The organism is Variovorax sp. 22077, from assembly GCF_052044195.1.
GTDB lineage: Bacteria > Pseudomonadota > Gammaproteobacteria > Burkholderiales > Burkholderiaceae_C > Variovorax > Variovorax atrisoli.
Map to the genome: position 1 here is coordinate 54,980 of NZ_JBQEQC010000010.1, position 56,629 is coordinate 111,608.

The 56,629-nt window shown below is 67.2% G+C and carries 50 protein-coding genes (2 of these 50 cut by a window edge); 14 read left to right on the top strand and 36 right to left on the bottom strand.

Translation table 11 applies throughout. From position 1 onward, the window contains the following. Positions 1-811, top strand: the 3' portion of a protein-coding gene (locus tag ACTJLF_RS16080) for a LysR family transcriptional regulator (RefSeq protein WP_019658061.1). It extends 104 nt beyond the left edge of the window; only the last 811 of its 915 coding nucleotides appear in the window; its start codon lies beyond the left edge, outside the window; its stop codon occupies positions 809-811. Positions 812-938: 127 nt separating this feature from the next. Here the strand turns inward: ACTJLF_RS16080 and ACTJLF_RS16085 are convergent, their stop codons facing one another. The 16 genes from ACTJLF_RS16085 to ACTJLF_RS16160 all read right to left on the bottom strand — a co-directional run bounded on the left by ACTJLF_RS16085 (position 939) and on the right by ACTJLF_RS16160 (position 19,961). After that, on the bottom strand, positions 939-1,370 hold the full coding sequence (locus tag ACTJLF_RS16085; RefSeq protein WP_019658062.1) for a VOC family protein: 432 nt from the start codon (positions 1,368-1,370) through the stop codon (positions 939-941). Between the two features lie 245 nt (positions 1,371-1,615). Further along, positions 1,616-2,179 carry a hypothetical protein gene (locus tag ACTJLF_RS16090; protein ID WP_157773835.1) on the bottom strand — a complete coding sequence of 188 codons (564 nt, stop codon included), beginning with the start codon at positions 2,177-2,179 and terminating at the stop codon, positions 1,616-1,618. A gap of 54 nt (positions 2,180-2,233) precedes the next feature. Beyond that, positions 2,234-3,742 carry a sensor domain-containing diguanylate cyclase gene (locus ACTJLF_RS16095; protein ID WP_440883444.1) on the bottom strand — a complete coding sequence of 503 codons (1,509 nt, stop codon included), beginning with the start codon at positions 3,740-3,742 and terminating at the stop codon, positions 2,234-2,236. Between the two features lie 276 nt (positions 3,743-4,018). Next, the gene (locus ACTJLF_RS16100) at positions 4,019-5,296 is read right to left on the bottom strand and encodes an NAD(P)/FAD-dependent oxidoreductase (RefSeq protein WP_440883445.1); all 1,278 of its coding nucleotides are present in this window, start codon (positions 5,294-5,296) and stop codon (positions 4,019-4,021) included. A gap of 48 nt (positions 5,297-5,344) precedes the next feature. Continuing rightward, complete coding sequence (locus tag ACTJLF_RS16105; protein WP_440883446.1) at positions 5,345-6,250, bottom strand: GNAT family N-acetyltransferase; 906 nt, start codon at positions 6,248-6,250, stop codon at positions 5,345-5,347. 8 nt (positions 6,251-6,258) lie between these two features. Then, complete coding sequence (locus ACTJLF_RS16110) at positions 6,259-7,584, bottom strand: NAD(P)/FAD-dependent oxidoreductase (protein WP_440883447.1); 1,326 nt, start codon at positions 7,582-7,584, stop codon at positions 6,259-6,261. A gap of 77 nt (positions 7,585-7,661) precedes the next feature. Next, positions 7,662-9,137: an aldehyde dehydrogenase family protein gene (locus tag ACTJLF_RS16115; RefSeq protein WP_440883448.1), complete on the bottom strand. Its 1,476-nt coding sequence runs from the start codon at positions 9,135-9,137 to the stop codon at positions 7,662-7,664. Between the two features lie 45 nt (positions 9,138-9,182). Continuing rightward, on the bottom strand, positions 9,183-9,536 hold the full coding sequence (locus tag ACTJLF_RS16120) for a cupin domain-containing protein (RefSeq protein ID WP_019658070.1): 354 nt from the start codon (positions 9,534-9,536) through the stop codon (positions 9,183-9,185). Between the two features lie 177 nt (positions 9,537-9,713). Further along, positions 9,714-11,192: an NAD-dependent succinate-semialdehyde dehydrogenase gene (locus ACTJLF_RS16125; RefSeq protein ID WP_440883449.1), complete on the bottom strand. Its 1,479-nt coding sequence runs from the start codon at positions 11,190-11,192 to the stop codon at positions 9,714-9,716. Between the two features lie 46 nt (positions 11,193-11,238). Next, positions 11,239-12,327, bottom strand: a complete 1,089-nt coding sequence (locus ACTJLF_RS16130; protein WP_126185789.1) for a tartrate dehydrogenase — start codon at positions 12,325-12,327, stop codon at positions 11,239-11,241. A 130-nt stretch (positions 12,328-12,457) separates the two neighbouring features. Beyond that, a complete protein-coding gene (locus ACTJLF_RS16135) occupies positions 12,458-14,074 on the bottom strand; it encodes an ABC transporter ATP-binding protein (protein ID WP_440883450.1) in 1,617 nt (538 codons plus the stop codon). 120 nt (positions 14,075-14,194) lie between these two features. Continuing rightward, positions 14,195-15,109, bottom strand: coding sequence for an ABC transporter permease (locus tag ACTJLF_RS16140; RefSeq protein WP_126185787.1), 915 nt, complete (start codon positions 15,107-15,109; stop codon positions 14,195-14,197). A gap of 16 nt (positions 15,110-15,125) precedes the next feature. Further along, positions 15,126-16,082: an ABC transporter permease gene (locus tag ACTJLF_RS16145; protein ID WP_126185786.1), complete on the bottom strand. Its 957-nt coding sequence runs from the start codon at positions 16,080-16,082 to the stop codon at positions 15,126-15,128. A gap of 171 nt (positions 16,083-16,253) precedes the next feature. Beyond that, positions 16,254-17,876, bottom strand: coding sequence for an ABC transporter substrate-binding protein (locus tag ACTJLF_RS16150; RefSeq protein ID WP_440883451.1), 1,623 nt, complete (start codon positions 17,874-17,876; stop codon positions 16,254-16,256). An 84-nt stretch (positions 17,877-17,960) separates the two neighbouring features. Further along, a complete protein-coding gene (locus tag ACTJLF_RS16155; RefSeq protein ID WP_440883452.1) occupies positions 17,961-19,253 on the bottom strand; it encodes an NAD(P)/FAD-dependent oxidoreductase in 1,293 nt (430 codons plus the stop codon). Between the two features lie 42 nt (positions 19,254-19,295). Further along, positions 19,296-19,961 (bottom strand): haloacid dehalogenase type II, encoded by a 666-nt coding sequence (locus ACTJLF_RS16160; RefSeq protein ID WP_019658078.1) that lies wholly within the window; start codon positions 19,959-19,961, stop codon positions 19,296-19,298. A gap of 604 nt (positions 19,962-20,565) precedes the next feature. Here ACTJLF_RS16160 and ACTJLF_RS16165 point away from each other — a divergent pair. The 7 genes from ACTJLF_RS16165 (at position 20,566) to ACTJLF_RS16195 (ending at position 28,470) form a co-directional block, all read left to right on the top strand. Beyond that, on the top strand, positions 20,566-21,444 hold the full coding sequence (locus ACTJLF_RS16165; RefSeq protein WP_440883453.1) for a GNAT family N-acetyltransferase: 879 nt from the start codon (positions 20,566-20,568) through the stop codon (positions 21,442-21,444). A gap of 12 nt (positions 21,445-21,456) precedes the next feature. Next, positions 21,457-22,395, top strand: coding sequence for a 2-hydroxyacid dehydrogenase (locus ACTJLF_RS16170; RefSeq protein WP_440883454.1), 939 nt, complete (start codon positions 21,457-21,459; stop codon positions 22,393-22,395). Positions 22,396-22,580: 185 nt separating this feature from the next. Beyond that, a complete protein-coding gene (locus ACTJLF_RS16175) occupies positions 22,581-23,984 on the top strand; it encodes an aspartate aminotransferase family protein (RefSeq protein ID WP_440883455.1) in 1,404 nt (467 codons plus the stop codon). Between the two features lie 72 nt (positions 23,985-24,056). Beyond that, positions 24,057-24,551 (top strand): Lrp/AsnC family transcriptional regulator, encoded by a 495-nt coding sequence (locus ACTJLF_RS16180; RefSeq protein ID WP_440883456.1) that lies wholly within the window; start codon positions 24,057-24,059, stop codon positions 24,549-24,551. A gap of 216 nt (positions 24,552-24,767) precedes the next feature. Then, positions 24,768-27,167: a DNA polymerase II gene (locus tag ACTJLF_RS16185; RefSeq protein WP_440883457.1), complete on the top strand. Its 2,400-nt coding sequence runs from the start codon at positions 24,768-24,770 to the stop codon at positions 27,165-27,167. Between the two features lie 295 nt (positions 27,168-27,462). Next, entirely contained in the window at positions 27,463-27,921 is a 459-nt protein-coding gene (locus ACTJLF_RS16190) for a hypothetical protein (protein ID WP_206169202.1), read from the top strand. A gap of 93 nt (positions 27,922-28,014) precedes the next feature. Beyond that, complete coding sequence (locus ACTJLF_RS16195) at positions 28,015-28,470, top strand: hypothetical protein (protein ID WP_440883458.1); 456 nt, start codon at positions 28,015-28,017, stop codon at positions 28,468-28,470. Between the two features lie 28 nt (positions 28,471-28,498). Here ACTJLF_RS16195 and ACTJLF_RS16200 read toward each other — a convergent pair whose 3' ends face one another. Beyond that, positions 28,499-29,401, bottom strand: a complete 903-nt coding sequence (locus tag ACTJLF_RS16200) for a DMT family transporter (RefSeq protein ID WP_440883459.1) — start codon at positions 29,399-29,401, stop codon at positions 28,499-28,501. A gap of 88 nt (positions 29,402-29,489) precedes the next feature. On the opposite strand from ACTJLF_RS16200, the gene ACTJLF_RS16205 reads away from it, so the two are divergent. Both ACTJLF_RS16205 and ACTJLF_RS16210 read left to right on the top strand, forming a co-directional pair. Further along, positions 29,490-30,341, top strand: coding sequence for a LysR substrate-binding domain-containing protein (locus ACTJLF_RS16205; protein ID WP_440883460.1), 852 nt, complete (start codon positions 29,490-29,492; stop codon positions 30,339-30,341). Positions 30,342-30,548: 207 nt separating this feature from the next. Further along, positions 30,549-32,591, top strand: a complete 2,043-nt coding sequence (locus ACTJLF_RS16210; RefSeq protein WP_440883554.1) for a TonB-dependent receptor — start codon at positions 30,549-30,551, stop codon at positions 32,589-32,591. Between the two features lie 10 nt (positions 32,592-32,601). Here the strand turns inward: ACTJLF_RS16210 and ACTJLF_RS16215 are convergent, their stop codons facing one another. The 4 genes from ACTJLF_RS16215 to ACTJLF_RS16230 are packed head-to-tail and all read right to left on the bottom strand — an operon-like array spanning position 32,602 to position 36,838. Beyond that, the gene (locus tag ACTJLF_RS16215) at positions 32,602-33,765 is read right to left on the bottom strand and encodes a HupE/UreJ family protein (RefSeq protein WP_240650169.1); all 1,164 of its coding nucleotides are present in this window, start codon (positions 33,763-33,765) and stop codon (positions 32,602-32,604) included. Beyond that, entirely contained in the window at positions 33,752-35,005 is a 1,254-nt protein-coding gene (locus ACTJLF_RS16220) for a hypothetical protein (protein WP_440883461.1), read from the bottom strand. The genes ACTJLF_RS16215 and ACTJLF_RS16220 overlap by 14 nt, the downstream gene beginning before the upstream one ends. A 5-nt stretch (positions 35,006-35,010) precedes the next feature. Beyond that, complete coding sequence (locus tag ACTJLF_RS16225) at positions 35,011-35,313, bottom strand: hypothetical protein (protein WP_440883462.1); 303 nt, start codon at positions 35,311-35,313, stop codon at positions 35,011-35,013. 13 nt (positions 35,314-35,326) lie between these two features. Next, complete coding sequence (locus ACTJLF_RS16230; RefSeq protein WP_440883463.1) at positions 35,327-36,838, bottom strand: DUF4331 domain-containing protein; 1,512 nt, start codon at positions 36,836-36,838, stop codon at positions 35,327-35,329. Between the two features lie 298 nt (positions 36,839-37,136). Here ACTJLF_RS16230 and ACTJLF_RS16235 point away from each other — a divergent pair, with 298 nt between their 5' ends. Next, positions 37,137-37,781, top strand: a complete 645-nt coding sequence (locus ACTJLF_RS16235; RefSeq protein WP_416491231.1) for a carbonic anhydrase — start codon at positions 37,137-37,139, stop codon at positions 37,779-37,781. A 675-nt stretch (positions 37,782-38,456) separates the two neighbouring features. On the opposite strand, the gene ACTJLF_RS16240 is transcribed toward ACTJLF_RS16235, so the two are convergent. The 12 genes from ACTJLF_RS16240 to ACTJLF_RS16295 form a co-directional block, all read right to left on the bottom strand. After that, positions 38,457-39,596: an LPD7 domain-containing protein gene (locus tag ACTJLF_RS16240; protein WP_440883464.1), complete on the bottom strand. Its 1,140-nt coding sequence runs from the start codon at positions 39,594-39,596 to the stop codon at positions 38,457-38,459. 74 nt (positions 39,597-39,670) lie between these two features. Continuing rightward, complete coding sequence (locus ACTJLF_RS16245) at positions 39,671-41,629, bottom strand: type IV secretory system conjugative DNA transfer family protein (protein WP_440883465.1); 1,959 nt, start codon at positions 41,627-41,629, stop codon at positions 39,671-39,673. Further along, complete coding sequence (gene virB11, locus ACTJLF_RS16250) at positions 41,595-42,761, bottom strand: P-type DNA transfer ATPase VirB11 (RefSeq protein WP_440883466.1); 1,167 nt, start codon at positions 42,759-42,761, stop codon at positions 41,595-41,597. The genes ACTJLF_RS16245 and virB11 overlap by 35 nt, the downstream gene beginning before the upstream one ends. Next, positions 42,709-44,058 (bottom strand): type IV secretion system protein VirB10, encoded by a 1,350-nt coding sequence (virB10, locus tag ACTJLF_RS16255; protein ID WP_440883467.1) that lies wholly within the window; start codon positions 44,056-44,058, stop codon positions 42,709-42,711. The genes virB11 and virB10 overlap by 53 nt, the downstream gene beginning before the upstream one ends. Continuing rightward, positions 44,055-44,894, bottom strand: a complete 840-nt coding sequence (locus tag ACTJLF_RS16260) for a TrbG/VirB9 family P-type conjugative transfer protein (RefSeq protein ID WP_440883468.1) — start codon at positions 44,892-44,894, stop codon at positions 44,055-44,057. Before ACTJLF_RS16260 ends, virB10 begins: the two co-directional genes overlap by 4 nt. Beyond that, positions 44,891-45,613, bottom strand: coding sequence for a virB8 family protein (locus ACTJLF_RS16265; RefSeq protein ID WP_440883469.1), 723 nt, complete (start codon positions 45,611-45,613; stop codon positions 44,891-44,893). Before ACTJLF_RS16265 ends, ACTJLF_RS16260 begins: the two co-directional genes overlap by 4 nt. 152 nt (positions 45,614-45,765) lie before the next feature. Next, the gene (locus ACTJLF_RS16270; protein ID WP_440883470.1) at positions 45,766-46,818 is read right to left on the bottom strand and encodes a type IV secretion system protein; all 1,053 of its coding nucleotides are present in this window, start codon (positions 46,816-46,818) and stop codon (positions 45,766-45,768) included. A gap of 260 nt (positions 46,819-47,078) precedes the next feature. Continuing rightward, positions 47,079-47,813, bottom strand: a complete 735-nt coding sequence (locus ACTJLF_RS16275; protein ID WP_440883471.1) for a type IV secretion system protein — start codon at positions 47,811-47,813, stop codon at positions 47,079-47,081. Further along, on the bottom strand, positions 47,806-50,313 hold the full coding sequence (locus ACTJLF_RS16280; RefSeq protein ID WP_440883472.1) for a VirB4 family type IV secretion/conjugal transfer ATPase: 2,508 nt from the start codon (positions 50,311-50,313) through the stop codon (positions 47,806-47,808). The genes ACTJLF_RS16275 and ACTJLF_RS16280 overlap by 8 nt, the downstream gene beginning before the upstream one ends. Next, on the bottom strand, positions 50,301-50,702 hold the full coding sequence (locus tag ACTJLF_RS16285) for a type IV secretion system protein VirB3 (protein ID WP_440883473.1): 402 nt from the start codon (positions 50,700-50,702) through the stop codon (positions 50,301-50,303). Before ACTJLF_RS16285 ends, ACTJLF_RS16280 begins: the two co-directional genes overlap by 13 nt. A 12-nt stretch (positions 50,703-50,714) precedes the next feature. Beyond that, a complete protein-coding gene (locus ACTJLF_RS16290; RefSeq protein WP_440883474.1) occupies positions 50,715-51,005 on the bottom strand; it encodes a TrbC/VirB2 family protein in 291 nt (96 codons plus the stop codon). Positions 51,006-51,011: 6 nt separating this feature from the next. Then, positions 51,012-51,578, bottom strand: coding sequence for a hypothetical protein (locus tag ACTJLF_RS16295; protein ID WP_440883475.1), 567 nt, complete (start codon positions 51,576-51,578; stop codon positions 51,012-51,014). A gap of 126 nt (positions 51,579-51,704) precedes the next feature. Here ACTJLF_RS16295 and ACTJLF_RS16300 point away from each other — a divergent pair, with 126 nt between their 5' ends. Next, positions 51,705-52,496 (top strand): ParA family protein, encoded by a 792-nt coding sequence (locus tag ACTJLF_RS16300; RefSeq protein ID WP_440883476.1) that lies wholly within the window; start codon positions 51,705-51,707, stop codon positions 52,494-52,496. Continuing rightward, positions 52,493-53,389: a ParB/RepB/Spo0J family partition protein gene (locus ACTJLF_RS16305; protein ID WP_145759749.1), complete on the top strand. Its 897-nt coding sequence runs from the start codon at positions 52,493-52,495 to the stop codon at positions 53,387-53,389. The genes ACTJLF_RS16300 and ACTJLF_RS16305 overlap by 4 nt, the downstream gene beginning before the upstream one ends. 12 nt (positions 53,390-53,401) lie before the next feature. Here ACTJLF_RS16305 and ACTJLF_RS16310 read toward each other — a convergent pair whose 3' ends face one another. After that, positions 53,402-54,391: a GlxA family transcriptional regulator gene (locus ACTJLF_RS16310; RefSeq protein ID WP_440883477.1), complete on the bottom strand. Its 990-nt coding sequence runs from the start codon at positions 54,389-54,391 to the stop codon at positions 53,402-53,404. Between the two features lie 325 nt (positions 54,392-54,716). Here ACTJLF_RS16310 and ACTJLF_RS16315 point away from each other — a divergent pair, with 325 nt between their 5' ends. Beyond that, the gene (locus tag ACTJLF_RS16315; protein ID WP_145759747.1) at positions 54,717-55,427 is read left to right on the top strand and encodes an autoinducer binding domain-containing protein; all 711 of its coding nucleotides are present in this window, start codon (positions 54,717-54,719) and stop codon (positions 55,425-55,427) included. 39 nt (positions 55,428-55,466) lie between these two features. On the opposite strand, the gene ACTJLF_RS16320 is transcribed toward ACTJLF_RS16315, so the two are convergent. Continuing rightward, entirely contained in the window at positions 55,467-56,069 is a 603-nt protein-coding gene (locus tag ACTJLF_RS16320) for an acyl-homoserine-lactone synthase (RefSeq protein ID WP_145759746.1), read from the bottom strand. A 219-nt stretch (positions 56,070-56,288) separates the two neighbouring features. Further along, positions 56,289-56,629, bottom strand: the 3' end of a protein-coding gene (locus tag ACTJLF_RS16325; protein WP_440883478.1) for a DMT family transporter. Its footprint extends 523 nt past the window's final position; only the last 341 of its 864 coding nucleotides appear in the window; its start codon lies beyond the right edge, outside the window; the stop codon is at positions 56,289-56,291.

The following is a 56,629-nucleotide window of genomic DNA, read 5'->3' on the forward strand; positions in this document are numbered from 1 at the left end:
CAGGCGGCTCGAGGAGTCCCTGGGCTTTGCGCTGTTCGACAGGACCGGTCGCTCCGCCACGCTCAACGAGCGAGGCCAGGGCACGCTGGAGCGCGCGAAGGAGATCTGCGCGCTGTACGAGAAACTCGGCGACGCGCCGGACGACGCCTCGTTGAACGGCCTGCTGCGCATCGGCGCCATCGCCTCGGCGCAGCCGACACTCCTGGCGCGTGCGCTCGAGCGGCTGCGCCAGATCCATCCCAGGGTCCGCGTGCATGTGGCGCCCGGCGTGTCGATGCACCTGATGGACGACCTCGACACCGGCAAGATCGATGCGGCACTGATCATCCGGCCGCCGTTCGGCATGCTGCCCGACCTGACATGGCAGCCGCTCGTTCAGGAGCCCTTCGTGCTCGTCGTGCCGAATGCGGTCCGCGGCAAGGACTGGCGCACGCTCATCCAGACGCAACCCTTCCTGCGCTACGACCGCGCGTCATTCGGCGGCCGGATGGTGGAAGGCTTTCTTCGTCGCGAAGGCCTGTCGGTCAACGACGCGGTCGAGATCGACGAGATCGCGGGGCTGATCCACCTGGCGTCGAAAGGGCTCGGCGTGGCCCTCGTCCCGCTGGTGGAGGCGCACGTGCCGCTGCCGCCGGGCGTGCGCGCCGTATCGCTCGGGGAATTCACCTTCTACCGCGAGATCGGCCTGCTGCGCCGCAAGCCTCGGCTGACTCCGCCCATCGTGGCGCAGTTCGCGGAGTGCCTGCTCGAGGCATCGCAGACGAGGCCGACAACGCAGGCACGCAGGAAGAAGACGCCGGCTCCGCGCTGAGCGTGGAACCGGTCCGTGCCTCGCAGCCGACGGGCCGCAGGCACACGACGCAGGTGATCCTTCGCTCAGTCGCCGAGCCCTCGGTCCTTGGCGTACCTCGTCGGCTTCGAGCGAAACGCCACCAGGCTCACTTGGCGAACAGCGACCCGAGATCCGCGAAAGACTTCATCTCGATCGCGTTGCCCGACGGATCGAGGAAGAACATCGTCGCCTGCTCGCCCACTTCTCCCTTGAAGCGGATGTAGGGCTCGATGACGAACTTGGTGCCGCGCGCGATCAGCTTGTCGGCCATCGCCTGCCACTGCTCCATCGGAACGATGGCACCGAAGTGGCGCACCGGCACATCGTGGCCGTCCACTGCGCTGCTGCTGCGGTGGCCGCACTCGTCGGGTGCGAGATGCGCCACGATCTGGTGTCCATAGAAATCGAAGTCGACCCACTCGGGGGCGCTGCGGCCCTCTGGGCAGCCGAGCAGTTCGCCGTAGAACGCGCGCGCTTCCGCGATGTCGCGGACCGGAAAGGCCAGGTGGAAGGGGATTCGAGTGGTGCTGGAAGTCATCGTGAATGCCGGTGGGTTGGAAGCAGGTCACTGTAGGAAACTGCACCAACGATGAAAAGCAATATGTTTTTCTTGTGAGCAAGATGAATTTCGATGAATCGAGCATCGACACCATCCATCGGCCGTGTTCCTTCTACTCGCTCAAATCGCCACTGGACCGCTGAAACTTCGCTGCCGATGACTCGATCTTCAGCACCCTAGCCTCCGAGGCCTTCGGAAATTCGCTTGCGACGATGCCCATCCGACTACTTGATCCGCCGCAGGAGATCCTTCGTTTTCTTCTTCGAGGTGAAGCGGTTGCGCAGATCGCGCAGCAGGACCGGCACCAGCTTCCACGCCGATGCCCCGTCGAGCCCGCGCGCCGGGGCGAGGTTCAGCAGGGCGATGAACAGGCTCATGTAACCGAGTATCGCGACCGCGACAGGGAACACGGGCGCGGCGCCGAGTGGCGTCGTCTGCGCCAGCACGATCAGCGGTATCGCGACCGCCAGCTGCACCAGCACGCCGCCCCAGGCGACCAGGGCGGCCTCTCTTACGCTGCCCGGCTGCTCGTAGACGCAGACTCCGTGAATGAAGGTCAGGTAGATGTCGGTGGCCGGATAGCCGAGCCGCCTGGCCACGAGCGCATGACCTGCCTCGTGCAGGAGGATGACCAGAAAGTACGCGGCGACGGCAACGAAGGCGTGGAGCGGTTGCCGGATCAATACGCCGAGCAGCACGCCTGCCGCGACGAGCGCCGACCAATGGACATGCAGCCGTGCGCCCAGGATCCGGGGCCTGCGGAGAGTGATACAGCCGCGCATATGCATGTGCTCCTCCGTGTTCGAAGAGCGCGATTCTAGAAGCGGCTGCGCGACGGCAGGCTACGGCTGGGCTGCAGGCTCGACAGCCGTCCAGACAATGCAGTTTCTCCCGCTGCCCTTGGCACGGTAGAGCGCGTCGTCCGCCGCCTTCGTCAAGGCTTCGAGCGAGGTGTGATTCGACCGGCGGACCGTGGTGCAACCGATGCTCACGGTCACGGGTGGCAGGTCTTGGTTGCCGTCGCGCAGGCGGGAACGCTCGGCCTCGACGCGTATGGCCTCGGCGACCTGCATGGCACCCGATTCGTCCGTGTCGGGCAGAACCACCACGAACTCCTCTCCGCCATACCTCGCCGCGAGATCGCCCCGCCGACGGACGTGCCTTGCGATGCAGGCCGCGAGATGCTGCAGCGCGACGTCGCCCTGGGCATGCCCGTGCTCGTCGTTGTATCGCTTGAAATTGTCCGCATCCACGAAGAGCACCGAGAGGCAGCTGCCGCTTCGCTGCAGCCGGTCCCACTCGTTTTCCAGCGCCGCATCGAGTGCGCGCCGGTTCTTCAGGCCCGTGAGCGGATCGGTCTGGGTCAGCTCCCTCAGGTGCTCCTCCGCCATCACACGGCCTCGCAGGGCGAAGGCGAGGAGCCACACGCCCGCGCAGAAGGCGCTGCCCACCAGCAGCGACGAGAGGCCCACGATCCACGAGAGCTTCTTCCACGATTCCAGCGCGTCGTCCATCGCGGGTGCGACCACCGCGATGAACGGCGTCCCGGGTACGCGCCGGAAGGTGTACAGGCGAAGCGTCCCGTCGATGACCGACGGGGCCGCATAGAAGCCCGACTCCCGATCGAGCATGCGCGGAAAGGTCGGCGACTCCTTGACGCTGTATTTGCCCATGGCGGGCGTCCGCGCGACCAGCGTTCCGTCCGTTCGCACGATCGACGCCACGCCATGCGGGCCGATGTCGAGCTTGTCGAGCAGCTGCGTGAAATACTCGAGGTCGATGGCCACGAGCGCCGTCCCGGCGAAGGCCCCGTCCGGACGATTGATCCTCCGGCTCAGCGCGACGGCCTCCACACCCCCGCGCGAGCGGGCGCGATAGGCCTTCGACACATAGAGGCCGACCTCGGGAGAATCGCGATGCACGGTGAAATAGTCCCGGTCGCTGAAATCCCACCGGTGCGTGCTGGAACAGCAGCCATCGATGAGCCGGCCCTTGTCGTCGGTGACGCCCATGCCGGTGACGTAGCGGGCGGACAGTGTGGAGCCGAACAGCAGTTCGTGCCGGACGTCCGCCTTCAGGTCGCGGATGGCGGGCTTGTCCAGCGCAGCGATCAGCATGAGCAGCGATTGATCCGCCGACTCGATGGTGCGCGAGATGTTGCCGGCGAGGACGGCGGCCACGTTCCTCGACATGCCGTGCGCATGCTCGATGGCCGTCTGGCGGTCATTCCACAGCGTGAAGGCGCTGATGGACAGCACGACCAGGGTCAGCAATGTCCCGAGCGCACCGACGACGAGCGGGTGACGGCCCGCCGATGTGGCAAGTCTCGAAGAGCTGGCGCGAGGGGGCATGAGGATCTCTTGGCGATGGACGGCGCCGGCGCTTCCCGAGTCATCGTCTCCCGGGTATCGATGCCTGAACCGACTCGCATCTCTTCGCGGGGCGACGGGAGAACCGGCTTGCCGCGACATCGCCTTCTCGGGGCCCGCATCGCGCTGTCGGTCGTTTATACGTGCGACTCGGTTGGTTGAACTAATCAACTACATGCGCCGAAACGACAAGGGCGTACCGGGCCTCATCCGTCGCCATGGCACGAAGCCGGCATCTGGCCAGTCTATCGACGGATTTCAGCGCACCAGGTCCTGGAATCGGTAGTACGCACCGACGATGGGAAGAAACCAGGGCTTGCCGAAATGGCCGGGGATCGCCGGCCAGTCGAAGTCGCGCCATGGATTCAGGTCCGCACGGCCGTTCATCACCTCCGCCATGATCGCGCCCATGTAGGTCGACATATGGGTGCCATGGCCGCTGTAGCCCATGGAATAGAAGAGCCCGTTGCGCTCCCCGGCGCGGGGCAGGCGGTCGCGCGTCATGTCCACCATGCCGCCCCAGCAGTAGTCGATGCGGGTGTCCCTCAGTTCGGGGAATAGCTCCACGAGCGAGCGGTGCAGGATGGCGCCGCTCTTCCTGTCCGAGGCGGGGTTGCTCGCCGCGAAACGCGCGCGGCCGCCGAACAGGAGGCGGTTGTCGGGCGTGACGCGGAAGTAATTGACGAAGTTCTTGGTGTCCGTCGTCATGCGGCGCCGCGGCGTGAGGCGGTCGAGCACCTCGACCGGCAGCGGCTCGGTCACGATGATGAAAGCCCCGACGGGAACGATCCGGCGACGGATCCAGCCCAGAGGCCCCACGGCCGAGGTGCCGGTCGCCAGCAGCACCTGCCGGGCGAGGATGCTGCCGCGAGGCGTTTCGACCCGATGCGCCGAACCGCCCTGGCGTTCGAGGCCGATGACGGGCGTGTTCTCATGGATGTGCACGCCGCGCCTTGCCGCCGCCACGGCCAGGCCGTGGCCATAGCGGCCCACGTGCATGCCGGCGCTCTTGCGGAAAACGAGGCCGCCGAAATAGCGATCGGAGCCGATCTCGCTGCGCAGTTCTCCCCGCGTGACCATGTGGGTGTCGGGATCGCACTCCTTCTGCATCAGCGCCTGCGAGCGCGCAAGCGTGTCGTAGTGCGCCGGCTTGGCAGCGAGCTTGAGCTTGCCGACGCGCCTGAAGTCGCAGTCGATGCCTTCTTCGGCGATCAGCGATTCCACCTTGGAGACACCCGCGTCGAACGCGCGATAGAGCATGTTGGCGCGCTCGCGCCCCAGCCGTCCCGCCAGCGCGCAGTAGTCCTGCGCGAAGCCGTTGTTGCACATTCCGCCGTTGCGGCCGGAGGCGGCGCTGCCCACGGTCGCAGCCTCGAACACCGCAACGCTCGCCCCCTTCTTCGCCAACGCGATCGCCGCGGACAGCCCGGTGAAGCCTGCGCCCACGATGGCGACATCGACACTGCCGCTGGGCGCCTCCGTCTGCCCGCCGGTGAATCGGGGGGCTGTATCGAGCCAATAGGGCATCAGTTTCATGGACGAACTTCCGGCGCCTTCGCAGACGCATGCGGGTGGATCTGAGGGTCAACCGAACGACTGGTTGGACAGGGCGAACAGGCGCGCCTGCGCATCGGTATCGAGCGAGCGCGACGAGGCTTCGCGCACCATGCCCACGGCATGGTCGACGCATGGCAGGCCCGATTTCTCGAGCCACGTGGACAGGCCGCCGGCTTCCGTCACGTCGATGCGAACGAAGCGGCCGCGGGCGCTGCGCGCGAGCGCGACGACGAGGTCCGTTGCGTCCACCGCGGCGTCGGCGCCGGACGCGACCACCGGTCCGATCACCAGGCCGCGACCGAACTCCCGCAGGCAGGCGTAGGCCGATGCGCCAGTGCCACGATCAAGGACCACCGTCGTTCCCACGCGCAAGAGCGCATCCAGCAAGGCGCTCCTGTCCATTCCCGTGGCGGCGAGATCCAGCTGCCGCACCTTGGCGGCATCCGCCGCACGCATCGAGCGCACGCCTGCCGGCGCGGGTGCATGGGCCAGGGCGGCTTCTCCGGTCAAGACGGCCTGATGCTGGAACACCCGGCCGCGGGCAGCGAACCCGAACCGGGCATAGAGTGGCAACCCTTCCGTGGTGGAGTTCAGCAGCACCGTGCGATCGCACGCGGCGTCGAGCAGATGCTCCATCAGGGCGCGGCCCAGCCCCTGGCCCTGCATCTTCGCGTCGACGATGATCATCCCCGCCGAGGCATGCGCCGGACCGAAGGGCCACCACATCGCCGTGGCGACCAGCCGCCCGTCGGCTTCCGCCGCAAAGCCATGGCCCAGTTCGAAAGCGAAGCGCCAGTCGGCCTCCCGATAGGGCCAGCGCAGGGCAGCGGATTGCCCGAGCGCCTGCGGCAGGTGGGTTTCGCGCAGCGCGGTCAACTGAACACCGATTCCAAGCGCCGGCTTGAGCAGGTCGCGGGAGGTCCCGAAGGCCATGGCGCCTCCTAGAAGTCGGCCACCTTCCCACGGGCCGAAGCCAGGAATCTGTCGGGGTGGTAGGGACGGGGATCGACGAGCGGGGATGCGCCGCTGACGATGTCGGCGATCAGGTGCCCGGCGCCAGGGCCGATGCCGAAACCGTGGCCGCTGAAGCCGGCGGCCAGCACGAGCCCGCGCAGGCTCGGCATTTCGCCGATGCCGGGGACGCCGTCGGGCGTGCTGTCCACATAGCCGGCCCAGGCCGCGGTCACCGAGCTGTCCGCCAACGCCGGCACCAGCTCGACCGCGCGCCTGTACGTCAGGTCGACGACCGAGGCGTCGGCCTTCGGATCGAGGATGCGCATGCGCTCCATGGGCGTCGTCTCGTCGAGCCGCCATCGGGCGAAGCCTTCATGGCCGCAGCGGATGCCTTCGAGCCCGCCAGGTGCGAGATTGCGCCAGCGCCGCTGGAACATCGGCAGGAACTGCGGCGCGAAACGCAGCAGCTGCGGCGTCGGGTCCACACGTCCCCGTCCGCTGATGGCCAGCGTGTAGCCGCCGTCGGCGCGGCGCGTCATGGACACGCCAGTGGTGTGGAGCGCTGCGGGAATGTCCTTGCCCGAGGGGGTCACCGACAGCGCCGTCTGGCGGATCGCAGCCTGGGGAAAACGGATGCCATATTGGCGACAGAACGAGGATGCCCACGCGCCGCCGGCGAGCACCGCGACCCGGGTGCGGATCGTCCCGCTCTCGGTGACCACCGCGCAGACCTGGCCGCCTTCGGTTTCGAGGCCGCGCGCCGCGCAGCCCTGGTGCACGGTGCCGCCGAGATTCATGAAAGCCCGCGCCACGGCCGGTGCGGCACGCGAGGGGTCGGCGGTGCCATCCGTCGGGGCGAAGACGCCGCCTTTCCATGCCTTGCCGGTGGCGTGACCGCGCTGCGCCGCTTCACCCGCGGTCAGCATGCGCGTCTGCACATTCACGGAGCGTGCGAACTCGCCCCAGCGCGCCCAGCCGTCGAGTTCCTTCTCGCTGTTGCTGAGATAGAGCAGCCCGCATCTGCTGAAGCCGGTGACTTCGCCGGTGTCCTGCGTGAATCGCTCCCACAGGTCTAGGCTCTTCGTGGCCATCGGCAGTTCGCGCGCATCGCGGTTCTGCTGCCGGCACCAGCCCCAGTTGCGGCTCGATTGCTCGGCACCGACGCGCCCCTTCTCGACGAGCGCGACCTTCAGGCCGCGCCTGGCCATGTAGTACGCGGCGAAAACCCCGATGATGCCGCCGCCGATCACGACGGCGTCGGCGTGCGTCGGCAGTTCAGGACTGGATTCGACGGCGGATAGAGGCGCAGGCATTCTGGGTATGTCCCTTGGACGTCAGTGAAAACTTGAAGGCATGCTCGATGGCGATGGCGGTCGATGCCGGAAGGCGATCAGTAGCCGACGATCGCCTTGGTCTCGAGGTATTCCTCGAGGCCGTGGACGCCGTACTCGCGTCCGTTGCCGGAGCGCTTGTAGCCGCCGAACGGCGCGTGGCTGTTCCATGGCGGATAGTTGATGTGCACCTGGCCCGCGCGCAGCTGCGAGGCCACGCGCCGCGCCCGCTCGCGATCGGCGGACTGCACGGCGGCGCCGAGTCCGTAGGCCGTGTCGTTGGCGATGGCGATGGCCTGCGCTTCATCCCGGTAGGGCATCAGCACCAGCACGGGGCCGAATATCTCTTCCTGCGCCACGCGCATGTCGGGCGTCACGTCCGAAAAGACCGTCGGTCGTGCGAAGTAGCCACGGGTCAGGCCGTCCGGCCTGCCCGGGCCGCCGCAGACCAGCCTGGCGCCTTCTTCGATCCCGCTGGCGATCATCGCCTGCACCCTTGCGTACTGCGCGGCGTTCGCGATCGGCCCCATCGATGTCTTCTCATCGCGCGGATCGCCTAGCGTGATGCCGGCAACCGCCGCGCGGACCAGCGACTCCACCTCGGCCAGCCGCGACGCAGGCACGAGCATGCGCGTCGGCGCGCTGCACGACTGGCCCGCATTGCGCATGCCTGCCAGCACGCCCTTCGCCACGCCTTCCTCGAAATCGGCGTCGTCGAGGAACAGGTTCGGCGACTTGCCGCCCAGCTCCTGCACGACGCGCTTGACGCTGACGGCACCCGCCTGCGCCACGAGCACGCCGGCACGCGTGGAGCCGGTGATGGAGATCATGTCGACATCGGGGTGTGCGGCCAACGCAGCGCCGACCACCTCTCCGGTGCCGCCCACCAGGTTGAAGACGCCGGCCGGCGTGCCGGCGTCGTGCATCACCTGCGCGAAGAGCCGCGCGCTGAACGGCGACAGCTCGCTGGGCTTCAGGACGACCGTGCAGCCGGCGGCGATCGCCGGCGCGACCTTGGCGGTGACCTGGTACAGGGGCCAGTTCCACGGCGTGATCAGCGCGCACACGCCGATCGGCTCCTTGGAGATCGCGAAGGCGCCCTCCGGGGAGAGAAACTCGTATCGCCGCAGCACTTCGATCTGCGCGCGCACGTGGGCGATCCCGAACGGCACATGGGCCGTCCTCGCGAACCCGATGGGCGTCCCCATCTCCGTCGTGATGGCTTGCGCGAACTGCTCCGCCCGCTCTTCCAGCAGCGCGAGGATCCGGCCCAGCAGCGCCATGCGCTCGTCGACCGTGCTTCGAGAGAACGAGCCGAAGGCGCGGCGGGCCGCGGCGGCGGCGAGGTCCACGTCCGCCGATGAGCCGGCCGCGACATGCCCGACGACCGCCTCGGAGAACGGATCGACGACGCCAATGCGTGGCGCTTCCGCGCGATCCTGCCAGCGGCCGTCGATATAGAAGCGCAGGTCGTCGCCATTGCCGCCGACACTGCTGATGCCGCTGGCGCCGCGGACGTTGTCAGTTGCCGTCATCGGGTTGCACTCCACTGCAGTTCGTCCGTTCGGAGGCAACGCGGCTCAAGCGGTCACCCACACCTTGCGCACGGTCTCGATGGTGCGCCAGGTTCCGACGTAGCCGGGCTTCATGATGAAGCAGTCGCCGGCCCGGTAGGTGATCGGCGCGTGGCCCTGCTCGGTGATCTCCACCACGCCGGAGAGGATCAGGCAGAACTCCCAGGTCTCGCCCTTGATGGAGTGATTGAGGCCGACCGTCGATTCGAACACTCCCGCGCGCACCTTGCCGTCTTTTGCGCTGTCGACGTCCCAGTTGCGGCATACGATGTCGCCCTCGATGACCCGCTCCGCCGGCGGACGGTATTCGCGCGGCGCGCCGAGCTTGTCGAGTTCGAAGGGGATGAGAAGCCTGGACATTGAAAGCCTTTCTTGAGGGTCCGATGCCGATCAATGCTAAGGAAAACACTGCCGCATCGATGCTGAACCACGCAGGGCTAAAAGCGGGAAATGTGCGTTTGCAGGGGCCTCTTGGTGGATCGTGCCGCGGCGCCGGTTCGTCACCGGCCGCGCGGGTTCCGCCAGGCTTGCGAGGTGCTACAGCTGCCCCTGGCACACGTACTTGATGTGCATGTAGTCCTCCAGGCCGTGCACGGAGCCTTCTCGGCCGTAGCCCGATTCCTTCACGCCGCCGAAGGGCGCGGCCTCGGCTGCCAAGGCGCCTTCGTTGATGCCGACGATGCCGGTCTCGAGCGCGTCTGCCACGCGCGAGATGCGGCGCACGTCCGTCGAATAGAAGTAGGCGGCAAGGCCGAACGGCGTTCCGTTGGCCGCGGCGATCACCTCGGCTTCGGACTCGAAGCGCGTGATCGGCACGACCGGCCCGAACGTCTCTTCGCAACTGCATTCCATGGTCGCATCGGCGTTCACCAGTACGGTGGGCGCGAAATAGTTGGGACCGTCGCAGCGCGCGTCGCGAAGCCGCTTGCCGCCGACCACGACGCGCGCGCCCCTGGCGACGGCGTCCTGCACGTGGCGCTCGATCTTGTCCACGGCACGTGCATTGATCATCGGACCGATCTGCGAATCGGCCTGCGTGGCGGGGCCCACCTTGAGCGCGCCCACCCGCGCCACCAGCCTGTCGACGAACGCATCGTGCACCCGGGCCTGCACGAACACACGGTTCGGCGACACGCAGGTCTGGCCGCCGTTGCGGAACTTGGCGGCCATCAGGCCGTCGACCGCCGCATCGAGGTCCGCATCGTCGAACACGATGAAGGGTGCGTTCCCGCCGAGCTCCAGCGAGAGCTTCTTCAGCGTGTCGGCCGAACGGCGGGCGAGGTGCTTGCCCACGGGCGTCGAGCCGGTGAAGGTGATCTTGCGCACGCGCACATCGTCGAGCCATGCATCGACCACTTCGGGCGTGCGCTCCCGCGAGGCGGTCACGATGTTCAGCACGCCGGAGGGAACGCCGGCCTCGGCAGCCAGCTTCACGAGCGCGAGCGAGGTCAGCGGCGTGTCCTCTGCGGGCTTGCACACCACCGTGCAGCCCGCGGCGAGCGCTGGTGCGATCTTGCGCGCGATCATCGCCGCCGGAAAGTTCCACGGCGTGACCGCGGCGACCACGCCCACCGGCTCGCGCAGCGCGAGCATGCGGCGGCCCGCCACCGGCGCGGGGATGATCTCGCCGTTGGCGCGCGTCGCCTCCTCGGCGAACCATTCGATGTAGCTGGCCGCATAGGCGACCTCGCCGCGGCCTTCGGCCAGCGGCTTGCCCTGCTCGCGCGAGATGAGCCTGCCGAGGTCCTCCTGGTGCGCCATCACGAGGTCGTTCCAGCGCTTGAGGATCTGCGCGCGCTGCTTGGCGGGCACGGCGCGCCAGGCGGGAAAGGCGGCGTGGGCCGCATCGACGGCAGCCCGTGCATCGGCGGCCGTGCCGTCGGGCACGCTCGCAAAGATGGCGTCGGTGGCCGGGTCGCTCACTTCCAGGCGGCGTGCGTCGGCGGCTTCGCGCCAGTCGGTGCCGATGAGCATGCGGCCGGGCATCAGGTCCGGGCGTTCGATATGGAGAGGCATGGTGGTTGTTTGATGGTTCTTGAGAGGGAATGGGAACGCGCCCGGATCAGCCGGCGGCCACGCGCTCGGCGATCGCCATGCCGAGCTCCGTGGTGGAAGCCGTGCCGCCCAGGTCGCGGGTGCGCGGTCCGTCGCGCAGTACGGCCTCGATGGCCGCCAGGATCGCGTCGTGCGCGGCGCGCCCCGGACCTTGCCCCTGCGTGAGGAAATCCAGCATCAGGGCCCCGGACCAGATCATCGCGATCGGATTGGCGATGTTCTGGCCGTAGATGTCGGGCGCCGAGCCGTGCACCGGCTCGAACAACGACGGAAACCTGCGCTCCGGGTTCAGGTTGGCCGAGGGCGCCAGGCCGATGGTGCCGGTGGTCGCAGGCCCGAGGTCGGAGAGGATGTCGCCGAACAGGTTGCTCGCCACCACCACGTCGAAGCGCGTGGGCTGCAGCACGAACCGCGCCGACAGGATGTCGATGTGCTGCTTGTCCACCGTCACCTCGGGGTAGTCGGCACCCACCGCATCGGCGCGCGCGTCCCACCAGGGCATGCTGATGGCGATGCCGTTGCTCTTGGTGGCCACCGTCAGGTGCCTGCGCCCGCGCGCACGCGCGGTCTCGTAGGCGAAGCGCAGCACGCGATCGGCGCCGTGGCGCGAGAACACCGACTCCTGGATCACGATCTCCCGCTCGGTGCCTTCGTACATCACGCCGCCGAGCGAGGTGTACTCGCCCTCGGTGTTCTCGCGCACCACGAGGTAGTCGATGTCGCCCGGGCTGCGGCCGGCCAGCGGACAGGGCACGCCCTCGAACAGGCGCACCGGCCGCAGGTTGATGTACTGGTCGAACTCGCGCCGGAACTTCAGCAGCGATCCCCACAGCGACACGTGATCGGGCACCGTCGCGGGCCAGCCGACGGCGCCGAAGTACAGCGCGTCGACGCCCTTGAGCTGCTCCTTCCAGTCGTCCGGCATCATCCGGCCGTGCGCCGCGTGGTAGTCGGCGCAGGCCCAGTCGAGGTAGCGGCAATCGAGTTCGAAGCCGAAGCGCTCTGCGGCGGCCTGCACCACGCGCACGCCCTCGGGCATCACCTCCTTGCCGATGCCGTCGCCGGGAATCACTGCGATGCGGAAGGTGGGTGTCATCTCGGTTCTCCATGAATCGGGCGGGGTTCTTCCAGGAACACCGGGGAGCCGTCTTTGCCGGGCCGTTGGTGTTGCCCCCGGAAGAGGGGGTCGGCAGCCACGCGAAGCGGGCAGAGCCTGGGGGCGAAGCTCATGCCCTGCGGTCCATCTCGTCGAGCCAGCCCTGGCGCAGCTCCGGCACGGAGCGCGCGAGCAGCTCGTAGTAGGGGTGGTGCGGGCCCCGGTCGTAGTCGGCGCGTGCCACCTGCGCGAGCTTGCGGCCGTGCTGCATCACGACGATCTCGTCGCACACCGCGCGCACCGTGTGCAGGTCGTGGCTGATGAAGAGGTACGACACGCCCAGCTCGCGCCGCAACTCCGCCATGAGGTCGAGCACCGCCGCGCCCACCACGGTGTCGAGCGCGGAAGTCACCTCGTCGCACAGGATCAGGTCGGGCTCGGCCGCGAGCGCCCGCGCGAGGTTCACGCGCTGCTTCTGCCCGCCCGAAAGACCGCCCGGCAGGCGCCCGGCCACGGTCTGCGGCAGCTTCACCAGGTCGAGCAGCTCATGGATGCGCCTGCGCAGCGGCTCGCCGCGCAGGCCCTTGTAGAACTCCAGCGGCCGCGCCAGGATGCGCTCGATGGTCTGCGAGGGGTTCAGCGCCGTGTCGGCCATCTGGAACACGATCTGGATGCGGCGCAGCTCGTCGCGTTCGCGCTGCTGCAGCGTCGGCTTCAGTTCACGGCCGCGGAACAGCACGCTGCCGCTGCCGGGCTTGAGCAGCCCCGCCACCGCGCGCGCCAGCGTGGTCTTGCCTGAGCCCGATTCGCCGATCACGCCGATGGCCTGGCCGCGGTAGAGCTTCAGGTCGATGTCCTGCAGGATCGGCTTGGCGCAACGTCCCTGCGCATCCACCGGGCCGTAGCCGGCGCAGAGCTGCCGCACCTCGAGCAGCAGCTCCCGGCCGTCGTTCGCGGCATTGGCGGGCGAGCGGGCCTGCGGGCGCGCCGCGGCCAGCAGGCTCTTCGTGTAGTCGTCGGCCGGCGCGGCGAGGATCCGGCCGGTCGCGTTCAGCTCGCGCATGCTGCCGTTGCGCAGCACCAGGATGTGGTCGGCCATCTGCGCCACCACCGCGAGGTCGTGGCTCACGTACACCGCCGTGGCGCGGCGCTCCCGCACTACGCGGCGGAAGGCGCGCAGCACCTCGATCTGCGTGGTCACGTCCAGCGCCGTGGTCGGCTCGTCGAGGATCACGAGGTCGGGGTCGCCGATCAGCGCCATCGCCGCCATCAGCCGCTGCAGCTGGCCGCCCGAGACCTGGTGCGGATAGCGCGTGCCGATGCGCTCCGGATCCGGCAGCGCCAGCTCGCGGAAGAGCTGCACCGCCTTCGCCTCGGCCTCGGCGCGCCTGCACAGGCCGTGGATCACGGTGGGCTCCACCACCTGGTCCATGATCGTGCGCGAGGGGTTGAACGAGGCCGCGGCGCTCTGCGCGATGTAGGCCACGGTTCGGCCGCGCAACGCACGCTGCGCCCGCGCATCGAGCGCCAGCACTTCCGTGTCGCCGATGCGCACGCGGCCGCCGGAGATGCGGCAGCCGTGGCGCGCATGGCCCATCAGCGCAAGCGCGGTGGTTGTCTTGCCGGAGCCCGATTCGCCGATCAGCGCCAGCACCTCGCCGGGCTGCACGGAGAAGCTCAGGTTGTCGACCAGCGTGGCGGCACCCGCATGGATGCACAGCCCTTCGACGATCAGGTTCGCGCCCATGTCATCGGCTCCCGTCTGCGCCAGGAACAACGCGGAGCCGGCTTTGCCGGGCCACCGGTGTCGCTGCCGTCGTGGAGGTCGGCTGCCGCACGAAGCGGGCAAGCCTGGGGATGGGTTTCATCAGCGTGCTCCTCGTTCGCGGGCCTGACGTCCCGGAAGGTTGTCGATCACCAGGTTGACCGCGATGGTCAGGCTCGCGATGGCGAGCGCCGGCACGATCACCGAGGCGCCGCCCATGGCCAGCGCGCCGATGTTCTCTCGCACCAGAGAACCCCAGTCGGCGGCCGGCGGCTGGATGCCCAGGCCCAGGAAGCTCAGGCTCGCCAGCAGCAGCACGATGTAGACGAACCGCAGCCCCAGGTCGGCCAGCATCGGGCCGACGATGTTGGGCAGGATCTCGCGCAGCATGATGTAGAGCGTTCCTTCGCCGCGCGTGCGAGCCACCGTGACGTAGTCGAGCGCATTGATGTTCACGGCCAGCGAACGCGCGATGCGGTAGGCACCGGGAACGTAGATGATCGCCGCCGTGACCACCAGCATCGGCACCGACGAGCCGAAGCCCGCCACCATGATGAGCGCGAACATCTTGCTCGGGATGGCGGTGAGCGTGTCGAGGACGCGGCTGAGCGTCGCGTCGATCCAGCGGCCGCTCGCGGCCGCCAGCAGCGCCAGGACGGTGCCCGTGCCGCTGGCCAGCAGCGTCGCCAGCAGCGCCACGCCGACCGTGTAGCGTGCGCCCTCGATGATGAGCACGAGCATGTCGCGGCCCAGGTAGTCGGTGCCGAGCCAGTGCGCCGCGCTGATCGGCGCGAAGACGTTCGCGGTGCCGGCGCCCGCCGGGCGCAACGAGAGCAGCCAGGGGCCGAGCGCCGCCGAGAGCACCCAGAAGAGCAGCACCGCGAGGCCGATCAGCCCCGAGGGGCCGAATCCTGCGAGCCAGCGCAGCGGCCCGCCGCGCCGTGCGCTTCCCGTGGTCGGCGGCGTCACCGGGGCGGCTGCGCTCAGGCGAGTCGAAGGCGTGGAGGACGATTCCATGATGGCTTCCCCTTGGTCAGCCATGCCGCAGGCGCGGATTGGCAAGGATGCCGCAGACGTCGGCGGCGGTCACCAGGAGCAGGTAGGCGCCGCAGAAGATCATGGCGCAGGTCTGCACCAGCGGCATGTCGCGCTGCGAGACGCCATCGACCATCAGCTTGGCGATGCCCGGGTAGTTGAAGATGGTCTCCACGATGATCACCCCGCCGAGCAGATACGACAGGCTCAGCGCCACGGCGTTGGCGATCGGCCCCACCGCATTGGGCAGCGCGTGCGCCAGCACCGTGCGCATCGGCGATGCGCCCTTGAGCCGCACCATCTCGATGTAGGGCGCTTCCAGCTGGTCGATCACGGCGGCGCGCGTCATGCGCATCATCTGCGCGACGATCACGCAGCACAGCACCAGCACGGGCATCGCGAAGGCCTGCAGCATCTGGCCGAGCGAATCGATGTCGCTGACGAAGGACAGCGCCGGCAGCCAGCGCAGCTTCACCGCGAACACCAGCACCGCGAGCGTCGCCACCAGGAACTCCGGCACCGACACCACCGCCACCGCCGAGGTCGACGCCGCGCGGTCGAACCACGAGCCGCGCCACACCGCCGAGGCGATGCCCAGCATGAGAGCGATCGGCACCGAGAACAGGGCCGTGACGGCAGCCAGCAGCAGCGAGTTGGGCAGCCGGCTCGCGACCAGCTCCGACACCGGCATCTGCGTCGTGGACGAGCGCCCCAGGTCGCCCCTGGCCATGCCCGCCAGCCACTGCGCATAGCGCTTCGGCGCCGGCACATCCAGCCCCATCTGCGCACGCAGCGCGGCCAGCGCCTCCGGCGTGGCGTCCTGCCCGAGCTGCTCCTCGGCCGCGTCGCCGGGAAGCACCGCGGTGATCGAGAACACGATCACCGACACCGCCAGCAGCGACAGCAGCGCGAGCGCAATGCGCTGGGCAAGGAGCTTGAGGATCACCTGATTCATGTCAACTCCTCCGGTCAACCATCTGCCACTTGCCACCGTGTGCCGCCGCAGGCCGGCGCAGCCCCGCCGGTTCGCGGGACACCACGGAACCGGCTTTGCCGGGCCGCAGGTGTCGCCCCCTGCAAGGGGGTTGGCGCAGCGACACGAAGTGCGCGAAGCCTGGGGGTGTGCTCATGCCTCCAGCCACACGTTTTCCGCGAAGTTGTAGCCCATGAGCCCGCCCAGCGGAATCGGCGACAGGCCCTTGAGCTTGGAGGTGTGGCCGTCGATGCTGGCCAGGAACATCGGAATGCCGAGGCCCGCGTCCTGGTGGATCATGGTCTGCATGTCGGCGTACATCTGCTTGCGCTTGGCCAGGTCGGTTTCGGCGCGCGAGGCCAGCAGCAGCTGGTCGAACTTCTCGCTCTTCCAGCGCGACTCGTTCCACGCCGCGTTCGACTGGAAGAACTGCGTGAGGAGCACGTCGGCGCTGGGGCGCGGGTTCACGTTGCCGAAGCCGACGTGGCTGTTGAGCCAGTGGTTCGACCAGTAGCCGTCGGCCGGCATGCGCTTGATGTCGAGCTCCAGGCCCGCGCGCTGCGCCGCCTGCTGCAACAGCAGGGACATCTCCACCGAGTACAGCGCCGCGGGCGACGTCACCAACGGCACCTTGCCGGTGACGCCGGACTTCTGCAGGTGAAACTTCGCCTTCTCCGGGTCGAACGGGCGCTGGGGCAGTCCAGCGAAGTGGAATCGGTTCGTCGGATCGATGGGCTGGTCGTTGGCCACCACCGCGTAGTCGAGCGCGATGGTCTTCTTCATCTGCTCGCGATCGAACAGGTGCTTCATGCCGAGCACGAAATCGGGGTTGGCGCCGGGGCCCACATCCTTGCGCATGATCAGGTCGGAATACTGGCCCGACTGGGTGACGAAGATGCCGAAGCCCGGCGTGCCCTTCACGCGTTCCACCGAACGCGGATTGACCGAGCCCACCAAGTCCATGCCGCCCGACAGCAGCGCGTTGACGCGCGCGCTCTCGTCGCCAATGCCCACGAACTCGATCTCGTCGAGGTAGGGCTTGCCGGGCTTCCAGTAGGCCTCGTTGCGCACCACCACCGAACGGATGCCGGGCTTGAACTCCTTGAGCTTGTAGGGGCCCGTGCCGATGCCGGCGTTGAAGTCGGTGGTGCCGTCCTTGACGATGTGGAAGTGGTAGGTGCCCAGGATCACTGGCAGGTCGGCGTTGGGCGCGCTCAGCACGATCGTCACTTCGTTCGGACCCGTGGCCTTCACGCTCTCGATCTGGTCGGCGAGAACCTTGGCCTTGGAGGCGGTGGCCGCGTCCTTGTGGCGCATCACCGAGAACACCACATCGGCGGGCGCGAGCGGCTTGCCGTCGTGGAACACCACGCCCTTGCGCAGCGTGAAGACCCAGACCTTGGCATCCTTGGTGGTGAACGATTCGGCCAGCGCGGGTTGCGGCGTGAGGCTGCTGTCGAGCGAGGTCAGGCCGTTGTAGACCATGTTGCAGCGCGAGTAATCGGTCTGGTTCGACTGCTTGGCCGGATCGAGCGTGTCGGTTGCCGCAGCAGTGGCGCCCGCCACGCGGATGCGCCCGCCGCGCCTCGGCGTCTGTGCGTGGGCAGACACCGCCATGCCCGCGAGGCTGCCCGCCAGCGTGACCTGCATGCCGCCGGCCATCAGCATCGCAAGCACGTCGCGTCGCGACGCGCCGCGTTTCAACGCGCTCATCACGCGAAGGCTTTCGCCGGGACCGACGAGGTCTTCGAACCTCTTGTTGCTGCTGTCGCTCATGATGGGTTACTCCTGTGTGGCCGGTGACCGGGGGTTGAAGAACAAAACGAACGCTGAACGAAACGGGTCGGACTCGCTGCGCGCTCAGGCCAGCTTGTCCTTGAGCGAGTAGTAGAGGCCGACGGCCGGAAGGAACCACGGCGGGCCGAAGTGCCCGGGAATGGCGGGCCAGGCGCGGTCGCTCCAGGGATTGGCGCCGGCATCGCCGTTCATCACGGCGGCCATGCGCTGGCCCATGTGCACCGACATCTGCGTGCCGTGGCCGCTGTAGCCCATGGCGTAGTAGAGGCCGTCGCGCTCGCCGGCGTGAGGCAGGCGGTCCTGCGTCATGTCGACCAGCCCGCCCCAGCAGTAGTCCAGGCGCACGGCACCCAGTTGCGGAAAGGTTTCCGCGAGCCCGGCGCGCAGGATCTCGCCGCTCGCGGCATCCGACTGGGGGCTGGAGATCGCGAATCGCGCGCGCCCGCCGAACACCAGCCGGTGATCGGCCGTGAGCCGGAAATAGTGATGGATGTTCGCGATCGTCGTGTACGTGCGCCGCGCCGACAGCAGCGCCTGTGCGCGCTGCGCGCCGAGCGGCTCGGTCACGACGATGAAGCTGCCGATCGGCACGATGCGCCGGCGCAGCCAGCCGAAGCTGCCGTAGCCGCCATGGCGCGTGGCACCCGTGGCCAGCAGGACCTGCTGCGCGGTGACGGTGCCGCGTGAGGTGTGCAGCCGGTGTGCGTGGCCCTGGCCGAGCCGTTCGAGCCGGTTCACCGTCGTGGCGGTGTGGATCTGCGCGCCGTGGCGCTGCGCCGCCTCGGCCAGGCCATGGGCGAAGCGGCCCATGTGCATCTGGCCGCTGCGCTTGTAGAGAAGGCCGCCGTGGAAGCGCTCGCTCTGCACCTCGGCGCGCACCCGCGCCGCATCCAGGAGCTCGACGTCGGTGTCCACGCCGTCGTCGATCAGGCGCCGCGCGCTGCGCTCGAGCGCCTCCATCTGGCCAGGCCGCGTGGCGAGCTTGAGCTTGCCGTGCCGCAGGAAATCGCAGTCGATCGCCTCGTCGCGTACCAGCCGCGCCACGGTGTCCACTGCGGCGTCGTAGGCCCGATACCAGGCGCGGGCCTTTTCGACGCCGACCTTGGCGGCCACATCGGCATAGTCCACGGCCAGCCCGTTGTTGACATGCCCGCCGTTGCGGCCCGAGGCCTCCGCCGCCACACGCGCGCCAGCCTCCAGGACAGCGACGCGCGCGCCGCGCTTCGCCAGGGTCAGCGCCGCGGACAGGCCCGTGAACCCGCCGCCGACGATCGCGACGTCGACCTGTTCCGGCAGCGCATGCGCTGCAGGCGTGAAGGCTGCGGCGCTATCGGTCCAGTAGGAGTCGAGCTTCATGGCGGGGCGAGCAACGGGCGAGGCAGGGAGACCGCGGTGCGATCAAAGACCGACGACGCCGGGAAGGCCGCCGATGTCCTTGATCTCGGTGTAGCGATAGGCCGGGTTGCCCGGGCCGTGGCCGCGGTTGACGAAGACCTTGTTGACGATGCCCAGGTCGTCCGCCGACATCAGGTCGTAGCGCATGCTGGACGAAACGTGCAGCACGTCCTCCGGGTTGCAGCCGAGCGAGTCGAACATGTACTCGAAGGCCTTCAGCCGCGGCTTGTAGGCCTGCGCCTGCTGCGCGGTGTAGACGCGGTAGAAGGGCGCGCCGAGCATCGCCACGTTCTTCTGGATCTGGTCGTCCGAGGCATTCGAGAGGATCACCAGCGGGATCTCCTTGGCGACTTTCGCGAGGCCGGCCGGCACGTCGTCATGCGGGGTCCAGGTCGGTACGGCGTCGTAGATCTTCTGCGCGTCCGCGTCGAAGTACTGGATCTTCCATTTCTTGCAGAGGCGCCGCACTGCGTTCTTGAGCACGACCTCGTAGGGCTTCCAGTCGCCCAGCACCTCGTCGAAGCGGTAGGCCGTGAAGTCCGCATGGAACTCCTCCATGCGTTCTGCGGGGATGCGGTCGGCGAACAGGTCGGCGGCCATCTCCTTCATGCGGAACCGGGTGAGGGTGCCGTAGCAGTCGAAGGTCACGTATTTGGGACGGAAGCTCATGGTGTCGGGTCCTTTTCAAAGGGAGGGCAGGGAAGGCAATTGCGACAAGCTCATTACGGATTGATTGCAGCACGCAGCTGCATGACGTATGTAGGGAAAAGAGGTGCCGTCGAAACCAAAGCTGCGGTTTGTGGTAGCGGCAACAGCATGGCGTGCGGTCTGCCCCGCGCACGTGCGGACATGCACCTTGGCGCGCCGCCGCGAGGCTGTTGCGCACGTTCTTGATGCACGCTGCGTGCGCATGCCGGACTGCGCCGCCATGAGGTCGCCGTCCCGCGTCGAAGGGCATGAAGCGTGCTTCGAGGATGCGGTGCAAAGGCGCTTGTGAGGGGGTCGACCGGAGGCTCGCATGGCGATGGGCTGCATGGAAGTTGGCGCGGCGTGGGGAAGTGACCGGGACGGCCGAGACGGCCGGTCGATGCTAGGCAAACCGTCGCGGCATTTGTGTTCGTATGCGGGCGTGCCACCGCAGCAAATTGCGAGAAGAGGGCGCCTGGCAGGCGAAGCTTGCGAGTTGCAGCGAAAGCGCCATCCGGTCTGGTGCGGCGCCGCAATGTCGTCCAAGATGGAGCGAATTCCCGTCGCAACATACAGAGAGATTCCGATGTCCGAAGCCCCTGAGAACGCACCGACCACGGATGGCGTGGTGCTCAGACCGATGACTTCCGCCGACCTGCCGCAAGCGCACGCGCTGTCTGCCGATTTGCGCTGGCCGCACCGGCTGGCAGACTGGGAGCAGGTCTTCGCGCATGCCGAAGGCATCGCGGCCGAGCGCGACGGCGAGCTCGTCGGCACCGGCCTACGGTGGCGCTGGGGCGAGCGCCATGCCACCATCGGCCTGGTGATCGTCACCCCCGCGTGCCAGGGACGCCGCATCGGGCATCGGCTCATGCGCTCGCTGCTCGACGGCATGGAAGACCGCTCGCTGCTGCTGCACGCCACCTCGCAGGGGCGCGGACTCTACGAGCGCCTGGGTTTCGTGCGGACCGGCGAGGTCCGGCAGCACCAGGGCATCGCCCAGCCCGCACCGCTGATCGCGCTGCAGCAAGGCTGGCGCCTGCGCCCGGCGGGTCTCAACGAACTGCCCGCGCTGCAGGCCCTGGACACCGCAGCGCGGGGCATGCCGCGAGAGGCGCTCATCGCCGAACTGCTGCAGGGGGCCGACGCCTGCGTGGTGCTCGACCACGACAACACCGCGAAGGGCTTCGCCATGCTGCGCCGCTTCGGCCGGGGCCATGCCATCGGTCCCGTGGTCGCGCCCCATGCCGAGGGCGCGAAGGCCTTGATCGCGCACCTTGCCGGCCTGAATGCGGGCAACTTCACGCGCATCGACATCGATTTCGACAGCGGCCTGGCGGAATGGCTGGAAGCGATCGGCCTGCTGCGCGTGGATGCGCCCACGACGATGGTGCGCGGCGCGCCCCTGGCCAGGCCTGCGGAAGCGCCAGCGCTGTTCGCGCTCGTGACGCAGGCCGTGGGCTGAAGGAGCACCCCTGTGGACACCTCCTTCACCTTCCTCTACAAGTCCGATCCCGTCCGGGGACGCCAATGGGCCGAAGTGTTCGGCCGCCGCCGGCCGGACATCGACTTCCGCGTCTGGCCGGACGTCGGCGACCCCGCGAAGGTGCGCTTCCTCGCGGCATGGGAGCCGCCCGACGACCTGGGCACGCGCTTTCCGCATCTGAAGGTGCTGTTCTCTTCCGGCGCAGGCGTCGACCAGTTCGACTTCGCGTCTTTGCCGCCCGCGCTGCCGGTGGTGCGCATGGTCGAACCCGGCATCGTGCGCGGAATGGTCGAGTACGTGACGCATGCGGTGCTCGGCCTGCACCGCGACATGCCGCAGTATCGGCGCCAGCAGCAGGAGGGGCGCTGGAAGCCGCTGCCGGTGCGCCCGGCGGGCGAACGGCGCGTGGGCGTGCTCGGCCTGGGATCGCTCGGGCAGGCCGTGCTGGCGCAGCTCGTCGCGCTGGGCTTCGACTGCGCGGGCTGGAGCCGCTCGCGCCACGAGGTCGAGGGGGTGCAATGCCACGCCGGTGCCGATGAGCTGCCGGCCTTCCTCGCGCGCACCGACATCCTCGTATGCCTGCTGCCGCTGACCGACTCGACGCGCGGCTTTCTCGACGCGCGCCTGTTCTCGCAGCTGCCCGAGGGCGCTTCGCTCGTGCACGTCGGACGCGGGCCGCAGCTGGTCGATGCCGACCTGCTTGCCGCACTCGAAAGCGGCCGCATCGCGGAGGCGGTGCTCGACGTGACCGACCCCGAGCCGCTGCCGCCCGGGCACGCGTTCTGGCGGCATCCGCGCATCCAGCTCACACCGCACATCGCGAGCATGACGCAGCCGCTGAGCGCTGCCGAGGTGCTGCTCGACAACATCGAGCGCTTCGAGGCCGGCGAGCGGATGCTCGGGCTGGTCGACCGCGCACGCGGGTATTGAGAAGAGAAGCCGCGACGAGAAGCGCAGAAGGACCGGGTCGCCGCGTCGACCGCACGATCTGCTGTACGCGGCGCAACAACCGCAGCGTGCTTCGTGCGACACCCTCAAAGCAGCATCACCTCGTGCGGGGCGCCGCCTAAGCTGAAGGCATCGAAAGCTTCCCTCGCTCTCGCATCTTCACACCCATGACGCACCCCACCGCACTGCCCCAGCAAGCCGCGCTCGACGCGATCGACCGCGCCCACCTCATCCACCCCGTCTCGCCCTGGCGCGTGCACGAGCAGCGCGGGCCCACCGTGCTGGCCTCCGGGGAGGGCGCATGGCTCACCGACACCAACGGCCACCGGCTGCTCGACGCCTTCGCAGGCCTGTGGTGCGTGAACGTGGGCTACGGCCAGGAGAGCGTGGTGCAGGCCGCGACCGAGCAGATGCGCCGGCTGCCGTACGCCACAGGCTACTTCCACTTCAGCAGCGAGCCTGCCATCCGCCTCGCGCAGAAGCTGGTGCAGATCACGCCGGCATCGCTGACCCGCGTGTACCTCACGCTGGGCGGCTCCGACTCGGTGGATGCCGCCGTGCGCTTCATCGTGCAGTACTACAACGCCATCGGCCGGCCGTCGAAGAAGCAGTTCATCTCGCTGGAGCGCGGCTACCACGGCTCCTCATCGACCGGCGCGGGCCTCACAGCGCTGCCCGTGTTCCATCGCGGCTTCGACCTGCCGCTGCCCACGCAGCACTACATCCCCTCGCCGTATGCCTACCGCCACGAGCACGGCGCCGATCCGCAGGCGCTGATCGCCTCCTCGGTCGCGGCGCTGCGCGCCAAGGTGGCCGAGCTGGGCGCCGACAACGTGGCGGCCTTCTTCTGCGAGCCGATCCAGGGTTCGGGCGGCGTCATCGTGCCGCCCAAGGGCTGGCTCAAGGCCATGCGCGACGCCGCGCGCGAGCTCGACATCCTCTTCCTGGTCGACGAGGTCATCACCGGCTTCGGCCGCACCGGTCCCATGTTCGCCTGCGAGGCCGAAGGCGTGGAGCCCGACCTGATGACCGTGGCCAAGGGCCTGACCGCCGGCTACGTGCCGATGGGCGCGACCCTGATGTCCGAGAAGGTCTACGCCGGTATCGCCGACGGTGCCCCTGCAGGAGCGCCTGTCGGCCACGGCGCGACGTACTCCGCGCACCCGGTGGGTGCCGCCGTCGCGCTCGAGGTGCTGCGGCTCTACGAGGAGGGCGGCGTCCTCGCCAACGGCCAGCGCGGGGCGGTGCATTTCGCGGCCGGGCTCGACGCGCTGCGCGCGCATCCGCTGGTGGGCGACGCTCGCCACCGCGGCCTGGTGGGGGCGCTGGAGCTGGTGAGCGACAAGGCCAGCAAGCGCCGCTTCGACCCGGCGCTGGGGCTGTCCGACCGCATCTTCGCGGCCGGCTACCGCAACGGCCTGGTGTTTCGCTCCTTCGGGGACCACATCCTCGGCTTCGCGCCTGCGCTCACCTTCACCGAGGACGAGTTCGCGCAGCTCTTCGCACGGCTTGAGAAAACGCTCGACGACGTGCTCGACGCCCCCGACGTGCGCGCCGCGCTGGCCGCCTGACCGGGAAAGCACTGATCCGGCGCCGCGGCGGCAAAGCAGAATCAGGACCTGTTTCGTTTTTTCAGGACTGCCATGTCTGAAGCCTTCAAGATCGACCGACTCGACCTGCGCATCCTGGCCCAGCTGCAGAAGAACGGGCGCATGACCAACGTCGATCTCGCGGACGCGGTCGGCCTGTCGCCCAGCCCATGCCTGATCCGAGTGAAGCGGCTGGAGCAGGCCGGCTACATCGCCGGCTACGGCGCGCACCTGCGGCTGGAGAAGCTCGGCGATGCGCTGACGGTGTTCACCGAAGTCACGCTGCAGGACCATCACCGCGAGGATTTCGTGCGCTTCGAGGCCGCGATCCGCGAAGTGGACGAGGTGCTCGAGTGCCACCTGGTGAGCGGGGGTTACGACTACCTGCTGCGCTTTCTCACGCGCGGCGTGAACCACTACCAGGAAGTGATCGAGGGGCTGCTCGAGCGCAACATCGGCATCTCCAAGTACTTCAGCTACATCGTGATCAAGTCGCCGTTCATCAAGACGCATTGCCCGATAGAAAGGCTCTTTCCTCACTCCCGTTGAATCGTGCCGGCGCCGCCCGGGCGGTTTCTGACGGGTTGAAAACATCGACCCGCGCCTGGAGGCTCCGGTAGATCGGTGCTTCGCGGCGGGTCGGGCAGCCCCCTGGATTCCGCTCGGGGCCGCAGGTGCGAACGCCTGCCACGGATGCGAGGCTCGCGAAAGGTCGCGGCGACTGCGCAAGAATCGGTTGTCACCGAGTCTGCCTTTCTCATTTCCATGCCTCTGCCTCCCACGGCGCCCACCGAACTCAAGGGCTTCATCCTGACCCGCCATTGGCGGGACGCCGCGGCGGGCACGGAGATCGAATACTGGCTGGCAACGGACGCCGGGCCGCTGAAGGTCGTGCTGGCCGCCCAGACCTCCGTCGCGTTCGTCGCCGCCCGACACCGCGCGGCGGTGGAGGCGGCGCTTGCCGCCATGCCAGGGGTGGAGATCCGCGAGCTCGATCTCAAGACCTTCCAGCAGGAGCCGGTCGTCGGCCTCTATGCGAAGCACTTCCGCCAGATCGGCCGGCTTGCGCGCACCCTTCGCGCGCAGGACATTCCGCTGCTCGAGGCCGACGTACGCCCGCCGGACCGCCATCTGATGGAGCGGTTCATCACGGCAGGCGTGGCGGCGGAAGGAGGGCGCCTCGACCGCGGCGCGCTGGTCGATTGCCGGCTCAGACCGGCGCCCGACTACCGCCCGGCGCTGAAGATGGTGTCGCTGGACATCGAGACCAGCCAGTACGAGGCGCTCTATTCGATCGCACTGGACGCCGCGCAGGATCGCACCGTCTTCATGCTCGGCGACCCGCCAGCCGGGCAGGGCGGGGAAGAGGAGCGGCAGGACTTCTCCCTCGTCTACTGCCAAAGCCGCAAGGCCATGATCGAACGGCTCAACGACTGGTTCGAGCGCAACGATCCGGACGTCATCGTCGGCTGGAGCGTGATCCAGTTCGACCTGCGGGTGCTGCAGAAGACCGCCGACGATTGCGGCGCGCCCTTTCTGCCGGGACGGGAGCGGCGCCCGCTGGACTGGCGCACTCATCCCGGAAAGCAGGGCTATCTGTTCGCCTCCACGCCGGGGCGGGTGATCGTCGACGGCATCGAGGCCCTGCGGGCCGCGATGTGGAGCTTTCCCTCCTTCAGCCTGGAGAACGTCTCGCAGTCGCTGCTGGGCGAAGGCAAGGCCATCGGCGACGAGTACGACAAGATGGCCGAGATCGAGCGGCGCTACCAGGAAGACAAGCCCGCACTCGCGCACTACAACATCCGCGATTGCGAGCTGGTGCTGCGCATCTTCGAGAAGGCGAAGCTGCTGCAGTTCGTGATGGAACGCGCCCAGACCACGGGCCTGCAGATGGACCATTTCGGCGGCTCCATCGCGGCCTTCAGCCACCACTACCTGCCGCGCATGCACCGCCTCGGCTACGTGGCGCCGAACGTCGGCGAGATCCCGAGCAAGGCCTACCCCGGGGGCTACGTGATGGACTCGAAACCGGGGTTCTACGACTCCGTCGTGGTCCTGGACTACAAGAGCCTCTATCCATCGATCATCCGGACCTTCCTCGTCGATCCCGTCGGCCTCGTGGAAGGCGGCAGCGCCGGCGGCGATCCGCGCCTGATCGTGCAGGGCCCCCAGGGCACCACCTTCTCTCGCACCAGGCACTGCCTGCCGGAGATCGTGACCACGCTCTGGCGCGCGCGGGACGAAGCCAAGCGGGCCCGGAACGAACCGCTGTCGCAAGCGCTGAAGCTGCTGATGAACTCGTTCGCCGGCGTGCTGGGCGCCTCCGAATGCCGCTTCTTCAATCCCAAGCTGGTGTCCGCCGTCACCCTGCGCGGGCACGAGATGATGAAGCTCACGCGCGAATTCGTGGAGCGCAGAGGCTACGAAGCCATCTACGGCGACACCGACTCCATCTTCATCTGGCTCGGCCGCACCCACACCAACGAGGAGGCGCATGCCGTCGCGGCAGGCCTGGTGAAGGACATCAACGACTGGTGGACGCGCACGCTTCGCGAGACCCACGACCTCGAGAACTTCCTGGAGATCGAGTTCGATACCCACTACAGCAAGTTCTTCATGCCCACCATCCGCGGTTCGGACGTGGGCAGCAAGAAGCGCTATGCCGGCCTGAGCAAGGACGCCGACGGCAAGGAGGAGATGATCTACCGCGGCCTGGAGATGGCCCGCAGCGACTGGACGCCGCTGGCACGGCAGTTCCAGGAAGGTCTGCTGTCGCGGATCTTCCGGGGCGAGCCCTACGAGGAGTTCGTGAGGGAGTACGTGCGCGCGACGCTGTCCGGCGCCAAGGACGAACTGCTCGTCTACAGGAAGCGCCTGCGCCATCGCCTGGACGCCTACCTCGTCAACGTGCCGCCGCAGGTCCGCGCCGCGCGCCTGGCCGACGAGCACAACGACCGCCTCCATCGGCCGAAGCAATACCAGAACGGCGGCTGGATCCAGTACGTCATGACACGCACCGGCCCCGAGCCGCTGGAGGCACGCCATTCACGCATCGACTACGACCACTACCTGGGCAGGCAGCTGCAGCCGATCGCCGATGCCATCCTCCAGCCGATGGGGGCCAGCTTCGCGGCGTTGACGAGCTCGCAGCAGCATCTTTTCTGACACCGGACGAGCGTGGGTTCGAACGCCTGCGACGAACGCGCTCGATCAGCAGCCGCATGCCTCATGAGGGCCGCGAGCCGTGGATTGCCGAACGGCGTGCCGGCTCCCGGCGCTTTGGAGGCCCCCGTGTGGCGATGCTAGGATTCAAGACCACCCGCCCTCTTGCTTCTGCAATCCACCAGACATGCGTTCTTCGATGAAGAAGTTGCTGCAGCTGCTTTTTCTTTCTGCACTGTTCGCTGGCCACGCCCACTCGGCACAGCCTTATCCGTACTCTGCCGATCAGGCGAGAGCGTTGCTGACACAGCTCGGCGCTCATGTGCTGGTCATCAACTCCGACCTCACGCTGATCAAGAAGAAGCCGGCGAGAGAGTTCGACCTGCTGACTTACTACCCGCTGCCCAAGATCAAGCTCGACGAGTACAAGCGCAACGGCCACATCACCAACAAGAACGACGACATCGCCGACTTCGTGACCTACGAGATCAAGGATTACGAACTCATCAACGAGAAGAACGAGAAGCTGCAGGTGAAGGAGAGCAGCAAGGCGGCGTCGTTGCAGGATTTCGCGCTCTGGACCTACGACCATGTCCTGAGCAGTCAAAGAGGTTTCCACGTGAAGCTGGACAAGCCTTTCGAACGCGTCAAGGGCCACATCACGCTGGTCTTCGAGATGCCTGGACGCATCACGCGCGAAGTCCGGGTTCCGGTCGATCTCTCCGTCACAGACGAAGACCCGCGGCCCGATACCTGAAAGTGCGCCAACGCAGCTTGGATGTGACCACGAACGCGGAAATCCCTGGCGGAACCGTCGATATCCACAGGCGTTGTCACCTAGCCAAACCCGATGAACGACATTTCTGCCGATACCGTCGCGCGAGCCATCGAAATGCTCGCAGCAGACAACGCAACCGACGAACTCCTCGAGGTCCAGTTCCATGCGCTGGTAGGCAACGAGCTTGATGCGTGCCGCTTGCGCGACTGCATCCCAGAGGCGTTCGGCCTCGTCTTGGCCGCGCACCTGTGCCCGACCTTGAAGCTGCCGGACTACTTCCAGGCAAGGGATGAGAACGGTGTCTGGCAACACATCCCCCTGAACGCCGAGCCCGTTTTCGTGCATGCATTGCCTATTGCGCTGCGCACTTTCCACGATGGACCCCGGGCACGCTTTCAAAACATTGCAGAGATGAGCTCTGTGGTCGACGCCTTGAAAAATGCGCTCAATGCGGGTGGATCCCTCGACGGCTGCACGCTCGGCGGTCCACAGATAAACGGCTTGTCGGCCAGCCTCTACAGAGGGTAGCCATCGGCACAGCGAGGCCGTCTAAACGCTAGCCTTCGACCCGCACGTTCGCCCCGCCACTCGCCGCGATCACGATTCCTGCCAGCACCGCCAGCAGCCCGGCCACCAAGCCCCAACGCAACGGCTCCGCCAAGAGCCAGGCGCCGACCAGGCCCGCGGCGACCGGATTGACCGTCACCGAGATCGCCACGCGCGTGGGCGTGGTACGCCCCAGCGCAAAGGCCCAGAGAAAGAAGCCGATGGCGCCGCCGAACACGCCGAGGTAGGCGACGGCCAGCCACTGGGCCATGCCGAAGCGGGCCACGGGCGCGAAGCTCCCCGCATGCCAGGCGATGCCCGCGAGGCACAACGCACCGGCTGCCATCGCCATGACGGTGAAGGAGAGCGGCCCCGACCGACGTATCACCGCGCGCGAGCCGACGCTGTAGAAAGCCATGCACAGCGCCGCTGCCAGCATCAGCAGATCGCCTCGCCACGCGCCTGGCGGCGCCGTTCGCAGGTCCGAGAGCAGGGACAGGGCCACGCCCGTCATGGCGACCAGCACGCCGACCGTCTTGCGGCGGGTGAACGGTTCGACGCGCAGGACACCGGCCACGGTCATGGTCAGCAGCGGCAAGGCGGACAGCGAGAGCGCCCCGCGTGCGGCCGAGGTGTAGTGCAGCGAGGCGTTGAAGAGCAGCGGGAAGAGTCCGAAGAACAGCAGTCCCAACGCAACGGTCGCCGGCCAGTCGCGTCGCGCAGGCCAGCGCTCGCGGCTGCTGCCCAGCAGGGCCATCGGCAGCAGCAGGCAGAAGCCGATGCCGAAGCGGAACGCGCCGAGAGCGATCGGGTCGACCGCTCCGGCCACGTAACGCGTCGCGCCCACCGCTGCTCCGCCCAGTGCGCTGGACAGCACGGCGGCCGCGACGCCCGCAAGTTCTCCCACGTTCATGCTCCAGGTCGTTGTCGTGGCGGCAGCGTAGAAGCCTCACTATCATCAATCAACCGAATTAATTTGATGCATCTCATCAGGGAATGAAATGGCTCTTCCATCGCTCGATCCTGATCTGCTGAAGGCGTTCGTGGCAGTGGCCGAACACCGCTCCTTCACCCGTGCGGCGACGGCGCTGAACCGCACGCAGTCCGCAGTGAGCATGCAGGTCATGCGGCTGGAGGAGCGGGTGGGCACCGCTCTCTTTCATCGCACGAAAGTCCATGTCGAGTTGAGTCTCGCAGGCGAAAGACTGCTCGGCTACGCGCGCCGGATCCTGCAGTTGGGTGACGAGGCCGTCGGCCAACTGCAGCAGCACAAGGTGGAGGGCAGGGTGCGCCTCGGCGTCATGGACGACTACGGCACACACGTCATGCCGCCGGTGCTTGCGCGCTTCGCGGCCGACTATCCGCACATCCGTGTCGAAATGGAAACCGGCCTCACGGCCCGCATGCCGCAGCGCCTGGGCAAGGATTTCGACATCGTGATCGCGATGCATCCGCATGGCCAGGGCGGCGGCGAACTGCTTCGGCAGGAGCAGGCCGTGTGGGCCACCTCGGCCTCGCACCCGGTGGAGTTCCAGCATCCGCTGCCTGTCGCCCTCTATCCCCGGGGATGCCTGTTCCGCGATTGGGCCACCGAAGCGCTCGACAGCGCCAGGATTGCCTGGCGGCTTGCCTTCGTCAGCCACGGTCTTGCGGCCGTGGAGTCCATCGCAGCGCAAGGCCTGGCGGTGACGGTCGTGAAGTCAGGGACCTTTCCGGCAAGATTGCGGGCCTTGTCCGGGGCCGAGAACCTGCCGCGGCTGCCTGCGGCGGATATCCGGCTGCACCGCGCGCGCAACCTGCCGCGTGCGGCATCGCTTCTGGCCGAGCAGATCGTGCAGGCCGTCGGTCGCTGAGAGCAGGCCCGGGAAGGGGCACCTTGTCGATCGGCTCCGTGCGTCTTTCAGTCGCCCAGAGAATTTCTCCGATCGCTCCTGGCATTTGAATCCGATATGAAGAGGTCCCCGTATGGAAAGAAAGTCGCGCCGTGGATTCGCGGCTTTTCTTCGATTGGAGCGTTGATGCGAAGGCTGGCCGCCGTGTCTCATTCAGTTTGGATCGGCATGCTGGCTGGCTGCCCTGTCGCCCATGCACAGGAAAACCATCTCCCGGAGATCCAGGTGCAAGGGCCGCGCGATGCAAGCATTGGCAGTGCCGATAGCGCGAGCGAGGGCGCGGTGGAGCGGGAGTCCTATCAGTCGCGACCGAAGCTGCGCCCGGGCGACATCGTGGAAGCGGTGCCCGGTGTGGTGGCCACTCAACACTCGGGCGACGGCAAGGCCAACCAGTATTTCCTGCGCGGCTTCAACCTCGACCACGGTACCGACTTCGCGGTCACGGTCGACGGCATGCCGGTCAACATGCCGACGCACGGCCATGGCCAGGGCTATGCGGATCTGAACTTCCTGATTCCCGAGCTGGTGTCCGGCGTGCGCTACCGCAAGGGCCCGTACTTCGTGCACAGCGGCGATTTCTCGCTTGCGGGCAGCGCCTCACTCGACTATTTCAGCGCGCTCGATTCGCCCTTTGCCGAGATGACGGTGGGCTCGCACGGCTTCCGCCGCCTGCTGGCCGCAGGCTCGCGCACCGTGCAGGACCAGACCTGGCTCGGCGCCATCGAACTCGAAGGCAACAACGGCCCCTGGAACGTGCCGGAGAAGCTGAGGAAGGCCAACGCCGTGCTGCGCTATTCGCAGGGCTCGCAGACGCGCGGCTTCAGCGTCACCGCCATGGCCTACAGCAGCCGATGGACCTCGACCGACCAGGTGCCGCAGCGACTGATCGACAGCGGAGAACTGCAGCGCTTCGGCAGCCTGAATCCGACCGACGGCGGCAAGACCCGGCGCATCAGCCTGTCCGGCAAGTGGTTCGACAAGGGCCCGAGCGGCGATACCGAGTTCAGCGCCTACGCCATCGACTACCGCTTCGATCTGTTCTCCGATTTCACCTACTTCCTCGACAACCCGGACAACGGCGACCAGTTCGAACAGACCGACCGCCGCCGCGTCTTCGGCGCGCAGGGCTCGCACACGATGGCCAACAGGATCGCCGGTCTCGACGGTGTGCTGAGTCTGGGGGCGCAATGGCGCGGCGACCGCATCGGCGAAGTCGGCCTCTACGACACGGAGGCGCGCAGGCGCTTGGGCACGGTGCGCAACGACAAGGTTTCGCAGGATTCGTTCGCCGTGTACGGGCAGCAACTGGTCAGTTTCAGCGACCATTGGCGCGGCTACGTGGGCCTGCGCGGCGACGCGCTGCGCTACGACGTCCAAGGCCGCGAGCCCGTCTTCGGCCCGCTCAACAGCGGCAGGGGGCACGACGCGCAGCTGAGCCCCAAGTTCGGCCTGGCCTTCGCGCCCACGCCGGCTCACGAGTTCTATTTCAATGCGGGCGTGGGCTTCCACAGCAACGACGTGCGCGGTGCCACCATCACCGTCGACCCGAAGACCGGCGACGCGGCCGATCGCGTGCCTGCGCTGGTGAAAGGCCGCGGCGCGGAAGTCGGCTGGCGTTTCCAGCCCCATGAAAATCTCACGGCCACCGTGGCGCTGTGGAAGCTCGACCTGGCTTCCGAACTGGTCTACGTCGGCGACGCGGGCACCACCGAGCCGGGCCGCGCGAGCACGCGCCGCGGGCTCGAGGCCACGCTGCGGTGGAACTTCGACCGCGCCTGGCGCCTCGAGGTGGACGCCGCCGTGTCGCGCGCCCGTTTCAAGGGCGTGGCGCCGGAAGGCGAGGGCAACCATGTGGACAACGCCATCGAGCGCGTGCTGGCGGCCGGCATCACCTACATCGAGGGGCCGCTGACCGCGTCATTGCGGCTGCGCTACATGGGGCCGCGCGCTCTCGATACGCTGAACGCCGTGCGCTCGCGCGCCACCACGCTGCTCAATTTTGGCGCGCGCTATGCGGTCAACCGGCAGCTCACGCTGGGATTGGACGTGTTCAACCTGGCCGGGCGCAAGGGCAACGACATCGAGTACTACTACGCTTCGTGCACGGCGGGCGAGGTGGTCAGCGGCAGCTGCGGCGGCGGCGTGAACGACCGCCATGTGCACCCGACGGAGCCGCGCAGCGTGCGCATCAGCGCGCGGTACACGTTCTGAGCCTCGCGCTTCAGGCGAAAGGCAGCACCTTCACATCGAGCACCCGCTCGCCGAGCCAAATGGCCGCCACCAGCACGGCCAGCGCCGAGCCACCGCGCAGCACCAGGACCGGATAGCGCTGCCAGTTGCGCAGCGCCAGCAATACGACGAGCACCACGGCAACGACCATGAGCTGGCCGGCCTCCACGCCCAGGTTGAACTGCAGCAGCGCGATCACGAAATCGCGCAGCGGCAGCTCGAGCTCGGCCAGCGCCCCCGCAAAGCCGAAGCCATGAATGAGGCCGAACAGGAAGCTGAAGAGCTTTCGGCGCCCGCGCAGTACCGGATGGATGTTGTCGATGGCGGCGAGCATGATGGTGATCGCGATGCCGGGCTCGATGATGCGCGGCGAGATGGTCACGATCTTCAGCCCCGCGAGGGCCAGCGTGATCGAGTGCGCGATGGTGAACATGGTGACGATGCCCAGCATCGGCCACACCGCTTCGCGCCAGGCGAGCACGGGCTCCCAGCCGCCGCCGCGACGGCGCAGCACGGCCGGCAGCAGCAGGCAGATCAGGAACAGGATATGGTCATAGCCGATGAGAATGTGATGGATGCCGTCGCGAAAGAAGCTGCCGTCCGGACGCGTGGCCGTGTCCGCAGCATCCTGCGAGCCCGGCCAGGCCAGGGACACCGGTCCCGCCGACGGATCGAGCGACAGCACCACGGGCTGTGCTCCGCCTGCCGCTTCGACACGCAGCAGGCCGCGATGCGTGGGATCGACTTCGCGGAACAGGCGGTAGTCGATGTCGAGCGCGGCGCCAGCCTCGCAATGCGCCTGCAGCCGGAGAACGAGGTAGGCACCGTCGATGCGGTCCTCGACCGCGGGTACCTGCGCTTCAACCAGCGCGCACCGGCCCTGCTGCAGACGCAGGCGCGCGAGCGCATAGGCCCGGATGTCCGCCAACCGGGTGCGCACTTCACCCCAGCTGAGCTTCCGGTCGGCGTTGGCGTCCAGGTCGAGCATCGCGTCGAGGTCGCGCAGCGCAATGTCCCAGCGCAGGTCGATCGTGTCGCCGGTGCGCTGCAACTGCAGGTAGGCATCGCTCGCCTTGTGGGCGTGGGCCGCCGCCGACCCGAAAAGCAGCGCAGTCACCAGCAGCACGAAGAGCGCGACGCGTTCACAGTGTTGCATCGACACGGGCATCCTTCAGTCCGATCTGCTGCATCAGAGCCTTCACTTCCCCGCGGGCGGCACCGTCGTTGGCAGCCGACGCGGCTCGCGCGAACACCAGCAGGTCGATGGGCTCGCGCTGCAGCCTAACGTTCAGGCGTGCGAGTTCGAGCGCGCGCTTCGGGTCGTTCTGCACGTCGAGGGCGAACATGGCTTCTTCACGCGCATGCAGCGCGGTGGTGCCGGGGCGAAGCGCGGCTGCCTCGAAGCGCCGGCGCAGTTCTTCGGCCGCGTCGTGGGCACTCTGGGCACTCTGGGCACTCTGGGCACTCTGGGCACTCTGGGCACCTTGGGCACCTTGGGCACCTTGGGCGCTCTTGCCGCGCGCGGCGGCGCCGGCGATGGCCAGCCGCAGCAGCACCGCGTCGCTGCGCGCCTCGTCGGCCAGCAGTTTCGGGATCTCGGCGTGGCGCCCGACGCGCTGCAGATAGTCGCTGTAGGCCAGCAGCAGATAGCCGGAGCGCTGCGCCGCCACGGCCTTGCGATAGGCCGCGTCGGCTTCTGCCTGGCGGCCCGCCAACTCCTCGACTTCGGCAAGACTGGTCAGCAGCCATTGGCGAGTCCCGGCTTTGTCTGCATCGCGCAGCGCCGGTTCCGCCAGAAGGGCCTGCAATGCCTGTCGGGCGTCGTCGTGGTTGCCGCGCAGCCCGGCGTTCTCGGCAAGGCAGGCGACGCCGTACAGGGCCGGGCCCACCCGCCCGAGCGACCGGCAGGCGGCATCGGATTCGTTGTAGCGCCCGCGCACGCGAAGAATGGTGGCGAGCGTGATCCAGGCCTGCGCATCGTTTGGACGTCGGGCGAGCGCCACCTTCAGGGTGGCCTCGGCGCCATCGAAGTCATGAAGGAACTGCGCGATGGTGGCGCGCATGACCAGCACGGCGGGCGGCGTCTGTGCCGGTGGTGCGGTCTCCCAAGCCTGCAGCGCGCCCATGGCGTAGCCGGCGTAACGCGCATCGCCTTGTTCACGTGCAAGTTCGAGGTAGGCCGAGGCCGCAGCGATGGCCGTAGCCTCGTCCTTCGGTCGCTGTGCCAGTTCGCGGCGCAGCCGGTGTTGCTGGCTCGACCATCCAGCGACGACGGGCAGTGTCTCCACGACCTCGTCGTCGCTCGCGGGTACGCGCGGCACCGCATGCGCCGCGAGAGCGGCCATGGCGAGCACGGCGATTGCCGCCCATGCTTTCGCGGATGCGGCCAGGCGCATCTCGGCTACTGCGTGGCGACCGGCTCTTTGGTCTCCGACGTCGGAGGCGGGTCGAAGGCCGCCACCTCGGTCGGTTCGCTCGTGTCGAGCATGGTCGCCACCATGGCCTGCACGTAGGCGACGAACAGGTCGTAGGGGTCGGCAGCCACGGGCGGCGTGTTTTGCGGCGGGCTCTGTGGCGGCGTGTTTCCGCCGACCGGCAGCGGGAACGGATAGAACCCGCCCCCGCCGCCACCTCCGCCGCCGCAGCCCGCAAGGGCCGTGGCCAGCAGCAGGGCGGCGCCAATGCGATTGATGTTCCGGTTCATGCCGTGCTCCCGTTCACGGTGCCGCGGCGGCGTTGACGGCGCCGGGCAGCGGGGTATTGAGGTACGGGAAAGCGGCGGGGAACTGCGACGGGCTCTGCAACGCGCCGTCGGTGATGGCCGCACCGCCGGCCGGTGCATCGCTCGGCTTGCAGCCGACCTTGAGCGCATCGTTGGCGCCGGTCAGGACGCACAGGGCGCCCATGGCCACGCGCAGTTCGATGTCCACCACGTCGTCGCCCGGGCGGCGTCCGTTCGGGAAGCCCGCGTTGTCGCCGCCGGCCACGCCGAGGTTGCTCTGGCTTGCCATCGCGGTCGGAGCGATGCTGGTGTTCAGGCGCAGCATTTCCGAGGCCTTGACGTTGGCGGGCTTGTTCAGGCCGTCGATGCCCGTCAGGAATGCCGCGACCAGGTCGGTGCGCGGAAAGTTCGTCGGTGCGGGTGCACTGGGGTACAGCGTCTGGATCAATGCCGGCAGCGTCGGATTCGTCACGTAGGTTGCGAACTGGCCGTCGTCCATCGGCCTGGAGCTGTTGAACCTGTCCTTGTCCTTCAGGCCGATGACGACTTCGTTGACCAGCGGCATGCCCAGGCGGGAGACCTGTGCCCAGGCGCCGCCGTTGAGCGTCGTGGTGCCGTGGCCGCTCTTGGGCGGGCTGGCGATCAGTCGGCCCTGGCGCGCGCTGGCCGTGGTCCAGCCGCCGATGATCGGGCCGGTGCCGCCCGCAGTGAGACAGGAGATCGGCACTTCGAGCGCCAGGGTGCTTACGTTGCGCGTGGCCAGCGTGCCCGCGCCGTAGGCGCTGGTCGAGCCGAGCGGGTTGAGGTTGATGAGGTCGAACACCTGGCCCAACGCGACCGCGAACGGGTCCTGGCGCTGGCCCGCGAAGACACGGCCACCGCCGGCACAGCCCGGGATGTTGATGTTGTAGATCTGCTGGGCCGCATAGGCGGCATAGCCGTTCGGGCCGCCGAAGGTCTTCTCGCCGATGTTGTCCGTCGGCCGGTCGAACACGGCGCTGCCGTTGGCCGCGTTGGTGACGGCAAACGCCTGCCCCTTGCGGCGGTCACCGCGCACGACGGTGAGCGTGAATGTCTCGCGCAGATTGCTCGTGGCCTGGTTGGGCGCCGAGATCTGGCCGGCCTGCACCAGCGGGATCGAGACCTGCTTGCCCGAGATCGGCAGTTGGATGTCGCGCAGCGTGTTGGTGAAGCGGAACTGGAAGGTGAGGGCTTCCATGGCGCTGCCGGTGTTGTCGATGTGGATCTCGTAGAGCCCGTTCGGGTCCATCGTGAAGTAGTTGGGGCCACCGTACGGGCCCTGGTCGGGCTGGTAGTTGGCGATCAACGTCACGAAGTCCTGGCGGTTGGGCTCGTAGCTTCGGAACATGTAGAAGTCGGTGCCGTCGAGCTTGGGCATCCCGGCAATCGAGGGCGCCTCGCGGTGGCTGGAGGCGAATGCGCTGACGGCGGCGGCCGCACTGAGCGCAAGAACACAGGCATTGACAGGCGTTGGAAGCAATCTCATCGGCGTCACCTCGATAGTCAAATGTTGGAATGAGCGGCAGCGACTTGCGCAAGGCGAAGCCGTGCGCACAACCCATACGCCGAGAAAGTTCGGTTGGATTCAGCGGCAACGGGATGGGTAATCCCTGATTGCAGGGCCTGCGCTGGCCGTAAGGCGGCCTCTTTCCCTCGCGGGATGAGAGCGCGGCGAAACTTGCTTTTTGATGCAGCGGTCACATCACCTTGACAGCGCGGCCGATGAACCGGCTTGGCCTGGTCTGGGCGTCCGCGAGAGTTGCGAGTCAGATTAGACTTCGCGCATGCAAGACATCATTGCCGGTTTTCTCCGCTTCCAGACGGAAGTCTTTCCCAGTCGCAAGCAGCTCTTCAAGGAGCTGGCAACGAGCCAGACGCCGAAGGCGCTGTTCATCTCTTGTTCGGACAGCCGGATGGTGCCCGAGCTCGTCACCCAGCGAGAGCCCGGGGATCTGTTCGTCATCCGCAATGCGGGCAACATCGTTCCTTCCTTCGGTCCGGAGCCGGGCGGGGTCTCGGCGACGGTCGAGTTCGCCGTGTCGGCGTTGAAGGTCAGCGACATCGTGATATGCGGCCACTCCGATTGCGGTGCCATGAAGGCAATCGCGACCTGCGCCTGCCTTGACACGATGCCTGCCGTGAAGAACTGGCTGCGCTATTCCGACGCCGCGCGGATGATCAACGAAGCAAAGCCGCACGCCGATGAACGCTCGCGCGTGGACGGCATGGTTCGGGAAAACGTGATCGCCCAACTGAACAATCTGCGCACCCACCCGTCGGTGGCGCTGGCATTGGCCCAGGGCAAGCTGAATCTGCATGGCTGGGTCTACGACATCGGGAGCGGCTCGATCGAGGCGCTGGACATGGAAACGAACGCCTTCGTGCCGCTGGCGAGCCATCCATCGGCCAGAAAGCCGGACGGCGCCTGACTCGCTGCCGCAAGGATGCAAGCAGTGCGCGGAGGACGATGTAGAGCGAACGCACGGGCTGCTGGATTCCTGTCAGTAGGCCGAATGAGGAAAACATGAACGGCGATGCGCGCAACGGCAGCGGCGCCCATGCAACGGGGAGCGTGAAGCTGCTCCCGCAGAGCGCTTTGTCGTCATGGCGTCTGGGAGCCATCCACCGAAGACCTCTCGCGTGCGAGGTCGCGAGCGAGGTCGCGATACTTGTTTGCCAGTGCCCGCAGATCGGCAGCGCTGACAACTCCCCGGGATAGGTGAAGTACCGGCAAGGGAGAGACGTATGCTCCCTGAAGTTTCTGCCCTGTATCAGGAGTGGCGATTCGCGCTCCGATCCACAAGACATCGAATACGCTTATGCGCTCAGGGCTGTGGCCGCGAGCCGATCGAAGGCATTTCTGGCGGCGGTCGAAGAAGCCAGTCGCGCATGCGGGGCCCGCTAGCATCACCCACTTGCATGCCCCGCACGCCGAGTGCCACGGACCTCCGCCCCCCTGGGCCGCGCACCCGCTGCGGGTTACGACACCTTCCCGGTCTCGTGTTGATGGCCTGACCGTCCTGCGATCTTCGCCAAAGCGTCAGCAACTTGTTGTCGCCGGAAGGCTGGCGCAGCCGAACATGATTTTCGGGCGTGGACACCCGCTAAGCGCGCTCATGGTCGGGCTCGTCGTGGGCTCGGCCGCCGCGTACGCGGATCCGCAGGGGTGTCGCACGTGGGCGTCGTGCCGGCAGACGGATCGAACGGCCTTGCTCCAGCGCATCGGCCATCCGTTCCCGGATCAGGTGCATCAGCCCTTGCTGCGAGGCCCGGTCGGTGGTGACGCGCCGCGCGTATTGCGCGGCGAGCTCGAGGACCGCCCCGGCCGCGGCCAGCCCGGGTTCCTGGCGCAGCAACGTCTCGAAGAGAGGTCCTCCTGTACGCATGTGTTCGGCGTGGCGCTTCATCGCGCGCAGGTGATCCGCGGTTTCGACGCGCCACCTCGCGCGCTGCACGACGAGGGTCTTTTCGCTGATGGCGTCACCCGCCAGGTCGCGGGAGGCGGCCCGGATCTTGACCGGATGGGTGCCCTCCTGGCGCAGCACCACCTCGTCACCGAGGCGTGGACGGGAGGCCGATTCGGCAAGGGCGCGCTCGAGATCCGCGCCCCAGACGGTGCGCTCACCGGCTTCCGAGCGGACCGTCGCGTAGAAGGACATGCGCTGTGTCGCGTCGAACCGGTACGGCGCGGCCCCCGCGGAGACGAGCAGGCCCTGGATGGTCGGGCGCGAGCCCTCGCGCGAACGTGGCCTGTCTTTGTCTTGCTGGCCTGGATCGCGTGCGCTGCCCGGGGCCATCGGCGCCTGTGCCGCTTCACGCGAGGGATGCCTGCGCGCCTGCATCCGCTGCAGCTGCTGGATTTCGGCCGGCGTCGGCTCATAGCCCCCGACCTCGATCCCGCGCAGCGTGGCCTCGCGCCACAGGTTCTGCCGGAAAGCCTCGGTGCCTCTGAGCGAGATTGCCTGCCAGCCGCGCGCTTGCGCGATCGCGACGACGTTGCGCAGTACCTCGAGGTTCTCGGTCCCTACGCGGATGCGATGGCCGTCGTCGATGAACGCCAGCGTGCGATCGGGGAAGAAATAGCGGTCGTCGACGCGCAGGTAATTCCGCTCGATGGCGTCGGGGACACGGGCGTGCGTGCCCTGGGCGGGTGTAGCGTCCGCTTGGCCAGTGCCGGCCAAGTCCCCGGACATGCTGCCCTCGCTGTCGGTGGCGAGGCCTGCAGGGGGGGCGATGCGGGACATGGTGGCATCCTTTGTGATGAGGGGAAGGGAAGGTGACGGGCGCGGCTGCTGGAACGGCTTCAGGTCTTCGGGCTTCAGTCGAGGACCTGCGCCATGAATGCGTCGGCCCAGCGCTGGAGGTCCTCCTCACTGAGCTTCTCGACGGGGATTTCCACGTCGTCGAAGTCGAACGAAAAGTCCTCCAGCCTCCATTCATCGTCCTGTTCACCGCCACGCCGGACATCGGCGTCTTTCGTTGACGCAGGGCGGCCGACCGGCCGCGGCGCGCCGGGATCTGCGGGGAGCGCGGAACACTCCCCCGCGGCAGCGGCCTCGCTGTCGGCGGGTACCGCCCCTGCGACAGTGACGGCGCACCCCGATCGGGCCACGTCCAGCTTCGGCACCGGCGGGGGAGGCAACTCCCTGCTCGCGAAGACCTTGTCGCGGAAGTAGAAGATGCGCTGCGCGAGCACGGGACGCAGTCCTTCATAGAAAAGGATCATCCGGGAGGAGCCGAGCTCCTTGATTTCCTGTGGCAGCAGCAGGCGGCGAGGCTGGTCGCTGATGGTGACGGAGGCAGACTTGCCCGCGCCGCCCCACATCGGACGGCTGATGCTCCTTTGCCGGACCGTGCGGGTGCCCAGTTCGCGCGAGATGGCTTCTGCATCGTCGTATTCCCTGGGCGGGAACACGATGCGTGCGGCCAGCATCTTCCGGATGGACTTGGCGCCTTCGAGTCCGTACTTCTCCACGAGCTGGGAGTTGGACTGCACGATGATGACCGTGCGCACGTTGTACCCTGGGAGGAAGGCGGTGGACTCCGCAATGACCGGGATCCGCCCCAACGCTGGAAACTCGTCGAGCATCAGGAGCAGTTGGTGGCGCAGCGCCGGGTTGTGCTCCGGCAGCTCGCGCGTCTGCAGGCCGATGGCCTGCTGGAAGAAAAGATTGAGCAAAGGCTGCAGGCGAGCGATGTTGTCCGGATTGATCTGCACGTAGATCGAGATCGGCCGCTTGCGAAGCTCGCGCAGATCGAAGTCGTTGGCGGACGTGGCCGCGTCGATCATTGGGTTGAGCCACAGGTCCAGGCGGCTCGTGAAGGTCTTGCGGATGCTCGAGGCCGTCGTCGGGGCGAGGTCGATGACGTCGTAGAGACTCTGGACCGCCTCATGGGACAGCGGATAGCCGGCCCGGTCGCAGGCGTCGATCACCCGCTTCCAGTGCTTCTGGAAACCTTCGTCGTCGCTGGCCATGCCCTGGCGAAGCACTTCCCCCAGGGTGCGTGGGGCCCCCTCGGTCTCGAACAGGTAGAGGGCGATGCCCAGGAAAAGCGAGCGCGCCGAGGAGGTCCAGAAAGGATCTCCGGCCAGCGGATCGGGAAACAGCATCGTGCCGATGCGCTGCAGATCGTCGATGCAGCGGTAGGGCGACTCGGACACGTAGCCCAGCGGGTTCCAGCGCGCGGAGCACTCGCGCTCGGACAAGGGGTCGAACAGGTGGACGGCCTGCCCGTGCGCCGCGCGAAAACCCGCGGTGCGCATGAAGTTCTCGCCCTTGACGTCGCTGACGATGGTCGAGCCGGGCCAGTTCAGCAGGTTGGGAATCACCACGCCTACGCCCTTGCCGCTGCGAGGGGGCGCTTCCAGCGCGGCCCCCTGCTGGCCCGGCAGGACCAGATAGCGCCCGCCCAGGCGTCCGAGGATGATGCCGTGTTCGTCGAGCAGGCCCGCCTTCGCGATCTCGCGCCGGCTGGCGAAGCGCGCTTCGCCATAGAGCGGGCGCCGCCTCGGCAGCATCGCGAGGCCGACGAGACCCAGCGTCAGGCCCTGCGAACCGACCAGCGAGGCCAGGAGCGTGCGCCACACCGCGGGACGCTCGCCTTCGGCCGCCCAGTACTGGTAGATGGTCAGCAGCGTCGCATGCTCCGGTGGCAGTTTCATCGCGATGAGGAAGACATAGCCAGCCAGGTACAGGCCGAGCGTCGCCGCTGCAAGCAGCGCGACCGCGATCCTGAAAGGGCTAGGCCAGGCCTCGGAGCTTGGTGCCTGGTTCATGCCAGATCTCCCGCACGATCCGGTGCTGCCGCTCGCGTGCGCACTGCACCACCACATCCACGCTCAATTGGGCCAATTCAACGCCTTCGCGCGTGCTCATGCCCCGGCCTGCAGGACTGCGTCTCATGAGCTGGGCCAAGGCCACGAAGGCCATCTCGGCACTGTCCGCATGCACGCTGGTGATCGAGCCGGGATGGCCCGTGTTGACGGACACCAGGTAGTCGTAGACCTCCTCGCCGGTGCGCAGCTCCGACACGAAGACCCGGTCGGGGCGCTGCCGCTTCGCGCTTGTCAGCAACTGGCTGGGCGTGACCTCCGCCTGCCCTTGCGCACCCTGCGAATAGAAGAGCCGCACATGGTTGGGCTGGTTGCGCAGCGACAGCTCCTTCACGTCCTCGATGGTGATGAGCCGGTCCTGCGCAGGCACCTCGAGGATCAGCGCCTTGCTGACCGTGGTCTTGCCAGACCCGGTGGCGCCGGACAGGAGGATGTTCTTGCGCAGCTGGACGGCCCGGCGCAGGAAAGGCACGAACTGCCCGCCCTCGAGAAGCGCCGCGAGCTCGCGGTCGTCGTCGCGCAGCTCTTGAGAGGCCGCCTGCGGCGCTCGCACCCCGGGTGCGCGGCGTGTCTGCGCGAAGACGTGGCGTTGCTTGAGTTCCTCCAGGGTCCAGATGGCGCCTGACGGCCGCCGGATGGTGATCGATACGGTGCCTTCCAGGGTGGCCGGCGGCAGCACGATCTGGATGCGTTCGCCGCCGGGCAATGTGGCGGACAGCAGCGGTTCGCTCGCAGAGACGCGCTGGCGCGTGAAGTTGGCCACCAGCTTGGCGATGGACATGCACCATTCGAAGCTGGCGAACGCGAGGGCCTCGCGCGTCCAGCCCGTCTGCCGTTCCACGAAGGCCGCGCCCGGCGCGTTGATGCAGATCTCGGTCACTTCCGGGTCGTTCAGCAGCGGCTCGAGCGGGCCGAGAAACAGCGCCAGCGACGAGGGTGGGGTCGTTGCAGGGCCAGGAGGCGCCGCACCCGGAGGCTGACCTGCAGGCTGAAGGCCGCTGGGCGTCGCGCCGGACTCGCGTTCAAGGAGGGGTGGAGACGGTCCGAAGGGCATAGACGCTCCTGAAATCCACATCGCGGGCGACCAGGATCTGGATGCGCTCGCCCTGGTTCTTGATGACGGTGGGTGGCATCGAGACCGTGCTTCGCAGGATCTCCGTGAGCACGTCGCGGCTGCCCTGCGGCGCCAGCACCACGCCGGTGCCACCGCCGACGGTGGAGCCGCCTTGCCGATGCGCGGCGAAGGCCTGCATGGTCCCGTCGATCACCGAGACCAGGATGGCCGCACCGAAGCGCTCCCAGAAATGGGTATCGACGAAGCCGGGCAGGCCGTTGCGGCCGAGTTCATCCGTCCCGGGCGATGCGAGCTGGACGACGACGCCGGTGGGCGTGCGCGCCTCGCTCCAGAGGATGAAGACGCGCCCCTGGCCCTGGCGGGGAGCCCCGCGTTGCTCGCCCACGTACTTGGTACCGCGTTCCAGGAGGACGACCTTGCCGTCCGCACCGTAGATGTCGTTCGCACCGATGCAGGTGGTCATGCCTTCGTAGGTCGAGTCGATCGCCGTTTCCAGCGTGCAGTCGATGAAGGCCCCCTTGGGCAGCAGCAGGCGCCGGGTCGCGAGCATCGTGGCGGCGACGGCGGGCGTGGGCGTCGGTTTAAGGTTCGCCGCAAGCGTACTGCTCCCGCTGCTTGTGGTCGCTGACCCGGAGGCCGGGGCGGCGCCAAGCAGTTGCGCCATATGGGGCACGCTACCGATCCCGCTGAAGGAAGGCGTGTCCGTGGCGGTTCCCAAGGATGCATGCGCGGGTGCGTTGCCGCCCTGCAGCATTGGCGCACGCCGCAGGACCGGGGCGGCCAGCTGCCGGTCAAGGGCCAGCTCTTCGGGTGTCTTCGGGGCAGGTCCGCCGTTGGCCGCTGCGGCCGCAGGCGCGGGGGGCGGCCCCGCGCTGGCTGCCGAGCCTGCATCGGATGCGCGGGGCGGCTGAATGTGCCCCAATGGCGGGACTTTCATCTCGCCGCCGGCACGGGCCATGGCCGTCCTGCGCGCAGCTTCTAGACTCTCGCGGTTGCGGGAATACTGGCTGCCGTAGTACCAGAAGAGGAACCCGGCGCCAAGGAGAAGGATGGTGGAAAGGGCCAGCGAACTCCTGATCCTCGATTGGATGGATCGCTCGCGATTGACCGAGGGAATGGTGCGCTCTCCCTCGACCGACGCGCCCTCGCCGTCTGCCAGGCGTTCGGCGCGCTCGTGCATGTCGCGTGGGGCGAGGATCTCCCCGGTCGCCGGGTCTACCTCGCCGGCTGCACCGCCGGGACGTCGGTTCCCGCGTTCGAATGAAGATGGCTGTTCCACGCCGCTGTGCGAGGTCATGGGCCGTCTCCGGCGGTGAGTCGCTGGACGCCTTGCACGCTCGTGTGGGTCGGGGTGCGGGCACCGTCGCCGTGGAAGGACCGGTTCACGACGCAACCCACCAGCCTGCCGCGGCGCAGCATGAACCGTCGTGCGAGCCGGTGGATGACCACCTCGTCGTCCTCGACATTGAAGTTCAGCAGCGACTCGGACCCGTCGTCGTTCTGCACGAACAGGGCCGGGAATTCGGCACGAGCCTGGAAGCGCAGCCGGGTCTGGATGCCGTCATCGGAAGCGCTCAAGGGCTTCAGCGACCCGCTGCCGCAGAACCAGTAGTCGCTGTTGCGAGGCCCTTCAGGTGCCCGGCGCATGAGCGCTTCGGCACGGCGACGTTCCTCGTCGGCTGCCGCCGCACGCGCTTCGTCCTCGGGATAGGTGAAGCGAATCGAATACACCATGCGCCGCGCCGCAGCCCCCGAGGGCGCATGGGCGGAGACCACGTAATCGAAGTGATAAGCCCGCCGGTTGGTGAGCACGGTGAGGTTCGTGGCGGCCCGTGCTTCCCTCGGCTTGATGAAAAAATGGTTGCGCTCCGCGCCCACATCGAAGGCGCCGTTGTCACCCGAGCCGAGGTTCACGAACTCCTCTCCCTCGGCGAAACGCAGATGAATCTGATAGCCCACGTAGCCATGCAGCGCGACGACGTCATCGGCGTTGTAGGCAACGATCCGAACGCGCGCATCCACCTTGCCCACAGGGGGCACGGTCACGGCATCCGCGAAAGGCGCCGCGAAGCACAGCAGCGAGGCCATGCCGGTTTCGAGCGCCAAGCGCCACGGGCAGCGGTAGGGCTTCATCGCGCCTCCTGCGGGTGGGCCGGAACGCTCGCGGTGGCGACCTCGGGTTCGCGGCGGTACTCGACGATGCGGAAACCCAGTGGATTGAGCGAGCGCCATTTGTTGTCCTTGGAAGGCTGGACATATGCAAACTCCACGGTCGACACCCAGTGACTCGCCTGCTCGTCACCGGTACCGCCGGCGCGGGTGTATCGGGTGAACCGGACCTGGGCCAGCCTGTCCCTGCCGCTTTCCAGCTTGAGAAAGCTGACGGAGCGAATCTGCGTCCGTATGGTCGTGCCGTCCTTGTAGGCATTCAGGGGAGAGGCCGGATTGTTTGGGGCCCACAGAGCGGCCCATTCCTGGTTGAGACGAGGCGAATTCTGCGAAGCGACCAGTTCGTAATCCGTCTCCGCGATCCCATAAAAGTAGCGCTCGCGCGCCACCACATAGTTCTGCAGCAGATTGCGCGTCACCACCTGTTCGATGTCGGTCGTCCCCTCGTAGGCCGGAACGATGTCGACGATGCCGGTGCTGCTGTCGACACGGATCAGAACGGGGACAGGCTGCTTGAGCGGTGTGAGACCGGCAACGGCGGCCACCGAGAGCAAAGCGATACCGGTTGCGATGGCGGTCAAGACCCACGCGAGCCTGGCTGAACGCTCCGACCGGCGAGCGCGGTCGAGCTCCCAGTTCCGGGCTTCGTCCAGGTAGCTTTCAATACCGGCGTTGCGATTCATCGACCGCTCCCGGGAGGGTGGTGCCTGTCGCGGCATTGATCGGCGTGAGCGGCCCTTCGCACTCAGGCGGCAGCGGCGGGCGAGTGCCGCAGGAAGAAATCAGGGCCGAAGCAAGGAGAGTGACCACGAGTCTCATCGAACGCTCCCTTCGGTCAGTCCGTCCGGCGGTGATTGGGCATGGCACGCTCGCGCGGGACCACCGTACCGCCGCGCCGCGATGTCCCGTCGCGAACCATCGAGGCGATCCCGGAGCCGATGCGGTGACCCGCCTGGCGTCGGAAGGAGTCCCACCGATTTCCGGGTTGTCGACCCATGCCGTCGAGGACGCCCCGCCCGACCTCGTAGCCGGTGCGTTTGGCCCCGCCCATGGCCCACTGCGCCATCCCGCTGACCACGCCGAACGAGGAGAGCGCGACACCACTTGCAAGGCTCGCAGCAATGGGCATGACCTGGCGCATGACAAGGAAGATGAACGCGGAGGCCAGGCACACTCTGGCGCCTTCCGTGACGGTGACCGCGCTTCCCAGCAAGACGGCATTCTGGGTGTATGAGCGAAGAACATGCAGAAGGAGTGCCGCCGTCAGCGTGGCGAGCACCGTGATGAGTGCGTAGTTGGCGAGCTGGGCGAGCCATGCCTCGAAGAAGCGCTTGGTGGCGTCGAAGAACAAGAGGCCAATGAATAGCGGGCCCAGCGCGAGGAGCAGCGCCAGGGCGACCTTGGACAGTGCCAACAAGAATGCGGTGACGACGACCGTCAGCCCAATCAGCAGATAGACAAGAAATCCTGCGAGATAGTAGGCAAAGTTTTCGTTGAGGACGCTTCCCTTGCTCAACAACTGCTCTGCGATCGAATTTCCGTCCGTCCAGATCTGGTCGACCGTGGATACAGTCGAGCCAGAACCGAGAATGGCTGCGGCCAGCTGGTCAGGGCCTCGCGTAAATGTGTCGACAGCAACGTCGTTGTACATCCAGAGTCTCAAACTGAGACCCAGCACGATGCCGACCATGAAAATGCGCTTCACACCCTCCCAGAGGGGTTCTTGAATTCGTCCGGAAAAGCTCAGGAAGCCCCAGAGCATCACATAGACAGTCGCGAGCGTGACCACCGCAGGTTCGATTGCCGAGGCGATTCGGGCGGCATTGGTGCTCACATAGACGCTTAGCTGCGCCGTCAGCCAGGTGAAGAATTGCTCGAAGAATCCCATGTGAAGCTCCGGCTCACTCAATGTTCGGGAGTCGATGGCAAGGGGATGGACTTCAGATCCTTGAAGTGCCCGATGCCCTCCAAGATCCTGCGAGTCGTGTCTTCATTCCTGGACTCCGATCGCATCCGTGCTGGAGGGTCGGCGGGCGTTGCAGGGTGGCGTCTTTCACTCACTTGTGCGACCGCGTAGATTCCTGCGGCCAAGATGGAAACTAGAGCGTAGGCCCATTTGCGTCCAGGCATTTCAGACTCCTTCCTTGCTCAGTAGTTGACGGCTGAGATCGTCTTGATGCTGCCGATGTCGCTGACAGCTTTCTCGCGGATGCGTTGAGTTCGGATAGCCTCTTCGGCCTGCGCCATCTGATAGAGCGCCTGCAGCTTCGTCTGCTCGTTCGTGAGCATGTTCTGCTCGGCCTGGATCCTGGCCTGCAGATCCTGGATGGCCTTCGGGTCCTGGGCGGAGGCAATGCGGTCGATCAGTTGCTGCAATGCGGAGAAACGCTGGCTGGTGTTCTGGTAGGCGCTTCGGGTCATGCCGTTGAGCATGGCTGCCGATCGCCGCCCCTGCTCGACGACCTGTCGAAGCTCGGGACTGAGCGCGTCCAGCTGGGTGCTCGACAGCACGCTGTTGGCCTTCATGACGGATTGCACGAGGTTGCTCAGGCCGGCGTAGCTGGTCGACGATCCGTTGACCGTGCCCATCAGGTCGCCATAGCTGGTCGGGAGATAGTTGCGCGCCGCATCGGAGGTCTGAAGCAGTTGCTCCATGCCTCGGGGACCCGTCATCGCGTTGTACGTCTGCGTGAGCTGGTTCCTCGCCTGCTGGAGCTGTTCGTACTGCTTTTGCATCGCAGAAATCTGCTGCTGCCAGTACATGACCTGCTGGATGAGATTGGCGATCGCCGTGAAGTCGATCACCGGGATGCCGGCCCTGGCCTGCAGCGGCGCCAGAAAGGTGGCGCCGGCGATGACGAGGGCGAGAAGATGTCTACGCATGGGAATCCTCCTGAGAAGACGTTGACGGGGAAGGCCCTCCTGCCAGCGTCGTGCGGAAAGGCGCCAGCCATTGATCCGGATGCGGGCCCAGCATCCTGATGAATTCGCGCATGAGACGGACATTGCCGGTGCGCCCCGAGATGACGTGCAGCGCATCGTCGAAGCCCCTGAGGTCGAGCTGCGCCACGACGCTCACATGGTTCTGCTTGATCAGAAACTGCCGCGAACCGGGTTCGAGTTCCTGCTTGATCAGTGCGAACTCCCGGTCCGTCAGATTGAAGCCCTGCGTGTATTCGTCATGGTCGGCTTCCGGATTCGGAAACAGGATCTTGGTCGGGGTCTGCTCGACGATGGCCCGGGCGATGCTGGAATCGAGCACGTGGTTGGTGCTCTGCGTGAAGGTGACGATGCTGGCGTTCTTCTTTCGCCAGGTTTCCAGGCCGTTCTTGGCGAACGTGGCGAACGCGGGATCGTCCAGGAGCTTGGCGAATTCGTCCATCCAGCACACCAAGGGACGTCCGTCCACCATCGTGTGGACCAGATGGAAGAGATACATGGTCAACGGCGCGCGCACGACCTCGTTGTCCAGGAAATCCGTGACGTCGAAGCCGACCAGCGCGTGGCCCGAAAGCAGGGGCGCCACGCGGTCTTCGTCGTTGTCGAAGACCCAGCCATAGGCGCCGTTCTCTGACGAACACCATTTGCGCAGCCGCGCGTGCATGCCTTCGGGGTCGGTGACGTCCAGAAAGGAGACCAGCCGAGAGAGGCACCGAAAGGGGCGCACCAGGCGCAGCGTGCCTTGGAGCGCCTGGTCGAGATCATCCTCCTGGCGCACCGTCAGGCTGTCGCCGGGCTTGCGCAAGACCAGGCGGCGCAGCCAACGCCGCATGAATTCGACGTTGTCGGGCATCGAGTCGTCAAGTTGCAGGGGATTGCAGCCCGTCGGCGCGCCGTTCTTGAGGGGCAGGTACTGGCCGCCGAGTGCCCGCACCAGGATGTGCAGGCCCTCGTCCTTGTCGAAGATGATCTGGGTGGCATCGAGGCGGTTGCAGATGGCCGCCATGCAGAAACCCAGCAGGGTGGTCTTGCCCGTACCGACCGGACCCACGCCGGTGACGTGTCCCACGTCGCGTCGGCTGCCGCCATTGGGACTGCGCGGGTCGCTCGCGTGCAGCGAGAAATAGTAGGGAGACCCCGCGCGGGTCATGAACATCGTCAGCGCGCTACCCCAGTAGTTGCCTGTCGCGCGGCCCGTGGGAAAGTTATGGAACGGCGACATCGCCGCGAAGTTGCGGCTCGTGATCGGCGCCTTGCGGCTGCGGTAGCCGAAGTTTCCCGGCAGCTGGGCCCAGAAGGCTGCCTCCAGCGCGAGGTCCTCGCGGGCGACGACCATCCCCGAGTCGCCCAACAGGTAGCGGGCACGGGCCATGTGGTCGTTGAGCTGCTTCAGGCGGGGCTGGTGCGCGCGCTCGCCGACGTCGTCCTGGGCATCGGCCAGCACGTGGAGGCTGAAATGATGGTCTCCTGCGACGAAACGGTTGCTCGCGAGGTCGTCCAGGGCCTCCTTGAGCTCTTCCGCCTGCGACAGCGCCAGATCTCCGGCGGCCGCCATTCGACGGTATTGGCGGCTCATCATGTCCGTGGCGCTGCCCTTGGCGAGGAAGGTGAAGCTCTGGGTCAGCACGAACGGAAACGGGGCCGTCAGCAAGGCGTCGAACATGCCCGGCGCCGTGGGCGTCGGGTACTCCTTGATGCCAAGGAAGGCGCCGATCCGGGTTTGGGTGCCCGTGCGGTATTCCATGGCTTCATGACCAAAGAACGGACGCGTGGTCGCCAGCACCTCGTCAAGAGGCGCCCGCGGCAGCGGCATGCGCTGCCACTCCCCGTTGATCAGCAAGCCGTAGAACTCCGCGAGCGAGGAACAGAGAATGTCGCTGTCTTCGGGTTGATAGATGCCCAGGGGCTGCGGATCGTAGCGCTCCAGGGCGACAAGCAATTCCTGGCGCAGCTTGTCGCAGACGTCCAGGGAGTCGCGAAGCTCCGCGCGCTCGCCTTCGGTGTCGGTGCGCTTGAGCAAGCGCAATGCGGCATTGCCCACCCGCGTGGACTGGGGCCGAAAAACGGTCGACAGGTAGAGCTCATTGACCATCAGCCTTTCGCGCGCCATCTTCTGCCGATAGCGTTGTTCGACCTCGCCCGCGAAACCCGGGACCGTCCGGCCCGTGGGATAACCGAGCTCGCGGCGTCGCACCACATGGGTCCACATCGCCAGGTGGGGAGAGGCGATGTTGCGCAGCAGGACGTTGAGTCGTTCATGCCAGTTGTTGATGTCCTCGTCGTCCGCGCTCTCGAAGCTGATGCCGCCCAGGCGCAGCGTCTGGACATAGTCCCCGGCGCGCGTTCTCGCAACGTGCGCATCGACATGGGCGGTCAGGGGAATCATCGCGGCGGCGCTGAGTTCGCGCTGCAGCGTTCTTTCGGAGCGGCTCAGCAGGTGCATGGCTTGCCCCTTTCAGTCCGCGCCCGATAAAGCACCTCGACCGGGCGTGAGCGCCGCCGTCCGTGCGCGTCCGGCAGATCCACCGCGAGGGGGCTGTACGAGTTGGCACACCAGAATCGCAGGTTGCCGTTGACCATGGCCGGCAGCCGGGTGCGTCCCCACAGCTGCAGCAGGTCGAAGAAGCGCGGCTCATGCAGGCAGACCAGGAAGAGCATGCCGTGGATCGGCAAGAACGCCAGCAGCCACGCGAGGTTCTTGGTCACGATGAAGGATTCGCTCGTGATCACGATGTTGAACATCATGGCCGAGTAGGTGACTCCCCAGACCATCGGGGGCCGGGTCATGCCGACGAACAACGCGTCGACGACGATGCCTTGGTTGCGGCTCATGGCGCCTGCCTTTCAGACCCCGAACAGGCCCCGGATCCATGTCACGATCTGCGGACCGCCGAAGACGAGCACGGTCCCGATGACCACGGCAACCATCCACCACCAGCTCAGGCGCCCGAACCAGGCCATGGCCCCGGAGACCATGACCGCGACGGCTGCCAGCGGGGTGAGGATGGTGACGAGTTGCTGCTGCGTGGCGTTTGCACCCCTGGCGAACGGACTGCTGGCGATGGCCAGCTCCGGCAGCACGATCAAAAGCCCCACGAGCAGCAACGGCCACGCTCGACGGATTGCGGCAGGCATGATGGCTTACTCCTTTCTGGCGGCGCCCACAGCGTGGACATCCAGTGGCTGTTGCGGTGCGCTCGGAAGCGGTGCGGGTCTTTCGGTCTGGCGACGGGCGCCGTAGACGTCCCACCACCGCAGCGCCGGCGCGGCGGTGCTCGCGATCGCCGACAGGTGGCCCGCCCCCGCCCGGTCGCTGGCCGGGGGCTGCGCCGGCGTCCCACCGAGATTGCGCGTCGCCGAAGCCAACTCACGTTTCAGGGCGGCGATGTCGGTGCGCAGCCGGGCCTGCTGCCGCGCGGCTTGGTTCGCAGCCTTAGGGTCGGATGCCCCGAGGTGTTCGGCGCGGCGTCTCTCGAGGCCTTCGAGCTCCTCCTCGGACCTCTTCAACTCCTGCCGAAGGATCTCGGTCCGTTCACTGTCGCGCTCGCCTTGCTCGGACGGGGTGACGATGCGCCGAGGCGCGGATGAAGCCTGCGCCTGCACACTGCCCGTGCAGGCCGCGCCGGACGCGATGACCACGAAGCTGGCCAGGGCGGTCCGGATGCCCTTGCTCGCCAGGTCGCCGCGTTGAAAGTCCTTGAATCGCATGGGTGCACTGTCTGCCCATGCTGGCTCGCAGGTCTACTGGCTCTTTTGACAGTGGCGCTCCACGCAAGCGAGGTGCGAGATTCCGCATTGCGATGCCGCGAAGTTCCGCATCGCGAGGAGCGGATCATGATCAACGTGGTGGTCTTCGGCAATCAGAAGGGTGGCGTCGGCAAGTCCACACTGAGCGTGTTGTATGCGCATTGGCTGGCCGATCTTGGGCGGCAGGCCGTCTGCGTGATCGACCTGGACGGTCAAGCCAACAGCACTAAGTCGTTGCGCCGGTACCGCGCGGACAGCGGCGCCCGGGCATTGTTTGACTCGGGCGCGATCCCGGCCCTTCCACGCAACGAGTCTTCCATCGTGCTGATGGCCGGCTGCAGGCAGCTGGCCGACGTCGAGCTTGCGAGGCCGGAGGTCGTGATTCCCGCATTTCGCAAAAGCGTCGCCGGCTTGGCGCGGGCGTTCGATACCGTGATCATCGACACCCCTCCGGCGCTGGGCCTGCGCATGACGGCAGCGCTGATGGCTGCGACGGCGGTGGCGTGTCCGATCGAGCTGGAGGAGTACAGCATCGATGGCGTGACGGACATGCTCAAGACCGTCTTCGGCATCAAGCACCGCTACAACGCGCAGCTGCGGCTGGCGGGGATCGTGCTGAACCGGTTCAATGCCCATTCCTCGCGGCAGAAGGCAGCGATGCAGGAACTGGTGGCGAACTTCCACGAACTCGTGATCCCGGCGCGGATCTCGACACGCTCCGCCATCCCCGAGGCGCTCGCCACGGGTGTGCCGCTGTGGCGCTTGCCCAGGAGCGCGGCGCGCGAGGCGAGCCTCGAGGTGATGAAGGTGTTCGGCTTGCTCCAGCAGCGCATTCTCGCGCCGGAAGCCGCCGCGGGGGCGCCGGAGGAGAGCGCATGAGCCCAACGAAGGAGCTGGACCTGAGCTCGCTGTCCCGGTTCAAGGCGACGGACCTGCTGGCCGAAGGGACGGACCGTCTTGCGCCCGCAGCGCCGAGGCAGGTGGCGCTGGATGCGATCGACCTCGATCCCGGCCAACCTCGAAGGGGTGTGCGGACGGAGGGGATCGCCGAGCTGGCCGAATCGATACGCAGGCATGGCGTGCTCGAGCCCGTCTCCTTGCGCAGCCATCCCACTCATGTGGGCCGGTACATCGTCAATCGAGGCGAGCGCAGGGTACGTGCCGCCCGACAAGCGGGCCTGCTGAGCGTGCCGGGCTTCATCGACGAGCGCGTCGATCCTTTTGCGCAGGCGGTGGAGAACCTGCACCGCGAAGACATGTCGCCCTTCGATCTGTCCACCTTCATCGCCGAGCGGGAGAGGGAAGGGCATACGCGCGCGGAGATAGCGCGCAGGCTGGGCAAGCCACGCTCTTTCATCACCGAGGCGGCCAGTCTCAACGACGCGCCGACGGAGTTGCGGCAAGCCGTGGAGGAAGGCAGGATCGGTGGCGATGTGCGCACGCTGTACCGGCTGGTGACGACGGTGCGCGACCGGCCGCAGGCGGTGCAGGAGCTTCTGGCACAAGGCCACGCGATCAATCGATCGAAGCTCGACGAAACGATGGAGCGCACGGATCCCTCGCGAGCGACATCGCCGGCGCGCACCCATCGGGCGGCACCGGTCGCCAGTGGCGGGCGCACGGTACTGGTGGTGGATCACAAGGGGCAGCGCGGGTCTCTGCGTCTCAGAGCCTGCGGCAGCGATGTCGGCGAAGTCTGTTTCGCCGATGGATCCCGCGTCGTGCTGCCGTTGGCAGAGTTGCGCCCCGTGTGCTGGGCCACGGAGGGATAGCCGCCGCAGTGATCATCGGGACGCGTCGGGCTCGCTCCTTGGGATCATGTGGTGTTGCCGGTACTCGCGGGGTGTCATGCCCAGGACGCGCAGGAACGTCCTGCGCATCACCTCCTGCGAGCTGTAGCCGCATTGCGCCGCAATGGTCTTGAGGGGGCGTGTGCCCGCTTCGATGAGGCGACATGCCGTGTCCAGACGAATCTGCTGCACGCCATGTGCTGGCGTGAGCCCCGTCGCGCGACTGTAGAGGCGGGTGAACGAGCGCGTGGACATGGGAAATCGCTGCGCCAGCCGGGCCACATCGAGCTTTTCGTGCAGGTGTGCGGCGATCCACGCGTGCAGCATGGCCACCCGCGGGTCCGGCGCCGGCTGATCGATCAGGCTGCTGCGGTAGCGCATCGGCCCGTAGCGCCGACTGCGCGGTTCTGGCAGGCGCTCGGCCAGCGTGTCCGCGAAGGCAGATCCCTGATCCGCCTCGAGCCATGACAGTGCCAGGTCCGTTCCCTGGCCCGCCTTGATGAGACGCCAACGCGGCGAGACCGGGGAGGCGGCGATCCAGTCCGAACGCCTTGCCTTGAGGGCCAGCCAGCTGGGGGACACGGGATTGGCCCGCTGGCGCGCCGGGGCGGACGTCGGTGCCAGCGCGAGCGCGTCGACATCGACAGCCGCGCAGCGAACCAGGTGCTGCAGGTTGTTCGAGAACCATCCCTGAAGACGCTGCACATCGCTCGTGCCCGCGGGTTCACTCCCAGCCTGGGGCCCACCCGCGATGACGAGCGAATTCGCATTCCCTTCGAGCCGATGCGGCAATACCTGCGCTGCCAGCAGGACGCCGCTGGAACTGCAGACCGCGCGGCCCTCGATGGAAATCAGCCGCACGGCATAGCCTGCCACCTCGGCTCCGCTGTGCCGCAACGCGTTGGCACCCTCGAAGACCGCAAGCATGCCGCTGACGTCCACGAGAGGAAATCCCGGCAGCAGCAGAAACCAGACCGTGTGCATCGCTCAGGGGCATGGATCCCTAGATCGGGACGTGCGTCGTGGTCATCCGGCGAAGCTCGCTTCGAGCCTGCCGAGGCTTGCATGTTCGAGCCCCGTGAGGTTGGCAGAAATGGTGGTCATTTCGTTGTCACTTGGGGAGATATCGCTTCTAGACTCTTGAATCCTTGCTTCAAAGGTTTACCTCGATGGGACACCGTGCTCGGCAACCGCATGGCGAGGATGGAGCAACGCCGCGCGTGCAGCATGCAGGCGCTGCATCAAGATTCCGTTGAGGCCACGCGCCGCGATCGCTGGCGGCGCCCCGGGGATGTAGGAAAGGGCATCCATGAATGACTGGACACAAGATGTTCTCGGCCAATTGACCGAAGTGAGCGAGACATCCCAGGCGCTCGAGTTGATCCACGTGGCGGCGACGCATCTCGGCTTCGAGAGCTGTGCTTACGGACTGCGCGTCCTCTTTCCCTTCACCCGCTTCGAGGCGCGGATGCTCAGCACCTACGATGCGCAATGGAGTCGCCGGTACCTGGAGCAGGGCTACCTCGGGATCGATCCCACCGCCATTCACGGTTCGCGCAGCCGGGCACCGATCATCTGGAGCGATGACGTCTTTCGGGACACGCCGCAGATGTGGGATGAAGCGCGCTCTTTCGGGTTGCGCGTCGGATGGGCGCAGTCGGTCTTCGACGCCGATGGCCGCGTGGGCATGCTGTCGCTTGCGCGCTCGAGCGAGCCGCTCACGGCCGCAGAGCTGCGCACCAAGGATCCCTTGCTTCAGTGGCTTGCCAGCACGGCCCACCGGGTGCTGTCGCCCCGTCTCGGAGAGAGTCCCTGGCTCGAACTCGCGCCGTTGACCAGCCGCGAGGTGGAGGTGATGCGATGGACGGCCGACGGCAAGACGAGCGAGGAAATTGCGATCATCCTGGACATCTCCGAGCGGACGGTGAACTTCCATGTCAGGAACGTGATGGCCAAACTGCATGCCAACAACAGGAGTTCGGCGGTGGCGCTTTCCTCGCGCCTCGGGGTCCTGAGCTGAGCTTGCGTTCGCGGCCGGTGCATGACACGGTACGCCCGCTCATCGGTTGGCGCCGTCCTGGCGACCGGGGTGCGGACGCCAGGTGGTGTCCACGTCGATCGCGCAGGCGAACAGATGCCGGCGACCGATACGCATCGGTGGACCCAAGCGGCGCGCACGCAGACCCGCTTGGCGCAGGATGCGCTCCACGCCCAACGGCGAGACGCTGACCAGTCTCCGGGCTCCTTTCTGCGCCACGGTGCGCATCGCCACGCTCAGCATCTCCAGCGCCAGCGACGTTCCGAGGGGGTCATCATGGGTGACACCTGGCTTGGCGTCCAGATCCATGGCCGCGAACCGCGACAACTCCCAGATCTTCGGTGAGCATGGCGCCGACCTGCGGCCCAGGAGCTCGGGAAACACGGTGGCCAGAAGATAGGGTCGATGTGTCGGGAGCAGGCGACCGGTCCCGACGATCTTTCCGCCGTCGTTGCGGGCGATCAGATAGGCGGTGTCCTTGCGATCGAATTCATCCAGCTCGAACCGCGCGCGCGTGTCCAGGTCCCAGCCCAGCTTCTCGACGAAGACCCGATGCCTGTAGCGAGCCATGTCGAACAGCACCTCTGCGGAGAATGAATCGGCGGTCCCGGTGATGATCTCCATGACGCTCTCCCGCTCAATGAAGCCGCATTACAGCGTGACGGAAAACGCCGGTGCACTGGCAGAACTGGCAGTTGCCGGCAGCGGCGAAACGATCGGACGCAAGGCGGCCGCGCGAGGAGGGCTGCGCCGCTGGTCGCCATCCAAGCTCATGGCTCCAGGCGCTTCAGCGGGAGGACGCGTTACGCGATCGTGCGCGCCTTGCCGATCGCAGGCGATGGGTCACACGCGTCGCGTTGTCCAGACGGCGCTGACGCCTGCCGCGGCAATCAAGAGGACGCCGATGAGGGCGCCTGGGCGGGGCGTGTCATGCCAGATCAGGTAGCTCAGCAGCATGGCCCAGACGATGAGGCTGTAGCGAAACGGCATGACGACCGAGAGATCGACGCCGCGACAGGCGGCGATGAGCGCGTAGTTGCCCAGCGCCGCGCAGGCGGCCGCGCCGGCCAGTGCCACGATCGCCTGCGGGCGCAGGACGCCCCAATGCTCGTGGCCGCCTAACAGCAGTCCGAACAGGCAGACGGCGAAGGTGGTTGTGACGGCGATCGTCGCGGAAGGGATCG

Coding starts and splice junctions, on each gene's coding strand:
- ACTJLF_RS16085 (WP_019658062.1), bottom strand. CDS start 1,370: ATGACTTCCAGCACCACTCGAATCCCCTTCCACCTGGCCTTTCCGGTC.
- ACTJLF_RS16090 (WP_157773835.1), bottom strand. CDS start 2,179: ATGCATATGCGCGGCTGTATCACTCTCCGCAGGCCCCGGATCCTGGGC.
- ACTJLF_RS16095 (WP_440883444.1), bottom strand. CDS start 3,742: ATGCCCCCTCGCGCCAGCTCTTCGAGACTTGCCACATCGGCGGGCCGT.
- ACTJLF_RS16100 (WP_440883445.1), bottom strand. CDS start 5,296: ATGAAACTGATGCCCTATTGGCTCGATACAGCCCCCCGATTCACCGGC.
- ACTJLF_RS16105 (WP_440883446.1), bottom strand. CDS start 6,250: ATGGCCTTCGGGACCTCCCGCGACCTGCTCAAGCCGGCGCTTGGAATC.
- ACTJLF_RS16110 (WP_440883447.1), bottom strand. CDS start 7,584: ATGCCTGCGCCTCTATCCGCCGTCGAATCCAGTCCTGAACTGCCGACG.
- ACTJLF_RS16115 (WP_440883448.1), bottom strand. CDS start 9,137: ATGACGGCAACTGACAACGTCCGCGGCGCCAGCGGCATCAGCAGTGTC.
- ACTJLF_RS16120 (WP_019658070.1), bottom strand. CDS start 9,536: ATGTCCAGGCTTCTCATCCCCTTCGAACTCGACAAGCTCGGCGCGCCG.
- ACTJLF_RS16125 (WP_440883449.1), bottom strand. CDS start 11,192: ATGCCTCTCCATATCGAACGCCCGGACCTGATGCCCGGCCGCATGCTC.
- ACTJLF_RS16130 (WP_126185789.1), bottom strand. CDS start 12,327: ATGACACCCACCTTCCGCATCGCAGTGATTCCCGGCGACGGCATCGGC.
- ACTJLF_RS16135 (WP_440883450.1), bottom strand. CDS start 14,074: ATGGGCGCGAACCTGATCGTCGAAGGGCTGTGCATCCATGCGGGTGCC.
- ACTJLF_RS16140 (WP_126185787.1), bottom strand. CDS start 15,109: ATGGAATCGTCCTCCACGCCTTCGACTCGCCTGAGCGCAGCCGCCCCG.
- ACTJLF_RS16145 (WP_126185786.1), bottom strand. CDS start 16,082: ATGAATCAGGTGATCCTCAAGCTCCTTGCCCAGCGCATTGCGCTCGCG.
- ACTJLF_RS16150 (WP_440883451.1), bottom strand. CDS start 17,876: ATGAGCGACAGCAGCAACAAGAGGTTCGAAGACCTCGTCGGTCCCGGC.
- ACTJLF_RS16155 (WP_440883452.1), bottom strand. CDS start 19,253: ATGAAGCTCGACTCCTACTGGACCGATAGCGCCGCAGCCTTCACGCCT.
- ACTJLF_RS16160 (WP_019658078.1), bottom strand. CDS start 19,961: ATGAGCTTCCGTCCCAAATACGTGACCTTCGACTGCTACGGCACCCTC.
- ACTJLF_RS16165 (WP_440883453.1), top strand. CDS start 20,566: ATGTCCGAAGCCCCTGAGAACGCACCGACCACGGATGGCGTGGTGCTC.
- ACTJLF_RS16175 (WP_440883455.1), top strand. CDS start 22,581: ATGACGCACCCCACCGCACTGCCCCAGCAAGCCGCGCTCGACGCGATC.
- ACTJLF_RS16180 (WP_440883456.1), top strand. CDS start 24,057: ATGTCTGAAGCCTTCAAGATCGACCGACTCGACCTGCGCATCCTGGCC.
- ACTJLF_RS16185 (WP_440883457.1), top strand. CDS start 24,768: ATGCCTCTGCCTCCCACGGCGCCCACCGAACTCAAGGGCTTCATCCTG.
- ACTJLF_RS16195 (WP_440883458.1), top strand. CDS start 28,015: ATGAACGACATTTCTGCCGATACCGTCGCGCGAGCCATCGAAATGCTC.
- ACTJLF_RS16200 (WP_440883459.1), bottom strand. CDS start 29,401: ATGAACGTGGGAGAACTTGCGGGCGTCGCGGCCGCCGTGCTGTCCAGC.
- ACTJLF_RS16205 (WP_440883460.1), top strand. CDS start 29,490: ATGGCTCTTCCATCGCTCGATCCTGATCTGCTGAAGGCGTTCGTGGCA.
- ACTJLF_RS16210 (WP_440883554.1), top strand. CDS start 30,549: ATGCTGGCTGGCTGCCCTGTCGCCCATGCACAGGAAAACCATCTCCCG.
- ACTJLF_RS16215 (WP_240650169.1), bottom strand. CDS start 33,765: ATGCAACACTGTGAACGCGTCGCGCTCTTCGTGCTGCTGGTGACTGCG.
- ACTJLF_RS16220 (WP_440883461.1), bottom strand. CDS start 35,005: ATGCGCCTGGCCGCATCCGCGAAAGCATGGGCGGCAATCGCCGTGCTC.
- ACTJLF_RS16225 (WP_440883462.1), bottom strand. CDS start 35,313: ATGAACCGGAACATCAATCGCATTGGCGCCGCCCTGCTGCTGGCCACG.
- ACTJLF_RS16230 (WP_440883463.1), bottom strand. CDS start 36,838: ATGAGATTGCTTCCAACGCCTGTCAATGCCTGTGTTCTTGCGCTCAGT.
- ACTJLF_RS16235 (WP_416491231.1), top strand. CDS start 37,137: ATGCAAGACATCATTGCCGGTTTTCTCCGCTTCCAGACGGAAGTCTTT.
- ACTJLF_RS16240 (WP_440883464.1), bottom strand. CDS start 39,596: ATGTCCCGCATCGCCCCCCCTGCAGGCCTCGCCACCGACAGCGAGGGC.
- ACTJLF_RS16245 (WP_440883465.1), bottom strand. CDS start 41,629: ATGAACCAGGCACCAAGCTCCGAGGCCTGGCCTAGCCCTTTCAGGATC.
- virB11 (WP_440883466.1), bottom strand. CDS start 42,761: ATGTGGATTTCAGGAGCGTCTATGCCCTTCGGACCGTCTCCACCCCTC.
- virB10 (WP_440883467.1), bottom strand. CDS start 44,058: ATGACCTCGCACAGCGGCGTGGAACAGCCATCTTCATTCGAACGCGGG.
- ACTJLF_RS16260 (WP_440883468.1), bottom strand. CDS start 44,894: ATGAAGCCCTACCGCTGCCCGTGGCGCTTGGCGCTCGAAACCGGCATG.
- ACTJLF_RS16265 (WP_440883469.1), bottom strand. CDS start 45,613: ATGAATCGCAACGCCGGTATTGAAAGCTACCTGGACGAAGCCCGGAAC.
- ACTJLF_RS16270 (WP_440883470.1), bottom strand. CDS start 46,818: ATGGGATTCTTCGAGCAATTCTTCACCTGGCTGACGGCGCAGCTAAGC.
- ACTJLF_RS16275 (WP_440883471.1), bottom strand. CDS start 47,813: ATGCGTAGACATCTTCTCGCCCTCGTCATCGCCGGCGCCACCTTTCTG.
- ACTJLF_RS16280 (WP_440883472.1), bottom strand. CDS start 50,313: ATGCACCTGCTGAGCCGCTCCGAAAGAACGCTGCAGCGCGAACTCAGC.
- ACTJLF_RS16285 (WP_440883473.1), bottom strand. CDS start 50,702: ATGAGCCGCAACCAAGGCATCGTCGTCGACGCGTTGTTCGTCGGCATG.
- ACTJLF_RS16290 (WP_440883474.1), bottom strand. CDS start 51,005: ATGCCTGCCGCAATCCGTCGAGCGTGGCCGTTGCTGCTCGTGGGGCTT.
- ACTJLF_RS16295 (WP_440883475.1), bottom strand. CDS start 51,578: ATGCGATTCAAGGACTTTCAACGCGGCGACCTGGCGAGCAAGGGCATC.
- ACTJLF_RS16300 (WP_440883476.1), top strand. CDS start 51,705: ATGATCAACGTGGTGGTCTTCGGCAATCAGAAGGGTGGCGTCGGCAAG.
- ACTJLF_RS16305 (WP_145759749.1), top strand. CDS start 52,493: ATGAGCCCAACGAAGGAGCTGGACCTGAGCTCGCTGTCCCGGTTCAAG.
- ACTJLF_RS16310 (WP_440883477.1), bottom strand. CDS start 54,391: ATGCACACGGTCTGGTTTCTGCTGCTGCCGGGATTTCCTCTCGTGGAC.
- ACTJLF_RS16315 (WP_145759747.1), top strand. CDS start 54,717: ATGAATGACTGGACACAAGATGTTCTCGGCCAATTGACCGAAGTGAGC.
- ACTJLF_RS16320 (WP_145759746.1), bottom strand. CDS start 56,069: ATGGAGATCATCACCGGGACCGCCGATTCATTCTCCGCAGAGGTGCTG.